Origin of the sequence: Nitrosospira sp. NpAV, assembly GCF_000832065.1 — a bacterium.
Taxonomy (GTDB): Bacteria; Pseudomonadota; Gammaproteobacteria; order Burkholderiales; family Nitrosomonadaceae; genus Nitrosospira.
On the sequence record NZ_JXQM01000015.1, the window covers coordinates 1 to 53401 of the forward strand.

Here is a 53401-nt window from a genome sequence, read left to right on the forward strand (position 1 = left end):
AAGGATGTTACCGAAAGCATGCATGACAAGCAGAATTCGTAGGGCTCATTCGATTTAACCTACCAGCCTTCTCGGTGCTATTTCCCCTCGGGCCGTGACCTCTCCCAGGCCGAGAAACTGTTTTTCGTGACCGTATAATCGAATTTTTTCCCCTTCCGGCAAACCGCCCATGGAGGAACAGGCCTTTACCACTTGCCCCTGCAGCAAAGAAACTACGGCCGCGCCATCCAGAGTAGCGGCAGGGAGATCATATAAAAGACTATCCACCGGCCGCAAGCAGGTGTCTCGTTGTACCGGCGGCATTGTTTCAAGCTCGTCCAGCGTATAGGCCTGCGACAGATTGAAACTGTCCAGCACACTACGGCGCAAAGCAGTAAGATACGCTCCGCCGCAACCCAATGCCTTGCCAATGTCTTCAGCGAGAGTGCGAATGTAAGTACCCGTGCTGCATTTGACCACGATGGACATTTCCTCGCCCGTCATGATATTCAAACTTAACTCATGGATAATGACTCCGCGCGCCTGCCGCTCGATTTCCACTCCGTCTCTCGCATAGGCATACAAAGCCTTTCCCCGGTGCTTCAAGGCGCTATACATGGGTGGCACCTGCATAATCGGGCCGATAAAGCTTCGTAGTACCGTCTCAACTTGCAACATCGTGGGTTTCATACTTCGGGAAGGCGCATCGCATGCTGAAATTTCACCCTCGGCATCGCCGGTCGTACTGATATAGCCTAATCTCAACGTGGCTTCATACGTCTTGTCGGCACCCAGCAATGCGGATGAAAACTTGGTAGCCTCACCGAAGCAAATCGGCAATAAGCCGGTAGCCAGCGGATCGAGTGTACCGGTATGGCCGGCCTTGCCCGCCGTAAAAATTCGCTTGGCGATTTGCAATGCCTGATTGGAGGAAATGCGGGAAGGTTTATCAAGCAGCAGAACGCCGCTGATTTTACGTTTGATGCGTTTGAACTGCTCCCCATTCGGGTTAAATAGCCGCGGGTTCAATATGTGATGTGGATGCTCGATGCCGCCAGGCGGGAATTACGATCCATCTGTTTCTTTTATCGAACCTTCCTGAGCAACCGCTTCATCTATCAGTTGTGACAGATGCATTCCACGCTCGATCGACTCATCGTAGATAAAATGAAGTTGCGGTATTACGCGCAGTTTCAATCGGTGAGACAGATGACTCCGCAGAAATCCAGCCGCGTGTTCCAATCCGTTGCTGGTGAGAAAATTATCATTTTCACTGCGCAGCGTAGTGTAGAAAACCTTGGCATGGGAATAATCGTGACTTACCTCGACACCCGTCAAGGTAATCATGCCTATACGCGGGTCCTTGAGTTCGTTGCGGATCAGGTCGGCCAGCTCACGCTGGATCTGGTCGGCAATGCGCAGTGTGCGCGAATGGTCTTTAGGCATGGTTTCCCACTCGGAAGAGAGCCATCCTTACATTACAAGCTACGCGCAACTTCGACGATTTCATAGGTTTCCACTTGGTCGCCTATCTGGATATCGTTAAAGTTTTTGATCGATAAACCGCATTCGAAGCCCGCTCTAACCTCCTTTACATCGTCCTTGAAACGCTTCAGGGAATCCAGTTCACCCGTATGAGTGACCTCGCCATTGCGCAGCAATCTCACCAGCGAACCTCTCTTGACAATACCGTCCAGTACGTAACAGCCTGCCACAGCGCCCACTTTGGAAATGCGAAACACCTCGCGGATTTCCACCAGACCCGTGATATTTTCCTTGCGATCGGGCGCCATCATGCCTGACAGTGCCGCCTTGATTTCATCCACCGCCTCGTAAATAATGCTGTAATACCGCACATCCACGCCGGTGGAACCGATTAGCTTGCGCGCAACCGTATCCGCGCGGCTATTGAAGCCAATGACAACCGCTTTGGAAGCCAACGCCAGATTGATATCGGATTCAGTAATCGCGCCTACGGCACTGTGAATGATGTTAACCCTGACCTCATCGGTCGAAAGTTTCTGCAGGGCATGCGTCAGCGCCTCGTAGGAACCCTGCACGTCAGCCTTGATGATGAGTGCGAGGACCTTGACCTCGCCCTTCTGATCAAACACATTTTCCAGTTTGGCAGCCTGCTGTCTGGCAAGCTTTACGTCACGGAACTTGCCTTGACGGAAGAGCGCGATTTCACGCGCTTTGCGCTCATCGGTCAATGCCACTACCACCTCCCCGGCCACGGGAACTTCGGATAACCCTTGGATCTCAACCGGAATGGAAGGTCCCGCCTGTTCGACTGGTTTGCCATTTTCGTCAAGCATGGCCCGGACGCGCCCAAATACCGCCCCTGCCAGCAGAATATCGCCACGCTTCAAAGTTCCGGACTGCACCAATATCGTCGCCACCGGACCGCGTCCTTTATCCAGGCGCGATTCAATCACGATCCCTCTCGCGGCTGCGTCCTTAGCCGCCTGAAGCTCCAGCACTTCAGCCTGGAGCAACACGCTTTCCAGAAGCGCGTCAATGCCCTGCCCCGTCTTGGCTGACAGCTCAACGAACATGGTATCGCCACCCCAGTCTTCCGGAACCACTTCCTGCGTCACCAATTCCTGCCTGATGCGCTCAGAATTCGCTTCCGGTTTATCTATCTTGGTTATGGCCACCACGATCGGCACCTTGGCGGCCTTGGCGTGATGAATTGCTTCGATTGTCTGTGGCATTACACCGTCATCCGCCGCCACGACCAACACCACGAGATCGGTGACCTTGGCCCCCCGTGCGCGCATGGCCGTGAAAGCCTCATGACCGGGCGTATCAAGAAAAGTGACCATGCCTCTTTCGGTTTCCACGTGATAGGCGCCGATGTGCTGAGTGATCCCGCCTGCTTCGCCGCTTGCCACGCGAGTACGGCGGATATAATCCAGAAGCGAGGTTTTGCCGTGGTCGACGTGCCCCATTACCGTGACCACAGGCGCTCGTGGCTCCGTTTGAAGTGCGGTGGCGGGTGTCTCAGTATCCACCAGAAAGGCTTCGGGGCTATCCAGTGCCGCGTACTTGGCAACGTGGCCCAATTCTTCCACCACGATCATGGCGGTTTCCTGGTCCAGCATCTGATTGATGGTGACCATATTTCCCATTTTCATCAATGCTTTGATAACTTCGGCGGCCTTGATAGACATTTTCTGAGCCAGCGCGCCGACGGAAATCGTCTCAGGAACCATTACTTCATGCACAACAGGCTCTGTCGGCGCGGAAAAACTGTGAACGGCCACATCTTCGGTGGAAGATTTACTGTGCTTATCCCTCCGCGTACGCCATCCCTTGCCGCTGGATAAATCGCCTCGTGTCTTAAGGCCGCGCTTCTCAACTCTCTCGTCTTTCCAGACGACCTGCTTGGTTTGCTTTTTTTTCTTTTCAGCCTTGGCTGCCTTATCCTCCGGCTTGACCACCGGTTTATGCAGAGTACCTTCTGTTGGAGCGGGCTGCGGCTGCGGAGTCTCCCCTTCAGCCTGGACTGTGGATGGAGCAGCGGCGGCAGGAGTGGCGCCTGGCGTCTCTGCAGGGACAGCGGTCACGGGGACCACAACCGGCTCAGGTTCCTTGATCTCAGCGGCTGCGGCCTTCTGGCGTTGCTTCTTCTCCCTGAGTTCAGCTGTCTGCCGTGCGATCAACTCGGCTTGTTTCCTTGCCTCCTCCTGACGCAACGCCTGTTGTGCGGCATCTATCACCGGCGTTGGAACCGGTGCAGGAGCTACCGGGGCCGGCGATGGAGCGGGTTCGGCGGGCGTGCCTGCGATGGTTGTCCGGTCGCTCAAATCACCTTTGACAACTACGCGTTTCTTGCGAACTTCTACTTGAATGCTACGGGCTTTGCCAGTGCTGTCCGATTTCTTGATTTCAGAAGTCTGCCGGCGAGGCAGGCTGATCTTGCCTTTCTCCTCCTTGGCGCCATGAATCTTGCGCAGATAATCGAGAAGCTGGGTTTTATCCTGCTCGGTCAGACTATCTGCGGTCATTTTCTTGCTGACACCAGCGGCCTGGAGCTGCTCCAACAATACGGTCGGAAGCACCCCGAGTTCACTAGCGAATTGCTCTACATTCATTTGAGACATTGATAACCTTTAATAACGCTATACTTTATCCGGCGAAGCGGCGAACCATGGGGCACGCGCCGCCATAATCAATTGCTTGGCGCGTTCGGCATCCATTTCAACCATTTCCATTAGATCGTCCACAGCCAGATCGGCAAGATCTTCCTGGGTATTTACCCCTTTAGCCGCCAATTCGCGCGCGGTTTGACTGTCCATACCTTCCAGCGAAAGCAGATCTTCGGCTATATGCTCCACTTTTTCTTCACTAACGATAGCCTCGGTTAAAAGAGCATTGCGGGCCCGGGTGCGCAGTTCATTGACGGTCTGCTCGTCGAACGATTCGATTTCCAGCATTTCGCTGAGCGGCACGTAAGCGACTTCCTCCAATGTAGTAAAACCTTCCTGCACCAGAATATCCGCCACCTCCTCATCCACATCAAGTTTTTCCATGAATAGCTGGCGAATGACGGAAAATTCCTCCTCATTTTTTGCCTGGGACTCTTCCATCGTCATGATGTTGAGCTCCCATCCAGTCAATTCCGACGCAAGCCGAACATTCTGGCCACCGCGGCCGATAGCCTGGGCAAGGTTGTCTTCATCCACCACGATGTCCATACTGTGTTTTTCTTCATCTACCAGGATGCTGCTGATTTCCGCTGGCGCCAACGCGTTGATCACAAAAGTGGCCGGATCGTCCGACCACAAAATGATATCCACCCTTTCCCCCGCCAGCTCGCCCGTAACCGCCTGGACTCTGGAGCCACGCATACCGACACAGGTGCCGATCGGGTCAACACGCTGATCGTTGGACTTTACAGCAATCTTGGCACGTGAACCGGGATCTCTGGCCGCGACCTTGATCTCCAGCAAACCTTCTTCGATCTCCGGCACCTCCAGCTCGAACAACTTAATCAGAAATTCCGGCGCGATCCTGGACAATACGAGCTGCGGCCCCCGGGCGGTACGATCAATCTTGTATAAATAGGCACGCACGCGGTCGCCAACCCGTAAGTTTTCCTTGGGAATCATCTGGTCGCGAGGTAACGCCGCCTCAACCCTCCCGGATTCGATGATGGCATTGCCGCGTTCCATGCGCTTAATGGTACCGGTAACCATGTACTCTTTACGCTCGAGAAAATCATTCAGAATCTGCTCGCGCTCGGCATCACGTATCTTCTGGAATATTACCTGCTTCGCTGCCTGGGCGCCGATACGCCCGAATTCCACCGGCTCCAGCAATTCCTCAACGAATTCTTCCAGCTTGATCTCCGGATCACGTTGCAACGCCTCGCTCAGCGTAATTTGACGTGCCGGATCCTCTACAGCGTCGTCGTCCATCACTTGCCAGCGGCGCAAGGACTGATAATCACCCGTCTGGTGGTCAATCGATACGCGCACATCGGCATCGTCCTGGAAACGCTTTTTTGTAGCAGATGCCAACGCCAATTCAAGTGCGGCAAAAACGATGTCCTTTTCGACATTCTTTTCGCGCGCCAATGCATCCACCAGCAGTAAAACCTCGCGGCTCATGTTACCTCCAGCCAAATTCTCGGGAAAATTACAATTTTGGTATCAGACGGGCTTTTTCAAGATTATTCAGTTCAAGATCCAGCATTTTTCCGTCCACTTCCAGTTTTAATACACCATCATTCACTTCGCGCAGAATCCCGACAAAATTCCTTTGACCCTGTAGCGCCACACGCAATCTCAGCTTAGCCGATTCCCCGCCAAAACGGATAAAATCGGCTACCTTTCTCAGCGGCCTGTCCAACCCAGGGGATGATATCTCCAGACGATCGTAGTCAATATTTTCAACCGCAAGCAACCGGCTCAAATGGTTACTAACAGCGACACAATCATCCACGCTGACTCCCTCTGGCTTGTCGATAAATACCCGTATCAACTTGCCACGCGCCGACCGCTCAATGTCAACCAGTTCATAACCCAGCCCCGCCAAAGTTGATTCAAGCAATTCATGCAGATCCATAGACCCTATAGCCCCGGCACAAACAAAAAATGGGCTGAAAGAGCCCATAAATATTGGGGCATTTTAGCAAAAATTTAGAATTAATGAAATAGATGCTCGTCAATTACATCCTTGATCTGGAGGCAAACCTCATAAAAACCAGATAATCCTCTGCCACGCGAGATGATGGCGAGGCAAGTTGCGAGATAGCTTTCGCCGGTTGAGGAGAATCCATGACTGGGTCCATGAGCGCTGAACAAGCGGCGAAAATGGCCGCAGACCGACTACTTGCATTTCGGCAGGCTGCGGGCCGCCTAATTGGATTATCTGGGTTAAACCAATATGAGTGATACAATTTCGCTAAATATTGCATCTACCGTATATCCCTTTTCCAGAAAAAAACTTACCGGAGCATCTCGTGGCTACGATTAAATCCATCCTGCATGAAACCCGCGTATTCCCACCCAGCCCTGAATTCATCAAACAAGCCAATCTGCCCGGCATGGAAGCTTACCAATCACTCTGTGCCGAGGCTGAAAAGGATCTTGAAGCTTTCTGGGGCAGGCTGGCGCGGGAACATATCCTGTGGCACAAACCATTCACCCGGGTACTGGATGAAAGCAACCACCCGTTCTTCAAATGGTTTGATGACGGCGAACTGAATATTTCCTTCAATTGCCTTGATCGGCATCTCACTACTCAGCCGGATAAGATCGCCATCATTTTCGAGGCGGACGACGGTAGCGTCACTCGTGCCACATACCGCGATCTTCACGGCCGCGTGTGCCGGTTTGCCAACGGACTCAAGTCGCTGGGAATCAGCAAAGGCGAACGTGTCATTATCTACATGCCCATGAGCATTGAAGCCGTGGTGGCGATGCAAGCCTGCGCTCGCATCGGTGCGACGCACTCAGTGGTGTTCGGCGGCTTCTCCGCCAAGAGCCTGCATGAACGGATTATCGATGCGGGCGCGGTGGCTGTCATTACTGCTGACGAGCAACACCGCGGCGGCAAGATCAATCACTTGAAAACCGCGGTGGATGACGCGATTGCCTTGGGGGGGACCGATTCGGTGAAATCCGTGGTGGTTTACCGACGCGGTGGCGGGGACGTGCAATGGCACACTCCGCGCGATATCTGGTGGCACGAACTGATCAGCGGCAAGAGCGATGTCTGCGAACCCGAATGGATTGGTGCTGAACATCCGCTATTCACGCTCTATACTTCCGGCTCCACCGGCAAGCCAAAGGGCGTGCAACATTCTTCCGCAGGCTACCTGCTGGGTGCGATCCTGAGCATGAAATGGATTTTCGACTACAAGCCCGCAGATATTTTCTGGTGCACCGCCGATGTGGGTTGGGTCACCGGACACAGCTATGTCACATACGGCCCATTGGCAATCGGCGCCACCCAGGTGGTATTCGAAGGTGTTCCCACGTATCCCGACGCGGGCCGCTTCTGGAAAATAATTCAGGATCATAAGGTGACCACATTTTATACCGCACCCACCGCCATTCGCTCCCTCATAAAGAATGGACCGGATTTGCCGGGAAAATACGATCTTTCATCATTGCGCCTGCTCGGTTCGGTGGGCGAGCCGATCAATCCCGAGGCATGGATGTGGTACTACACTGTCGTCGGGCAATCCCGCTGCCCGGTGGTGGACACCTGGTGGCAAACCGAAACGGGCAGCCACATGATTGCCCCCGTACCTGGCGCGGTGCCGCTCAAACCTGGTTCCTGCACGTTGCCGCTGCCCGGCATCATGGCCGCCATTGTGGATGAAGCGGGGCACGATATCGAGAACGGCAAAGGTGGATTCCTTGTCATCAAACGCCCATTTCCATCCCAGGCGCGTACCTTGTGGGGAGACCCGGAGCGCTTCAGGAATACCTATTTTCCCAAGGAACTGGGCGGGAAATACTATCTGGCTGGTGATTCCGCCAATTGCGATCTGGACGGCTATTTCTGGATCATGGGGCGCGTTGACGATGTGCTGAATGTCTCCGGCCACCGTCTGGGTACCATGGAAATCGAATCCGCGCTGGTAGCCAGTCCCCTGGTCGCGGAAGCAGCGGTGGTCGGCAAACCGGATGAAATCAGGGGTGAAGCCATCGTGGCGTTCGTGGTGCTGAAAGGCACGCGTCCGCAGGGCGAGAATGCACATAACACTGCCGTTGAATTGCGCAACTGGGTATCCCAGGAAATCGGGCCCATTGCCCGGCCTGAAGAAATTCGCTTCGGCGATAATCTACCCAAAACCCGTTCCGGTAAGATCATGCGCCGCCTGCTGCGCACCCTTGCCAAGGGAGAGGAGATTACCCAGGACGTCTCCACACTGGAGAACCCGGCAATACTTGAGCAATTGAAACAGCCGATAGCGTAATTTGCGTCTCACACTTTATTTCCCATGAACAACCATTTATCTCACGGGGCGGAGGCGCTTACTGCGCCCCCCGCCTCGCTTCCCGGTATCACCGATTACGACAACGGTGTCAGCGCTATCGATGCGGACTATCTCCGCCCTGGGCTCGCGGCGATTCACCTCATCGTCGAGAATGGCAAAGCGGCGCTGGTGGATACGGGAACCTCATCTTCCGTTGCCGGCGTGATGGAAGTATTGCAAAAAAAGAATCTTGCTCCCGAGGATGTGGCCTATGTGTTTGTTACCCACATACACCTCGACCATGCCGGCGGCGCGGGAGAATTCATGCACTGCCTTCCCCATGCGAAACTGGTGGTGCATCCGCGCGGCGCACGGCATATGGCCGATCCCGCGCGGCTCGTCGCCAGTGCAATGACGGTATACGGCGAAGCGGAATTCAAACGCATGTACGGCGTCATCCGTCCGGTGGACGCAAGCCGCATCGTTGAAGCACCGGATGGCTTCACCCTGGACTTCAACGGGAGGCCATTGCTGTTCCTGGATACGCCGGGCCATGCGCGCCATCACTATTGTATCTTCGATAAAAAAAACCAGTCATTTTTTACCGGCGACACATTTGGTCTTTCTTATCGAGAATTTGACGTGGACGGAATAGAGTTCGTGTTTCCGACCACTACGCCCGTGCAGTTCGACCCTGTGGCGGCCCATGCTTCGCTGAATCGCATCATGAGTTACGATCCAGCCTATGCCTTCCTGACCCACTACGGCCGCATCGGCCACCTGCCGCGCCACGCCAGGGAGATGCACGATCTGATCGATGCCCATGCAACGATAGCCAGGAAGCTGCGCAGCGTCCCCGACAGGCATGCGGCGTTGGTGGAAGAACTCGAAACACTATTATTACAGCGGATCATCGCGCATGGCTGCAAACTGCCGCAGGAAGAGATTCATGATCTGCTGAGCCTGGATGTCGGGCTTAACGCTCAGGGACTGGAATATTGGCTGGATCAGGCAGGTGGAGGTTGAAAGTACCATAGAACACAAGTAAATCGCGTTGCACCCTAAGAGAATTTCCTCGATATGATCACGCCTGAATTCTCGTGCCTTTCCAATTGAGTTTAAACTGCCATGGCCTCATATACCCATTTGCGTCTGCCTCACTCTCTCAAAAAAACATACCGCCGCCGCAGCCGCCGCATTCAATGATTCCGTGCCCCCAGGCATGGGAATGGTGGCTTGTTCGCCACTTACCTGCAGCACCGCGTCCGACAACCCCGCCCCCTCATTGCCGAATACAAATGCGAGCGGGCCGGTCAGCCGGGTCTGATAAAGGCTTTTTTTCGCTTTCAGAGTCATGGCGATGACTTTGCCGCCGAACTTTTTCGCCGCTTCCACCAGGTCAGACCTTTCGTGAATGCGCAGCAAGAAATGCGCACCCATGGCGGCGCGCAGGGTTTTGGGTGACCAGGCATCGGCGCAACCCTCGGACAAATAGACATCGCATGCACCTGTAGCAGCGGCGGAACGCAGGATGGAGCCCAGATTTCCGGGGTCTTGTATCGCCTCGAGCAGCACGTAAAAGGATTCGCTCCCCCCATCCCCACGCACGGGCATGACTGCGGCCGGAGGAATGGATATCAGCGCCATGATACCGGTGGGCATTTTTACCGGGGAAGCCTCACGCAACAATACATCGCTCAGCACAACCACATCTACGTCCCCTCCCCGCTCCGCCAGCAAACGTTTTATCTCCATGTTCTTGCAACCCGATTCACTCACAATAAGGGTCTTCGGCGGACCTAGTGCAAGATGATAAGCGGTGATCAGATGAATGCCATCAAGCAACGTCAGGCCGGTTGCTCTACGTTGCCGCGCGGAATCTTCCAGCTTGATGAGTTGCTTGAAGAATGGATTATCGCGGGAAGTGATAGATTTTATCGTCAATCGAGGACACTTGAATGGACTGTGCTACAGAATATGTTGTTGGCAAAACCCGCAATGACTCTCAACAAAATATACAGGAATCAAATTAAGAATGGAGATTAAAGAGAATGGGAACAAAGTCCCCATCAATTCTACTGGAAAGAGATTTTTCTATGTTGTGCCATAAAACCAAGCAAACCTAAACCTGCTAATAGCATGGCATAGGTGCCAGGTTCCGGCACGGCTGGCGCAAATACGACATCAATTAAAACTCGCGAAGTCGGCGAAATGTCGAGTCCAGCGCCATTATAACGAATAGTGTCGCTGTCGAAACTCAGTCCAATTGAGGACGCTGCGAATGTCGAAAGAGGATTAAGGGATACGCCCGCAATAACAGGCAAATTCGGGCCGGAGAAGTCAAAGACATAACCATTAAAGGATCCGTTCGCAGAAGGGGAACTCACTACATAGTCAAGGTCGATTGTCGAGTCTCCAATATCTATATTTGAGCCGATGATGCTAAAGCCCCTGATCGTCTGAATTGAACCGGACGTAAACTCGACTCCCGTCCCGACAACTTTTGTGAGGGGTATGCTTATCCGATCCGCTTCCATAGGAGCGGTGCAACAATAGGCCGTTGTCGTCACCTGCGCCCCGTCAAAGCCCCCGGCCTCTACGGTGGAACTCATGGCAAGTACAATACTTGCAGTGAAAATTGAAAATGTCTTCCGCATTTTAATTCTCCCTTGAGTTAGATAGACTTAGAAAAATGATAGCGCAACATAATGACAGCGATGTGAATCAAAACCTGCCACAATAGCGGCGTGTTGAATGGATTTTCATACGGTGCAATATCCTTCGTTCATCGCATCCTGCATTTTCACGCCTCCTCATTTCCCGCATCGATCCGCTGACCGAATAATTCCATCGGGATAGTCTGGTATTTGACTTCCAGAATTTCGAGTTCTTCAACTCCGCCCGGTGCGTGCAGCGTCACTACATCGCCTTCCCGCGCCTTGATCAGCGCACGCGCCATCGGTGAAATCCAGCTTATGTAGCCTTTTGAAGTGTCAATCTCGTCAACACCCACAATGGATACCGTTTTTTCTTCACCTTTCTGATTGGCGAATGTCACCGTGGCCCCGAAAAAAATTCGTTCGTCATCTTCCCTCGGTGCAACGGGGTCCACGATTTCCGCCATATCCAGGCGGCGGGTCAGAAAACGAATGCGCCGATCGATTTCGCGCAGACGCTTCTTGCCATAGATATAATCGCCATTCTCCGAACGGTCTCCATTCCCGGCGGCCCATGACACCGTCGCCGTCACTTGAGGGCGTTCCTTGTTCATCAGCCAGAGAAACTCGTCCATCAACCGTGCATGACCACCCGGGGTAATGTAGTTTTTGCTACCCGGAGGTAAAGGGAGTAAAGGATCAATGGCCTCATCTTCATCCAGGCCATCGCTCGATTCCGGCTCCTTTATAAATGCTTTATTCATACGCCGGAATTTTTCTATCCAATAGAATAATCAACTTGATGTGGCTCCTCCGAATGACCCACCATACACCTCGTTTCCGTGCCGCATCTCATCGATACGCGCCCATTTATTGACGACCGCGAGTTGACAGCAAGCCAAGTTAATAACACCAAAAGTTTGTTGGATTTAGATCAGCAATGACAGGAGCGAGATATTAGAAATGACTGGATTGACGCCAGACAAGACGCAAGGAGGCGCATACTATTCTATGCAACGACAAGCAACGCGGCATGACGACAATCCAATCATTTTTCCAGCAGCATGCGCCGCGCCTCGCGTGTGGCGCCCAGCAACCCGGCTTCCGGGTTCATGACGACACGCACAGGGATTTCACTCATCAGGGCGGAGAAACGCCCCTTGTCGCAAAACGCCTTCATGAAACCGCCTTCTTTCAATTTATCGATGATTTTGGGCGCAATGCCGCCAGCCACATATACGCCGCCACGGCTCAGCGTTGACAGCGCCAGATTCCCGGCATAAGCACCGTAAATTTCAACAAATAAATTCATCGCCATTACCGCAAGAGGATGCTTATGATTGAATGCGAGATCCGCCACCCGCGCCGCGCAGTCACCCCCCAGGCTGGCTTGCACCGGTTCCGGGGCATCGTTCCGATGATGAAAATTGAGGAACTCGAAAATATTGGTCAATCCCGGTCCGGATAGTAGCCGCTCAACCGATACATGGCCAAACTTCTTCCGTAGATATTGAAGCAAGTGATCCTGCAATTCATTTGCGGGAGCAAAATCCACATGCCCCGCCTCAGTAGGCAATGGTATATAACGGTCATCTTGCCAAATCAGCCACGCCACCCCCATGCCGGTACCCGCACCCAGCACAACACCCATCTCCTTGTCGTAAAGCTTTCCCGCCTGCAACGACATGAAATCGCTCGCGGATAAAATTTCGATGCTCAACGCTACAGCTTTAAAATCATTGATGAGCTTGACATCGGGAATGGAAAATTCGTGTGCGATAACCGCGCTATCCATCACCCACGGCAAATTCGTCAGGGTTGCCCGCTGTTGCATGATCGGCCCCGCCACCGCAAAACAGGCGGATGCCGGATTGCCACCCGCTCCGGCCATTGCGGCCCGATCCAGAAAATCCCTGAGGATATCGGAAAAATCCGGATAGTCGCGGCTGGGATAACGGCGCTCATAGCGCACCTGCATGCCACCCTCCGTCGCCTCCGCCGCTTGCAGCAGGACCTTGGTGCCACCTATATCGGCGCTGATAAAATATTGGCTCATGATTCGATCCACCGTTGTGCCGGATCCTGGCGGTAAAACAATGCCAGTTGTTCATACACCGTCGAAAAATGCAATTTCACCACGACCGGCATCTCAAAGAATGCTTCGCTCATGACGGCAAAGAACTCCGCGGGGCTCTCCGCTGCATAAGGATCGATATAAGAGCCGGTATAAGGATCGATGTCATAGCTGATATGAGAATCGATCGCCATTGCCTCGGCTGCATCCACCTCCAGGCAGAAGGTAGCGTATGCTTGGCTGAATACTTCGCTCCAGGTTTGCTGGCTCATGCCGGCATGCAATGGCGGTGACCCGTTGGCATCACCATTCAGCATATCGAGTTTGTGAGCGAATTCATGTATGACTACATTGTAGCCGGTACCCGCCTCGGCGGCGACGGTATCTTCCCAAGAGAGAATCACGGGTCCGCCAAGCCAGGATTCGCCTGATACCGGCTCATTCGCGTGATGCACCACGCCAGCTTCATCAGCATATTCGTAGTTGCGAATGAATTCACCGGGATAGACAATGATTTCGACCCATCCGTCGTAGTAATCCAGATCAAGATTCAGAATGAGAATGCAGGCTTGGGCCGCTATCACCACATGCATCTCCTCGGTGACAACCAGCCCATGCGCCCCACTTATTTGCTTGGCATGAAGGAACAGCGTGACGCATTCACGCAGGCGCTTAAGTTCGATCGGACTCAGGCCCCGCAGAAATTTCAGTTGCGCTACTATTTTTTTCCAGAGATCGTCCGGGATGGATTCGTTTTCAAGAATGCGATGACGGTACCAGTCTTTGAAGTTCCAGGACATTACGGAGCCTCTGAATCAATCCTCACCGGATTTCAGCGCACGGCTGCTTTCCAATTCCGGAGCATCCACGTCCACCGCGTCTATTCGCGCAAAGCGCTGGCTGATCTTGCGGCTGGAGATGTGTACCTCCTCCACATCCTGATTGGCTTGACGGATATGATCGGCAAGCTTTTTCATGCGTTCGTCGAAACGCACAAAATCCTTGCCGAGCCGGGAAAGCTCATGCTTGATGATATGCACCTGCTCGCGCGTTTCCATATCCTTCAGCACCGCGCGCGCGGTATTCAACACCGCCATCAGCGTTGTGGGCGAAACTATCCACACCTGCTTCTGCATGGCGTAATCCACCACATCGGAATGGTATGCATGGATCTCGGCGAATACTGCTTCGGCAGGGACAAACATCACTGCGCCGTCACAGGTTTCCGGCGGCAGAATGTATTTTCCGGCGATATCATCCACATGTTTTTTCACGTCCGCCTTGAATTGCCTTTGCGCCGCTGTCCGGCTGGCTTCATCCGCATCACGATCGAACATGCGATGAAAGTTTTCCAGCGGGAATTTTGAATCCACCGCCACCATACCCGTGGGCGGAGGCAGCCGCAAAACGCAATCCACGCGACTGCCATTGGAAAGGGTGTACTGCATGGTATACGCTGCTACGGGTAAAATATTGCGCACCAGTGCTTCCAGCTGCACCTCGCCGAATGCGCCGCGCGAGCGTTTGTCGCCCAGCAGCTCCTGCAAGCTCACCATGTTGGTGGTAAGACTGTCTATTTTTTTCTGTGCTTCGTCGATGGTCGCAAGCCGCGTCATGACACTGGTAAAAGTTTCGTTGGTTTTCTTGAAGCCTTCGTCAAGACGCTCGGTGACGTGTCCACTGATCTGGTCCAACCGTGCCTCCACCGTTCCTCGCAACTGTTCGGAAGTTTTAACAAGCGCTTCGGATAACCGATCACCCTGATTCGCGAGGCCTTCGTGCAAATCCTTGAGCATGTCGCGATGCTTATCTTCCATCATCCTCGCCTGTTGCCCCAGCAAGTCACGCACCATTGACGAAAGCATGCCGAGCCGGATCACCAGAAAGGCCATGGTTACCAGGAGAATGGCGGCGGCGGTGATAATCAGCAGGGTTTCAGGCATTGTGTTGTGAAGTATACCGGAGAATCTGATTCGCAAGCAGCCTGTTAGGCTTGAAGACTCGGGCGAAAAAGTGACTGGGCGAAGACAGATTTTAGCGATTTGGAAGGCCAATGGACCACTGACGTATTATCCGAATCGCATCGCATCGGGTATCGCCTTATCTCTGATGAAATCCCCCGGGGTTGTATCGTTCGCTTTCCATCTGATACCTTTGCCATTTGTTCCGACGTTGGGTCGCGCCATCCTGATAATCAGATTCCTGGGCATTTTCATTTTTTTGCTCAAGCCGCTCCTTTCGGGCCTTTCTCCCAACCCGGCGTCGCTCCTCCGTAGCTTTCTGCTGTTTCATCTCGTCCGTAGCATTCTGCTGCTCCCACGGCCTCGCCTCCCATGGCTTCGGTTCCTGGCCTTGCTGCTTGCTCTCCAGCCCCAATCCTGGCTGACTATTTTTTAGCGCTTGCTGCCTCGCCGGGTTCGTGCCGGGTTCCCGCTGTTTCGAAAAAGTATCTTGATATGCCGTAGCGGCGGGTTGAAAGCCCAGCATGGCGAAGGTGGTAAATGCTGTCCAGAAGATTTTCATGTGTATTCCTTTGCGATGGATGTTCAGATTGCATTTCTGATAAATCGATATTGGCGACCCCAGGATTATGAGTTATTTACAGTTAGCCACACCTTTACTTATCGACAGATCCCGCTGTTGCTGGAAGAGGATAAGTAATCTTCAAGCCATCTGTGCGTGCCCACGATGTCAGCAAGTGCGGTTTCCGCGCCCCGGCATTGATGATGTCTTCAACCCGTATACCGCGCAGGTTAAGCGCATCGGCAATCAACGAACGGTGGCAACGCCAGGGAACGGCTTCAGCACACATCAGCGCACAGCGTTCGCCCAGGGCGAATCCCATGACATTTTTTAAGTTCATGCCGAATTCCGGCGTTTGCATGTAATCGGCATAGCCGCGAAAAGATGCGTTACGCCAGCCTCCATTGATCGAATCCCTTTGGGGATGGCGTAGTCCGCCAAGCCCGGGCAAGTGCGTATAGTTGATGCCGGAAGCTCGCAGGGCATTTGGCAATGTTTCCTTGTCGAATTGAGGATTCTGCCGGGAACGCGGGATGGTGCGCACATCGAGGACATGTGTAACTTCATTGGCTTTCAACAAATTGATGAATACATCCAGTGAACGCGTGGAATGTCCAATCGTACATACCAGGGATTTGACCACCGGCTGCTTTTTCTCCATGACGTTTGCGCTGATCTCCTTCTATTGACGATAGCTGCAAAAGAGCCCGCGTTCTTCCTATTGCGCCGATCCCGCCGGAGGCGCCGCAATACAGCCAAAACGCGATGCATTGAGAGCAATATCGGCACGCGCCCAAGCGTTTCTGAACCGCGCCTCGACCAATGCCGCCTGGTCGTCCTTCTTTTGGGCGCGCAACGTCTGCAATAATCCGTAAAGCGCCCAACCGTTGTTGCGATTTTTGCGCAAATCTTCCCAGTACACCGTTTCCGCCTCGGCTGCGCGGCCCGCTTCCAGAAGAACGGCCCCCAGCGCCAACCTCGGGGGCGACTGCCATTCCGAAGGTTCCGTGTAAACCAGAGCATCTTCAATGCGGACCGCACGGTCGAGGTATGCAATGGCGGAATCAAACTGTCCACGGGCGGCGGCGATCTCACCCGCAAGGACCTCGGGACCGATACTCAATACGTCGCGCGCGGTATTTAGCGACATAAGCGGCCAATCAAGCGACCCATTCTGCAAGATCCCGCGTAGTGCTTCCAACTCCTGCTCAGCCTGCGGCAACTGCCTGGTTGCGGCAAACGCCAAGCCGCGCACATAATGCCAGCCGCCTTTAAGAAAAGCGTTTGTGGCGGGTGGTGCTGGCTCCTGAAGAATCTCGTTCCACTTTCCAAACTTTGCGTATGCCCAGTACGGTGTCACACGGAACGTTCCCGCTCCCGGCACCGTCTCCAATGCCGCATCATCAATCGCGCCTGCTACCTTTCGTGCCGATTCGATCGCAAGCCGGCTTTGCCCATCCATGGTGGCGGCAAACCAGAGAAAATGAATGTTATGGGGGGTGTACATGACGCGGTACATTCCCTGCGCATGGCTATGCGACAGATACTCCTCGTCAGCTGCAATGGCGAGTTGATTACTCTTTATCGCATCTGCATAGCGCCCCACGCGCTGATAAATATGCGACGGCATATGCACCGCATGCCCGGCCGCCGGCATCAGCGTAAGAAGGGTATCAGCTGCCTTCTCCGCCCGCTCGGGCGTGCTCGTCGGCTCGACCAGATGGATATACATGTGCACCGCCCCCGGATGCCTGGGATTGCGTCGTATCACGCTCTCGGTAAGCGCGACAATTTCGGCGGTCCCCTCGAGCGGATAACCATCCCGCATCCAGTACCCCCAGGAGTTGAGATCCATCATCGACTCGACATAGAGCATCGCGATATCGAGATCGTCCGGAAAGCGCGTGTGGACTTCCCGCATTGCATCCGCATAAGCCCTATTGTTCTCCTTGCGCTGCTCGGAGCTGCCGGTATAACGTTTTTCCAGCGCACTGATAAGCGCCCGCTCGCGCGGAGATGCCTTTGCCATGAGCGAGGCGGCTTTTCGCACGAGATCCAGAGCCGCCGTCTCGTCCTTTGATTCCATCATTGCATTGATATTGGGGCCCAGGACAAGTGCCTGGCCCCAATACGCCATGGCAAGCAAGGGGTCGAGCCGCGCCGCTTCCCGGAACGAACGCCCCGCCTCGGCATGGTTAAACGCGTAGGAGAGATTGAGTCCCTGATTCATGAATTGCTGGGCTGATTTACTCCGTGTGCTGACCGGAAATGTATGTGATCCAAGGTTCAATAGTCTGGGCGTGGCCTGATCATCCTGGACCGCTCGCGCTTGATGCCTGTGAGCCCCTGATCCCGTGGCCGTCGAAGTGTTTTCGCCCGTGTGAGCAGATGTGCCGGTGGCGCCGCTGGCCGCCACCGCCAGCCCCAGCATCATGAAATGAAGTTTGCGTAATTGCATGGATATTCCCCTTCGATTCTTGACTAACGTGAATCCGGCCGGTGGCGCAGCTCCACGAGATGCGCCAGACCGAAATGAATGAAAGCCAGGGCCGCCAGTACGGGTGCGAACAGATTGAGAAACGGTACAAATTGTACCAGACCGGTCAGTAGGCCCAGGGCCCAAAGTGACGGGCGGCAGGATAAAAATATTGCCCGCATCTCTTCGCGGCGAGCGTGCTCCGCGAGCGCATCATAACGGAATAGACGCTGGTTCAAATACGCCGCGGCGATAAATGGGACAATCACCCCCGCGCCGACCAGCCACAATGGAATGGTAACAAGCCATATGGCGATAAAGATGCCGACCGCGAGCAGGGCGTTGAGCAAGCTGCCTGCGATGCCGCCGCTGTTTTCTCGTTCAAGTTGCGGATAATCGCGATCTGCCACCAGATGAACCAAGGCCGGCATGGCGAATAAGGCGGTAATCACTAGCGCCGTAACAAAAACCAGCGGCACAAAAAGAATCAGATGCGCCACACCCTGTATTCCATAGGCAATCCATCTGGGTTCCACGCCTTCGAGCCAAGTTTGAATGCCAATCGCCGTGAGACCGCTTGCGATCCATTCCGAGAAAGTGCTCCAGAAAACCACACCCAGAATCAGCCACAGCAGAGCTGCCACCAGGATTGGCCAGATGACAATCCACAAAACCTGAAACCGGAATAAATCGCGGAAAGCGCACGAAAGCGCCTCGAATACAGGAATCATGGATGACTCTCCTTCGCATGGCGAAACTCATTGAATTCCACTTTCGCATCGCGGATCCGCTTCATAGGCGAATGAGTTGTACCAAGCGGTCCGCTCCCAGATTTCCTTGCATACCTCACCGCAGACTTCACGCTCGAACCCGCACATCCCACCCAGCTTGAAGCGCGCCGTATAGGCGCCCGCGGCTTCTCCACCTTTAAGCTCGATAATAACCCGTGCGTTCTGTTCAAAGATGTTCAGTTGATAAGCGTTGGTGAGATCCTGATAGAACTTCCGGGGTATGATGAATTCACTGCCATCGATGGAAACAAGAAAAACCTCGGTGACAAACCGTGGAATTCCGCCATCCATCCCCCACACGCCCGCGTCCGCCTCGCGGCACTCGCCGCTCTTGCATGGGCGCTCCCTGAACGAAACGGCAACCCTCTTGCCGGAGGGCAGCACGGATATTTTTTCGTGCACGAATGGAATCATCTGCGTTTGCGCAAGCACGCCCGATGACGCGAGGGACAATGTCACAGCGAAACCAAGGAATAGTAATTTCAAGCAGTTCACATGACCCAACATTACTACCCTATCTCTATGAATATCTTTTCAGTCTCGGATGCAGTCTTTAATTTGTTGAAAAGCCGTTCAAAAGCCACTTTACTCTGACCTATGGACCCTTCACCTTTTGTCTCGCCCACCAGTATACATCCCTCCGTATCTGCGGCTGTATTTCCAGGATGTATCCGCACCCCCTCAAAATTGGGAACGTTCAAAAAAAGTGGAAGCAAGCGTCCAAATCGCTGCGACTGATTGATAACGACCTCGTAGCGTCCCGCAGGGATGGCTGTCTTCCCCTTGATCTTGACCGGTCTTTCCACATCTTCCAGCGTGTAGCATTCAAATTGATCATTCACGTATAGCTTGCCAATCGTGCTATCCCCCGAACGATCTGTCCTTTCTACTCGTAGCTCCATTTCAGCTCTCCTTTATAAACGTGAACCTTCTGATCCGCAATACTTGACCCCGGTTTTATGCGGTTATGATGCGATCCCCTCTGTCTCATGCCGCGAATATCGCTAGCGGGGACACTTTTCCCGCATCTTTTCCCGGGTAGGGCTTTCTCCGCTGGCCTTGAGATTTTTATAATCCGCACCGGTCAATACCCAGAATTTCGCTCGTACCGCTTTATCTGTCTCCTTATATCCAGCCTGCTCAAATTCAGCGCTCCTCTCGGATTCGCTGAGTATCTGATGAACTTTTGCATCCCTGAACGCCGACAATTCATGAAGGGCATTGATGTACTCATTAGAATATTTATTCACGTTAGCGTTGAGTTCCTGAATTTGCTGCGAAAAACCCTCCACAAATTGAGAGTTGCCGGATTCGACAGCAAGTCCCAGACCTGCTTCCTTTATTTCCAATCTTTTGATTTCCTGGCAGAACAATGCATATTTATCATTTGACAAGGTAGCCAAACTGCGTATTGCTTTTTCGTTCTGTACGAAATACCAGATTCCTGCCGCAAATAATATCGACAAGCTCAAAGCCCAGATTTTCCAGTTCCTGCCGCGCTCATAGGATTCGATAGCTTTAAGAAAAGCGAGACCCCCTTGAAATCTAGCGGCTGGATTCTTCTGCATTGCCTTGAGCACAATTTCCGCTAACGCTTTTTTGAGCTTGGGATTGATTGCCCGCGGGTTGGGAGGCGGGACGCCGAGATGCTGTTCCTTGAGTGCTTCCGAGGACGCTCCCTGAAAGGGGAGACGGCCCGTCAGCATCTCGAACAAGAGAATTCCAGCTGAATAGATATCGGACCTGTGGTCGATCTTATCCGAATCGATGAATTGTTCAGGACTCATGTATTCTGGTGTGCCAATCACGCGGCCCAGCCTGGCGGCACGTTCATCGCCCGCCTGACGCGCAATACCAAAGTCGGTGAGAAGCGCCCTGTTAGCGCTATCGACCATTACGTTCGAGGCTTTGATATCCCGGTGCAGGATCGCTTTCTCATGCGCGCAATTGAGTCCGGCCAAGATACCCTTGAAGATGTGCAGCGCCCGTTTCTCCGGCATCGGCCCACCCGGCGAATCAATCATGTCGGCGAGAGAGCGGCCATCGACATACTGAAGAACAAGAAAATACTCTTCGCCTTCTTCGAAATAGTCGGACATCTGAACAATATTGGGATGGGAAAGCTGAGCCTGATGCGCCGCCTCCTCATAAAATTGCTGCTTGAAGTTGGGATTGTGGGTCAACTCCCGCTTAAGGACCTTTATGGCGTATTTTTTATCTCTGACTAAAGCGTTCTCTGCAAGATACACCCGCCCCATGGCGCCCTCGCCAAGTTTGGAGACGATGGAATAACTGCCATGAATTATCTTGCCGATCAGATCATCATTTTCCACGTTCAAACCCCCGTGACATTTCACTCGTGTGGCTGATCGGGAAAATACATCGAGTGCCCGATCAGCCGGGTGGTTCTGCCTAATTGATCAAGGCGGCGATTTTGCTGAAAAAAGCTTCTGTGTCGTGGGTACTTTTCTCGACCCGATGCATGGGCGCCAGCCCGCTACCTTCAAACTGCGTGCCATGGGGAGTTATCAAATATCCCGTTGTCAGAATCAAGGCGCCGCCATCCTGCAGTTCTATGATGTCCTGCCGGGTTCCTTTTCCGGCAGTTGTTCTGCCAACCGAGGTGCCGCGCACATTTTCGGTTAAAGCGGCGATAAATATCTCCCCGGCGCTGGCGGTAAATTCGTCTTGCCATAGGAAAACCCGTTGGGCTGGACGCTGCTTGGCCATCGTCGCGGTATACAACCGCACCCCGGTGCGGCTACTTACCGAAATAATGGGCTCCCCCCGCTCGAGAAAGAGCATCGAGGCATCCACTGCCGCGTAAAAATCACCGCCGCCGCAGCCTCGCAGATCGATGACAATGGCATCCTTCTCACTCCAGCTCGCAAGCAGATGATGGAGTTCCTGTCTGGTATTAGGCGTGAAGTAGGGTAGCTTGATGATGCGCACGGAGCGAAATGTATACTCCGAGACTGCCGGGGCAGGTACGGCTGAGCGAGTAACCGTCACTTGCCTTGTAACCCCCGAAAGATCCGCAAGCTCGGCCACGACCTCGGTTCCTGCCTGGCCCGCCGCCATGGCGGCTACTGCGGGAAGCGATTTTCCGGGTGTGGGAATCCCGTCAAGCGCCAGCAGCCGTTCGCCCGGCTTGATTCCCGCCAAAGCGGCGGGTCCGTTCGCAACCGGATAACAGATAATGTCGCCATTGCGCCGTTTCTCTATGTCAAGGCCGATACCTGCATAGCGCGAACTACCAATCCCCTTGAATTTAATGTATTCCTCAGGAGTCAAGAAATCGGAATAAGGGTCTTCTTGCGCGAGATAGGCCTTCAGGGACGAGGCAACCAGGTCTTGGGTGTTTCCGGCGGGTGCGGAAAATATCGCACGCTCCTCAATATGTCGCAGCGCTTCGATGTAGCGATGTATTGCCTGTTCGCTCACCTGCGATGATAACGATCCCGGCGGCTTGTCTTCGTCAAACCAGGGCAACGAGAGCCTGAACAGATAGCCGCCGAGAAATGAGGCCGTCATAATAAGTAGAATGATCCCTTTATCGACATTGAGCCGCGCCATACCGTCACGGAATCAGGAGTGCAGCAGAATATCCAGGGTTTTCGTAATATCTTTCTTCATCGATTCCAGTTTTTCTTGCTTTTGCGTCTCTGTCATGTTGCTCTGTTCCACCTTGACCAGTTCCTTCTCGTGCGTTTTCAATTTCACCCGTAATCGATCCTTGCGCTCCCGCTGCTCTTTCGTATTCTCTGCCGTACTTGCATTGGCTCGCTGTAGCTGCTCCAGCCGTGACTTCAGGTCATCCAGCGATACCTGCTTGGTCGCAAGATCCTTCTTCAATTGGATACTTTCTTCGCGCAAGCGGGTTTGCTGCGCTTCTTCTTTTTTTAACTCATTCTCCTTATCGGCTACCAGGACTTCATGCTTTTCCACGTCTTGCTTTAAGGCCATGACCGTACAGGCACAAAGACTGGGCATAAAAAAAGCGATAAATGCTAGGGATCTGGATGTTGTCACGGGGTGGCTCCTAATTTTTGGCTTGAACCCGGATAATCCGCCGGGCGGATCTCCAGACCTATCCGAGTGCACGGTGAGCTCACGGCTGTTATCTCGCGTCCTGATGGTTGGGTTGAACGGATCTATATCCTTTGGCGCTGGGAAGCGAGCGCACTGGTCTGCCTTTGTGTTTCCTCCAGCAAACGTTGCTGTTTCTTTATCTCCGCATCGAGTTCGGCATGCGCGGCGCTGTCCGCGCCTGTCTTACGCTTCTGCTCGGCCTGGAAACGTTTCATGTCCTCCAATGCGCTTTTCTCAAGCGCAACCTGGTCGTTGGCCAACTTTTCTTCATTGAGCAGGGCTTCCCTTTCTTTTGCCAGTTTCTGCTGAGAAATGGTGCCTTGCTCTATCTGCGCAACGACCGTATCGGTATGCTTCGAGACCTGCGTGACCCGTTTGTTGAGTTCTTCATTGGATTTTTTTGAATCTTCATTGAGCCCGCGTACATATTTCAGCCGTGCGTCCAGATCATCTTCTTTGCCGGCCAGTTCCTGACGGCGTTTCTCGTATTTCTCGGCATAGGTATAACACGCTCCGGCCCCAAGCAATCCACCTCCCGCCGCAGCTCCCGCACATGTCGCCGCATTACCCCCCGCTGCTAAGCATATTGCGGCGGCAAGTCCCGCGCCGACAGCTCCGCATTCGAGGGCGGCCATTCCCGAACCTCCGCGGGTTCCTCCCACCGTGCTGCAGCCCGTTATCATAGTTAAAAGTAGCAACGCAGCGATAATCTTCATGGTGACTCCTCCATTAATAGCTGTCGCATCAAGACCGCCTTTCGCTCACAAAGAAAAATTGCCCGTTTCTTCGGTTTCTCATGGCAGAATTTTTACTGGGAAGTTTCCCTCATTTTTCTTATCTATTTCGGATTAAATTGATACGACATAACCAATAGCTCCCACGGCGGCAGCCAGGAGGGCAATCATCGCAGCAAATCTCAAGGGTGAGCGGGTGGACACACCCTCCGCAGGCGCCCGTGAGTGTTGCGGAATTGCCGCAAGCAACAGTCGTGAAAATTCAGCACAACCCTGCGGCCGTTGACCGGGATCTTTACTCAACGCTGACATGATCAGGTTGCTAATGCCCAATGGAATGGACGGCTGGCGGCGGTGCGGAGGTACCGGTATCTCTTTAACATGAGCGGCTCGAAGCGCAAGCTCACCTGTTGTCCCGTTTTCTTGTTCGGGGACAGTAAATGGCGGCTGTCCGGTCAGCATTGCATATAATACGCAACCTCCGCTGTAGACATCGGTTCTGTGATCGATATTCTCCGGCGTCCGAATTTGTTCGGGGCTCATGTATTCCGGGGTACCCACGCGCCCGCCGGCACGTGTACGCCTTGCCTCACCCACCGCCAAAGCAATTCCAAAGTCGAGCAGATAGGCATGCTGCTGCGCATCCAATAAAATATTGGAGGGTTTGACATCCCGATGCAATATGCCATTGCGGTGCGCATAATCAAGAGCGGACAGGACATCGGTAAATATACGCACGACAACATCCAAAGGCAGAATGTGATTTGGGGTACGTTCAAGCAGTGCCGCAAGGGATTCCCCTTCGATGAGGTTCATCACCATGCATTGCTGATCATTGACGGAAAAGGTATCGATCAGTCGGACGATGTTAGGATGATTCAAGCGTGCATGACGCCGGAGTTCGTCCTCGAAGCGCGCGCTGATGCCGGGATCTGCAAGCAGACTCTCAGCAACAACTTTTATCGCGACATGCTGGCGGGTTTCTGGATCCCATGCCTTCCAAACGACGGCCATTCCCCCCTTGCCGAGAATATGCTCGAGCTGATACTTTCCACAGGCCTGTCCCGCGGAAAAATCGGTTCTTATCGTTCTTGCCATCATACGACTCAACCTCACCCGCTCCCCAATTATGAGTATGTCGTACAAACAGATTTGACGCACCGGACTGCCAAAACACCCTTATCCGGAATTGCGTCAGATTGCAGTTTCACCCGAAGAACGGGGCCTCGGATCACCGCGCTCAAAATCTTCCGCGGGTCTGTAACCTTCGGGAGCCCGCTCACTGGTTATTTTTCGAAACTCGAATAGGGATCTTCCGGTTTTGATGATCGCGCCGTCGGTCAGATCGGCGCCATCCCGTTCAACATATTTCTCGTTGAGAAAAGTGCCATTGGTACTGAGCAAATCATGCAGCTCATCCCGCCCTGCACGGCAGAGAATCACAGCATGCTCGCCAGACATAATCGGGTCCGTAGTGATCTGCACGTCGCATGATGGGCCGGACCCGATGACATTCCGTCCCTCATAAAGCACGAACAGTTCGCCCTCGTACCTCCACGAAAACGTCACCACAACCCCGGTGATTCTGCGGTTATGGGGTGCTGATCTGCTTCTGCGCGGCTCCTCGGCGGATTTTTCGAAAAGTGTGCTGCCGCGTCCTTCTTCTTGCCTCTCGGTTCCCGGGTCTATCTTCGTGGTGGATCGTTCCATTTCTGTACTCCTTCGCGTGGCTTTACTTGATTCGACATTCTCGGTATCGGGTATGCGCGCCGTCCTTTGCGTCGCACGTTTTTCTGCGTCACAATAAGCGCAAGTTTCCCAGTTCGGATCCATTGCGTGGCCCTTCTCGCAAACACGGGTTGAATTACCCGTTTTATCACTTCCAGTAAGCCTGTCCCACAAGCTCATGGTATGCCTCTCTTTTGATTTGACTTGAAGCTCATCTATATTCTCCTTCTGTGTTGATTGGCGTGAATTCAGCTATTTGAAATACCTGGCCGTGCGGTCGCCGCTGAAAGGAGCACAATTCCCGGGACGACAATCCCCAAGCGCCCCATAATCCTGGATATCCCACCTTTATCGCCGCCCCCGCACACGATCAACTGTATGGTAATGTTATCCTCGCCTCCTTTCTCCAAAGCGAGGCTGACAAGTTGACCCGCCAATTCCTGGGGCGCACCCTGATTGCTGAGAACGGCAGCTATTTCAGTATCAGAAACATACCCGTGGAGTCCATCCGAGCACAGAAGAACCTGATCTCCCTCCCGTAGCGGAATCCAGGATGAAATGTCGACTTTTATTGTGGGTGAAGTGCCAATCGCGCGCTCCAGAACACTTGCCTCAGGATGGACCATGGCCTCAGCGGGCGTCAGAATGCCGGCATCGATCATTCGTTGCACACGGCTATGGTCCTTGGTCAGCCGCTCGAGTTTATTCTCACGGGTAAATAAATATGCCCGGCTATCGCCCACATGGGCAACCATAACCTGACATTGAGCCACAAGCAGCACGACAGCAGTGGCGCCCATGCCCTCCGTGCCGGCATTTCCCGCATGCCCGCGTTCATAAACAACCGCATTTGCCTCTTCGAATGCACCTTTAATGGCATCGGGGCCGATCGAGATGGAGTCGAGACTGGACAAACTCTGGTTGAGCGTCTCAACGGTCAACCCAGCTGCAAGTGCGCCACCCCGATGACCTCCCATCCCGTCGGACACGATATATATGTCTCCAAAGGGCGCTTGCACATAACTCATCCTGTCCTGGTTTTCATTCCGGACGTAGCCTGTTTCGGAGCGCGCGCCCACAGACCATCTTTTTGACATCACTCCTCGCCCCACCATTTTCGGCACCGCTGATCTCTTAATAGAAAATTAAGGCACGAATGGCTCCCCATCCGGCATCTGAGCAGAATGGCCTTGAGACGCAGTAGCCGCCACCAGCTGTAAAGTCGTTTTTCCTATCCGAATCTCGTCGCCCAGATTCAACACCATGGCTGCCTCATGCAACCGCGAATCATTGAGGAAAGTCCCATTCCGGGAAGCGCTGTCGTTCAGATAAAGGCCGCCAGATTCATATTTTATAGAGGCATGTTTTTGCGATACATAATCATCGCTCAACTGTAGTTCGTTGGAATTGCTGGCGCCAATTCGATAAATGGTCTCATCGATAGGATACTGATGTCCCCGGGCGGCCCCGCTCAGGCAAAGCAGAAACGCCGCAGGATGCCCCTTGGCCGGTTCGGGGAATGAATAACCCACGCTGGTCTGCGCCCGTTTCGGCACTACGGACTCGGATTGGGTACGAGGCAGCGGCGACGGCGGGACAGGTGGGGATAAGGGCGGCGGAGATGGTTTCGCCGGCTTTCTACTCAGTAGATATGCGCCCGCAAGCGCTGCTATGGCGACCAGTACTCCTATCAAAACCCTGGGATCGACGTTGTCCTCGGAGGCCTTGCCTGACGGAGCGGCAACACGGGGCGCGGAAAGTCCATACTCGATTGTTTGTAAAATAGGTGCCTTCCCTGTGGGCGTAAATTGCAGCTGCGCTGAATTTACCTTGCGTCCGTCTCCCGATATATCGTAGCGGAACGACACGTCAAACATGCGAGGCGGAGGTAAATTGAATAATTTAAAGAGTTCGCGGGAAAGCTCCTGCGCGTTCCTGGCGAGAACAAAGTGTCCACCCGTATTTTTCGTTAAACGCGCGAGCAATTCGGAATCTTTATCCGCGACTTTGCCGAACCCAATCGCATCAATGGAAATATTCTGCGCATTGGCCTTGCTTGTGACTACCTGGTCAGTGATGCTGCTCCCGTCATCCTTGCCATCGGTAATAACGATCAGGCGCTTCAAGCCTTTTTCATCTCGGCTGCGCAACTCGGAGAGTCCCAGTTCGATGGCTTCGTACAGCTTCGTTTTGCTATCCCGTGAAGATCTGACACCGATTTCGCTCACGCCTCTTGCCACCTGCGCGGTATCCTTGGAAAAGGTATGGAGCTTCCTTACCTCGGTGTCAAACGCCCATAGAGCCAGGTTTAATTTCGACTCCGATTTGGCTAAAGCGCCCCTCAGTGCCTCCTGGATTTGCTTGATGCCAGCAGCTCCCATGGAACCGCTTTGGTCGACACAAAGAATCATCGATGTCTCGAGCGCCACGGAAGGAGCGGGTTTAACCTCGCTAGCCTGGATCGCCGGCTTGTCATCGAAACGGAGTTCAAAAGCCGGCGCGCTTGGAGTCGTTCCGGTAAAAATGCCGGTAGTCGCAATAACGGTACCCGCAGGATCCTCCTTGACCGAGAAAACCTGGAACTCACTGGCATGAACGGCACCCCCCATGGAAAGGAAGATGGCCGCCATCGCCAGGCCAAGCAAACCCGCACTTAGCGAATTCGATGTATGATATTTACATACCCGGTCATCAATGGCCGATGAATGGAATTTGGTTTCTGATAATGGATTCATCTGTTCCCCTTGCATACCAGCCTCTATGTTTATAGCACATGCCTACGAATTGGCTTTATGTCATCACTAGAGACTAGAGCAAGTTCCATGCCGACGCATTACAAGATAATAAAACGTCATTGAATCAGTCACTAATCAAGATTTACGCCTGTACCGACGAAGTACGCTCTTTAGCCGGATAGCGCCTACCTGATGCGATGATTGTTTATTTAATCATTGTGATCATGATGTTATATCTCACTGACTAAGAATACCCCGAGTGGGTCAAAGTCAACCCATTACCGCGTTCCACTATCTACCCCTGATCACCCTCAGATTCGCAAATCTCCCCATACGCCCACATAAAGTCCGCGTAGAAACGCATTGCCGACAAAATGCAGATGTTCCCATGGCGGGGCGACGTAAATCGCAGGCCGGTCTACGCTACCGGCGGAGATACATGCCACCCGGACCACTTCAGAGGCTCTTAGGTCCGACCCACCCTGGGTTAGAAATCACCCATCAACCATAACATGATGATTCCAGATATTTAAATAGGTAATCCCTGGCAAGGGATCGTCGCAGACGATCATATTTCTGAGTAAGAGGATGACCCATATTGCCGCTGCTCATCTAAATCAAGCCATTGATTAAAAAGGTTTATTAACTAACAAAATATTGGCATGGATGTTGCATATAAGCTAGCTAAAACAGGTAATAAGGTTAAAGAAGGAACGGTGACAGACTTCTTCATGGCGGAAATAAAAATGCCAAATGTTTCTATCCGGTTCGAGGGTTTTATCAAGAACGAAAAAAACAGCGGCTTACGCTCGTCGGGTCATCGGCTGTCGTTGATTTTTCTACTGCCGCCGGCCAGAGCCAGCCATGATTAACGATCTCGACGAAACGCTGGCTGTGCTATTGAAGCGCGAGCTCCCAAAAGGAGTGGCTGAGCAGGTGCAAGTGAGTTTTCACGCGCCGGATGATCAATTCCCGCCGCCTTCCGTCACCCTGCCCGCCATCGACCTTTTTTTATACGACATTCGGGAGAATCTGGAGCTTCGAAGTAACGAGGTGTATGTGGATCGGCGTTCCGATGGAACAGCCATGCGAACCGTGGCACCCGTGCGAATAGACGCTTCGTATCTGATTACCGCTTGGCCCAGCCAAAGCGTAGCCGATCCTTCAGAAGATGAACACCGGTTGCTGGGGGATGTGATTCGGGCGCTCCTGCGCTATCGGACCATCCCCGAGGATGTACTTCAAGGCAGCTTGACCGATCAGGATTTACCCTTGCCAGTCAGCACGCTTCAGCCGGGGCGCCTGCAAAGCCTTGGGGAATTCTGGCAGGCGCTGGGCGGGAAACCAAAAGCTGCCCTGAATTATACCGTCACTTTCGCGGTGGATGTCGCCAAGCCGGAGATAGTGGATCTCGTTACCGAGAAAATACTTAAATTTCGCCTACAGACAGGAACGGACTCATGATTGCTCGGACGGATTGGGAAACAGTGAGTCATCACGTGAGTATTTGCGGCCGGGTCTTGGACAAGGAAGGCAACGCCATGCCTGATGTTCGGCTCAGCGTCTCAGCCGAGCCGAAACAGTCGCATAAACAGCCGGATACGCCAACGGGCCGGACCCATGCCCGCCAAGGGAGAACAGGAGAACAGAACGAAGCCGGTAACCGGGCGGAACAAACCGAGTCTCGTCATGATGGTACATTTTTTTTTCTTGATTGCCCCGATGGGAAATATACCGTGCAGGCCGTGGATACCCGTTCCGGCAACCGGGCAGAGAAATCGGTTACGGTTGCCGACAGCGCACGCAAGAAGCGTCTGAAAGATCGGACACCTGAAGAGAGATGCTGGATCGAACTTGTTCTAAAGCAGTAATGGGAAGGCGATGTTTCTTGAGGCAAGTGACTGCCTCGATGGAACTTATTTACGATCAATAATGAAAAGGGAATACAAAATGGCAAATTATCTGAGTCCAGGGGTTTACGTCGAAGAAATACCTTCTGCGCGGCAACCCATCGCGGGAGTTGGAACCAATACGGTGGCATTTATCGGCATCGTGCCAGATACGATTTACTATCCGAAAGCAAATGACCGCTATGATCCTGTCGATGCCCGCGAGGCGCTGGAGCGCAGCGCAGCAGCGCCAGATACGGCTGATTCCGCAGAGGTGAAAGACCTAAAGGCAAAACTGAAGGCTGCTGAAGACCAGCTTACCGCTGCCAATAATGCATTGTCCGCGGAAAAGAGCAAGAAAAAAGATCAGCAAGATGCCGCGTTGCTGCAGAAGCTGCAGCAGGAAAAATCTGACAAGACAGACGCACGAGACAAATTAAAAGATTCCCTGCAGGAATCCTCCACTAGGTCGGCATTGACAGCGCCCCAACCCATTGAGAAAGACGCATTTGAGGATACGACCGAGAAACCTGATCCTGGCCTGCTGGAAGAAGCGAAATCGACAATAACCCCCTACTATCTCAGCCAGTTCATCGTCGATGTCGAACCTGGAGATACCAAGTTTTGTGCCAGCTTCTCGGATTACACCAAGCGCTTCGGCCCATTCTCGGCATTCAGATCAGGAGCCGATGCCTCCATACCGATGTATCCGGGACATCACGCATTGACTCATGCCGTTTATGGTTTTTTCAACAACGGCGGGACCCGTTGTTTCGTTGCCCGCGTAAGGTCGATTGATGAACTTGATAGAGCTTTAACAAATTTTCAATCGATTGACGAGGTAGCAATTATTTCCGCTCCGGGGTTACCCAAACAGGCTGATGTGTGGAGCAGGCTGATAAGCTACAGCGAAAACAATGAAAACATTTTCGCTATCCTTGACAGCACGGCGGTAGTGAATGACGGAAAGTCGAACGACTTGGACGGCCAGAAACTTCAATATACCGACAAATCAAAGGATACATTACCCCAGCCGAGCAAGAATGCGGCCTTTTATTTTCCTCACATCGAAGTGGTGGATCCCGCCAAACAGTTACAGGATAGCGATCCGGTTCGGCAGGTTGACGCAAAATACCGCGGTCGCACCTATGTTCCGCCAAGTGGACATATAGCAGGGATTTATGCACGTACGGATGAAGAGCGAGGTGTACACAAAGCACCCGCCAACTGTGTTGTGCGCGGTGCCATTGATGTCAAATATTACGTCAGCAAGCCCGCACAGGATTTACTCAATCCTCAAGGTGTCAACGTGATTCGCTCCATGAATGGGGCAATCACGGTCTGGGGCGCGCGCACCATCGGCGGAGACCGCAATGGCGAGTGGAAATATATCAATGTCCGCCGCTTCTTCCTATTCCTGCAGGAATCCATTGATGAAGGCACGCAATGGGTGGTATTCGAGCCGAATGACCCTACCCTGTGGGGAAAGATCCGCCTCAATGTTTCCGCCTTCCTCACCAACTGCTGGCGTAGCGGCGCACTTTTCGGATTGACACCGGAAGAAGCGTTCTATGTGAAATGCGACGAGGAGCTCAACCCGCCGGAAGTACGCGATGTGGGCCAGGTTATTACGGAAATTGGCGTGGCCATCGTAAGACCGGCGGAGTTCGTTATATTCCGCATTTCGCAGTCAACCGGCCAGGAAAAAAGTTAATCATCGCCTGTATATCCGGATATTGGGTCAATAATGGATAACCAGACTTACCTCCGTGCGGCGCGCTCCAACTATCGTACGCCTGGCGTGTACTACGAAACACTGGTCAAAGTGCAGGCACAACCCGTGTTTCGTACCGGCATCCCCGTTTTGGTGGGGTTTGTGCAACCAGGGTCAAACAGCAAAGACTTACCGGAAATTCATCATATTGACCGGTTGCAACAGTTTTCCCAGCGGTATGAACCTTTGACAGAGAGTTATCTGGGTTACGCGGTACGCGGCTTCTTCGAAAACGGTGGTGAACAATGCGTGGTGGTGCCGCTTCAGGTGAATCTAAGCAACTCATCAGAAGCAGCCAGGGCATTAACACGCATTTTCGCACCTGGGGAAATACTGGAAAATATTGAAGACATCGATCTCATTTGTGTTCCAGATGCAATGTTGCTTCAACCTGACTACGACTCAATTCTGGATATTCAATCGGCAATTCTGGATCACTGCCACAGAATGGGGGATCGGTTCGCGATCCTCGACGGATTTACTGAGGAAGTAGGCAGCCGACACTCGGAACCGGAAGAAAACAGGAGCTACGTCGAACCCCCTGTCTTGCATTGGCAACGTTTGCCGCGTGAGCATGGCGCTTTCGGTGCCCTTTATTATCCTTGGATCTCCGTAAAGCAATCGTTGAGTCCAACGGATTCCAATATTTCACGCATGACAGGCATGCCCTGCGATGGGAGGGTGAATCGTACCAACATGGGAGCGGCGTTTGCAAAGGCTTACCGCACTCAATTTGTGCCCGCATGCGGACATATCGCCGGTGTCTATGCGCGTGCGGATGCCAAAACAGGGGTACATAAAGCACCTGCGAATGAAGTCCTGGAGGGAATTCTCAAGCTGGAAGTCGATTTCAGCGACGATGAACAGGAGCCGCTTAACGAGGGAGGTGTTAATTGCCTGCGCAGCTTTGCCGGGCGCGGCACTCGGGTGTGGGGAGCGCGAACCCTCAGCGGTCATGCCGAGGAATCCTACATTAATGTGCGGCGTCTTTTCCTGACGCTGACCAGATGGATCAGGCAAAACATGAACGATATGGTTTATGAAGGGAATAACCCATCGCTTTGGGAGCGCGTCAGCCAGCGGCTGAGCGCCTATTGCCGCGACTTGTTCGATCGGGGCGCGCTGATGGGAAGCAGTCCGGCTGAAGCATTCTTTGTGAAATGCGATGCCGAAACGAACACTCTGGAAAGCCGGGAAGCCGGGCAGGTCGTCGCCTTAATAGGCCTCGCACCGGCGATTCCCGCAGAATTTATCGTGGTTCGCATCACCCAAAGCGCCAGCGCAATCGCCGTGACTGGACTGAACGTTTCATAATAATCTCAAGGAGGTAATCAGTATGGCAAGCACAGGAGAACGTAGAGATCCCTACCGCGGATTTAAATTCCGTGTTCAGATCGATGGCATACAGCGAGCCGGATTTCGCGAGGTGTCCGGGCTTGATTCGGCAACCGACCCGATCGACTATCGCGTCGGCGACGACAAGACGGTAACGATATCCAAACTGCCGGGCTTGAAGAAATTTGCCAACATCACACTCAAGCGCGGGATCACCGATGACCTGGATCTCTGGAAATGGCGCAAGCAGGTCATGGACGGGAAAATAAAAAATGCCCGGAAGAACGGTTCCATTATCCTGATGGATGATGAAGGCAATGATGCCGCACAATGGGATTTTGTGGCCGCGTGGCCAACCAAGTGGACGGGTCCGACATACAATGCCACCGCCAATGAGGTCGCCATCGATACGCTCGAACTCACCCATGAGGGATTGGATCGGACCAAATGAACCTGCAGACGGAATTCGATTTCACACTTCCACATGGGTATGTCGACGCCGAGGGAAACATCCATAAGGCCGGAGTGATGCGGCTTGCGACAGCGAATGACGAGATTGCGCCCATGAAGGACCCGCGGGTTCAATCCAATCCTGGTTACCTGGCGATAGTTCTCCTATCCCGAGTGGTTCGCCGGTTGGGAGACCTGCCGCAGATTAACCCAAGGGTGATCGAGGAATTATTCGCAGCGGACTTTGCGTTTCTCGAAGATATGTACCGCCGCATCAATACCAGCGGACACAACCGCATCAAGGTCGCCTGTCCGGAGTGTAATGCGAATTTCGACGTCGAGGTCCAGCGTTCGGGGGAGCCATAGGCTACCCCTCTGCGGAATTATTTGAGGAGGTAGCCTACGTCGCGTATCACTTCCACTGGCCATATACCGACCTGATGAATCTCGATCATCTTGAACGGCGCCGCTGGATAGAGGAAATTGTGAAAATCAACGAACGCCTGAATAGCGCGGAAGAAAGCACGCCCGAATATCTATGATACTGCCCAGAAAGGAATACGACGACAGAAGCCGCATCCCCCGTGATCCCTATTCAGCCTTCCGGTTCTCGATAGTGATTGATGGCAAGGACAGCGTGGGAGGATTTAATGAGGTTTCGGGCTTGGTGTTCGAGACCGAGGTTCACACGCTACGGGTTGGCGGTATCAATGATCATGAGCTTCAGCTACCCGGGCCATCGAAATTCCCCTCGCGACTCGTGCTCAAGCGTGGGTTGGGCGACATCGACTTTCTGTGGGAATGGTACCAGGAAGTCGCGAAGGGAGAGATCGTGCGCAGGAATATACATATCCAGCTTAACAATGAACAGGGTGAAGATACGGACGAATACAGCAAACGCAGCAATAAGAAAATGCCGTCATGGCTTTTCAGGGAAGCCTGCCCTGTGAAATGGACTGGCCCCGATTTGCGTGCAAACAACTCGGCGATCGCGTTTGAGTCGCTTGAGCTGGTGCATCGCGGTTTACTCTGAGAAAAAAAGATCGTCAACCTGGGACGCGCAAACACAGATATGGCACATGATTCGCAAATCCCCGCTAATACTGTTGCCTGGAATGATCCCGGGTCGCTTGGCTTTTCAACTTGGAAACAGCACATGGCCACGGGTCCAACGGCCAGAATACCCCTTGCTCAGGGGCAGAAAAATGGGTTGGTAACAACCTATGACAGGCATGCGTCGTTTGCAGCCAGATTAATTCGTCGCCAAGTCAACCAAACCATATTTGACGCTACAAAGCCCCAATTCGTTTTTGGGTTCGATCGTCATAGAGCGCCCAGAGATGGGATTGATCATGCGCGAACCGCGCCACATGAACGGATGCCCATGAGGCAGGTGGCTTCCGTTGGCATCGCATCCGGGAATGCGACAACAAACCATGCTACCGGCATACCTTCGCTCACGTCTGGAGGTGGCTATCGGAATCCCGCCATGGTGCAGCGGCACGTAGCAGTGCCGGAAGGACACGCTTCCACCGCACCTGCTGCCACTGCTGCGATGAGTCGCCTCATTACCCCCGCGGTATCGAAGGATGCGTTTACCTCCGGCAGCGCGATGGATTCCATCAGTGCAGCCGGCACAAGGCACGATCCATCAAGGATAGAACCCTCAGGATACATCGCCAGAAATGTAGTGTTATCCGGACGTACGCAAGTGACTGAGATTCCGGTCGGCCATCCCCCTGCCGAGGTTCATGATTATTCCCACAGCGGTACTGAAGGCCCGAAGGAATCTGTTCCCGCGCGTTCTTTCATACCGGAAACCGCGGCTGGATCAGTATCTTCCAAATCAGATTTTTTGCCCGGCGGGAGTCCGCCCCGCTCGCTGGCCCAACGGCGGCCGATATCCTTGCATCAGCATCCGGCTGATGTAGAACCAGGTCAGCGATTGCCGCTGAAGATGAGCTCAATGGCAATCGCACGCCAATCGCAAAACAGCCGCGCAGAGCGGGCGATAGACATGCCATCAAGACCAGGCCGGCCCTCTGTCAATTATCAAGCACTCTCTAAAGCGATCAGTAGAAGAAGCTTGACAGGCGGAATATCGGAGGCTGGGTTTGCGCCAATGGAAAGCCATGAATATGGCCAAAGTGATACGTCTTCCGCCACCCCTGCGGGGCATGGCATTGCACAGTCTAACCGGACTGCTATGGACAGCTCCCATCTCACGTTAAGCCACTCAATCAAGGTTTCACCCGCCATCACTGCAACCGCCGCAGGACCGGAGCCTGATGCAAGTTTGATAACACACGATCTTCAAGGTGAACCGAAGATAGCTGAGATACATCGCAGCGCGCTACCGATCCGGCCGATGCTCCAGTCTGACTCAGTACTCAGGTCAGCCTCGGCACAACCATGGGATGGCTATTGGCATCCTGCGCCTCGGCACCACCAGATTCGGGATGGATTGCCGATACTCCGCAACCACGAATTGCAGCGCGCATCCAGGGTAACCGCACCGGGCATTCACGCCTCCCCTTTCCTGATGCACCGCCACGACAATCTCTTGACGCTTCACAAAACAATCGCGCAACAAACCGGTACTGCAGCCGCAAACCACATTGTCTCAATCCCCAACGCAAGGGACGCAGCGCCGCAAGTGAATCGGTCCTTCGCACGTCCGCACATCGGGCATGATCCTTTCTTTAACATCGCCTCGCACGATGCGGCAATGTCCACGCGGATCTCAAGATCACCGTCGCCGTCTGAAGGGATTGCTCCGGACGGTTATTTACCACCGCAGCCTTGGCACCGTTATAACGCTCCCGCTCTGGCATTACGCCGGGCCAATACCCCGAGTGCCCATGCTTTGGCGATCCGGGCCATAGCACCTGCAACTACCGGCACGGCTCAGCGCACGGATCAGTCTATCGGATACGCCGATGAGCCGTCAGGCACTGCTTCGCTACCCTTGACGATTCACGGCCGGGAACACCTCATGGCCGGTAACACGCCGGTTCTCACCACAGGCAATGATATGCGAGCCTATAGGACTCCTGACTATCGGGCTCCTGATGCTGCCGCGACCGGTTCCGCCGTGGCCACGTCAGCTGCCGCCGTGGGTCATACCTCTCCCGCAATTCCAGATCTTATGGAAAGTGCCATAGGAACTCCGCCTGTGCTGCGGCGTTTAATGAAAAACCTGAATCCTGTCCCTCTGCCCCTCTCGCATGCTACATTGGACCGGACAACTCCATGGCCAATCAACCGGCAGCCCATGAGCACGGCCAATACAGGCACCCTATTTACCGCTGGTGCCCATGTATCCGGCAGCCGGCATGAGACTCAATCCTTTCAGGGCAATCTTGGCACGTCGAGTAAATGGACCCATGAAGCTGCAGAATGGCCACTGGCGGTGATGCGGCGAGCGCCAGCCCAACTCATGCGCGCATCCGGCGACACAACCGCCACTGCAACCCATTTCTCTTACCCCGCTACACCGGAAGATCGCTACGGTGTGGTACCTGCGCCGAATGAAATATCACGCCAGGTGAGCGACGCCCTTCCCCGAGAGGCGTCTCCCACTGCTGCGTTTCCCTCGGGGCAGCCGGATTCTGATGAGATTGCCGAGCATGCCTGGCGAATAATGGCAGAGCGGCTTGTGATTGAGCAGGAAAGACGAGGACTCGCAAAATGGCCTTAGAAAAACTGGAAATTCTCACTGAAGAGCCAGGCGCGGGGCTTCCTCAGTTCAATCCCAATAATTCGGCAAATAAGATCGTCTGTAACATGGATTCCAAAAATAATGACGTGAAGATGTTCAATCCTAATATCTTTACGATCACCCGTACTGTTGCCTGGCCGCCTCAGGCGGTCACCAAGCGCGACTCCCCGGAATTGCAGCATACCGGCGCCATTGAGCCCAGCACTCTTAATATCGAATTATTTCTGGATACCTACGACAGCCCCGACAAGGTAAAGAAAAGCGTCCGGTTAATCACGGACAAGCTGATTAAGCTGACCAAGGTTATCAGCGAGAAGCACCGGCCGCCCGTCTGCAGGCTTACCTGGGGCAACATGGGCAACGAGCACGGATTTTTTCAAGGTGTATTGGAGAACCTGGTGCTCAAGTTCAATCTTTTCATGGAGGATGGCACGCCGGTACGCGCAACCGCAACGTGTACCTTCAAGGCATGGACGCCGAATGAGACAGATTTAAAAGAGCAGAATTTGATGTCACCCGATGTGGCCAAGGTCTGGGTGATAAAACGCGGCCAGACGCTGGCCTCCATCGCCATGAAAGAATATGGTGACCCGCGTAAATGGCGGCCCATCGCCCAAGCCAACGGGATCGATGATCCAACAAAGTTATATCCCGGTACCGTGCTGGTATTGCCAGCGTTGCGCAGCGCTTGAACAGGTAGATATTTATGGCCGCCAGGGACGAATTCGAAACGCTCACACCGGAGTTCGGCATATACATTAACGGCTCCCAGGTTCCCATTGATGCCATTACCGCCGACTTGATTTCCCTTAATGTGCTGGATGATGTCGATGCAATGAGCATGTTTGCCATTACACTTTCCGCATGGGATGCGGCCGAGGTGAAAGTAAAATGGATAGACCATAAACTTTTCCGGGAAGGCAATCCGGTCAAGATCGAAATGGGATACCACAACCAATTAAAGACTTTATTCAGCGGCGAGATTACAGGGCTTGAGCCCGAATTCGCCGAGGCACGCCCGCCCACCTTCACCGTGCGCGGTTATGACCGCCGGCACAAATTGATGCGTGAGCGCAAGACCCGGTCGTTCACCAATCTCAAGGACAGCGATATAGCAAGCCAGTTGGCACGCGAGGCGGGATTGAAACCGGAGGTAGATGACAGCAAGGTTGTGCTGCCTTATGTGTTGCAGCATAACCAGACAGATCTCGAGTTTTTGCTCGCGCGCGCGCGGCGCATCGAATACGAAGCAGTGGTGGAGGATAACTCGTTGCTATTCCGCCCGCGCAAGATTGAGAAAAATGCCGCGGTTGATCTGAGATTGAACATTGAACTGCTCGAATTCCGCCCTCGCATGACAACTATGGGCCAGGTGAAAGAGTTTACGGTACGCGGCTGGAACCCGAAGGACAAAAAGGAAATCGTCGCCAGTTCGGCCGCAGGGGATGAATCCACAAAGATGGGAGGGACGGTCACAGGTCCGGCGAATGTTCAGAAGCTGTTTTCCAGCACCGGCAGTACACGGGTCACAATGCCCGTTCAGAGCCAGGAAGAGGCGGACCAAATGGCAAAGCAGGGATTCGCGGAAATGGCCCTCGGCTACATCAGGGCGGAAGGCATATGTATCGGCGATCCCCGGTTACGAGCGGGAACTGTGGTCAAGGTCGAAGGGATCGGCGAACGGTTTAGCGGCTTGTATTATCTATGTTCCACCGAGCATCGTTTTTCCATGCGCAAGGGATACCGTACGGCCTTTTCCGCACTGAGGAACGCGACATGATGCATAACGAACTGCTACGCAGCATGTTGGCCACCTACGATCCCGATGGCAAATGTTACGGTGTTGTAGTCGGCATCGTGACGAATAACCGCGATCCGGACAATATGCATCGCGTCAAGGTGCGCTTCCCCTGGCTGAATCAGAACGACGAAAGCAACTGGGCGCGGGTGGCAAATCCCATGGCTGGAAACGGCCGCGGTATTTATTTCCTGCCTGAAGTTGACGATGAAGTCCTGGTCGCCTTCGAGCATGGCAGTATCGAACACCCCTATGTGGTGGGTTCGCTCTGGAATGGCAAAGACCAGCCACACGAAAGCAATTCGGATGGATCAAATGACAACCGTAGCATCAAGTCGCGCAGCGGACATGTTATGCGACTATGCGATAAATCGGGAAGCGAAAGTATCGAGATTATCGATAAGAGCGGTAACAACAAGATTGTGATTTGTACATCAGGAAACAAGATTCTGGTGGAGGCGACGGGAGACATCGAAATCACGTCTCAAACCGGAAACATCAAGTTGAGCGCGGTCGGGATTGAGTTGAAAGCCCAGGCTAATGTGGACATCTCGGCGAACGCGCAGGTCAACATCAAGGGGACATTGGTCAATATTAACTAATCGAATGACTGCGTAACCGAATCGCTGAATGAGATTACTTTTGGTTCCGCTATCGAGATCGCTGGCAACGATCAGATGAAGTAAAGGAAAAAGATGATGGCAATACCCGTTCTTGGCGTCGGCTGGGGTTTTCCGGTGATACCGGAAGAGGGTTCGCAAGCACCGCTGGCGCACATTGCCGTTGCCGAGTATGAGGAAAGCGTGCGTCAATCCATCCTGATCATCCTGTCGACCGCCAAGGGTGAACGAGTCATGCGCCCCACCTTCGGCTGCGGAATCAGTGAATTGGTATTTGCTGTCAATAACACCACGACCCAGGCATTGGTCAAACTTGAAGTACGCGAATCGCTGCAGAACTGGGAACCCAGAATAGAAGTATTGAGCGTGGAAACATCGAGCGGAGGAGACCGGGGTGAGCGGCTGATGATCTCGATCGATTACCGGGTCCGGACTACCGACACTCGCTTTAACCTGGTCTATCCGTTTTATCTTGACAGACCTCTCGCATGAATACCATTAAACCGCCATTGATCCGGGAAGATTCCTGTTCGGAGAAGGAAATCGCCGCCCGGGTGACAAAAAAACTCGAAGAGAACCGCTTCTCGCCAGCTGGCGCCGACCCGCTGAAAGATGCGCTGGTAAATGTGTTCGCACGCTATAGCGAAATATTGCTGGAGCGCCTTAACCGGATACCCGAAAGCCATCGTCAGGCTTTTATCGCGATGCTGGGTGCGACACCTGCTCCCGCTGTCCCCGCGCGGGTACCGCTCACTTTCAAGCCTGTCGAATCAACCCAGGGATTCGCAGCTGTAGTGCCGAAGTCCACTCAAGTCTCGGCGCCCGCGCAAAACGGATCCGGAATGGTGGTGTTTGAAACTTCCAAGGATTTACCGTTGGTACAGGCAGAACTGGAGCGTGCGGTGGCTATTGATACGCAACGGCTGGTCTATGCCGATGTCAGCGGCATGGGAGCCCCTACCCCTGTCGCGGGCTTCTCTCATATGTCGCTCTTTGCAAACCCAATTCCCATGGAACGCGCATTGCATATTGCTCAACGCGATATTATCGGCGTTACGGCTCTCACCGAGTTGCGGCTCAAGATCGAGCTTGAATATGCGGGTGAGTTATCTCCGGATATCGAAATCGAGTGGGGAATTCATTCAGAAGCCGGCTTTAAGTTACTCAAGCCCGAACTCGATACGACGGCGGGACTCACGCAAAGCGGCGAGTTGGTATTCAAGCCCCCGGAAAAGTGGCCGGACTACGCCATTGATTCCCAGGCGCTACCTTGGTTGACTTGCCGTTTACAACCCAAAAATAGAATCTCACCGGTTTCTGGTGGTGCGAACAAATACTCGATATCCATTGTGAGGATCGAGCTATCGGCACTTGCCAGGGTTGCGGCGGCACCAATAAAGAATGCATTCCACGGCGGCATTCCGCTCGATTTAAGCCGGGACTTTTTCCCGCTGGGAGAGAGACCGCGCTTCGGCGATGTATTTTATGCTTTTTCGGAGAACTTCGCTGCGGGAGGAACGCAGATCGAGCTCGCCATCAAGCTTACCAACCCTCCCGGTGCGAAAGATTCTCCCATTCCTGTTGTAAGCAGCAAAGGCAACCCCCAGCTCCGGTGGGATTGCCATACCTCCCATGGCTGGGTAACACTGGACTGCGTGGACAATACCCGGGCGCTTACGCAGGACGGAAAACTTATTTTTTCTGTACCGGGAGATGCTGCTCCGGCAATAATAAATGGGGTGAAAGGTGGCTGCATCCGCGCGCGGATGGCCGGTGGTCACTACACTGTTGGCGACCCGCCGATTACAAACGAACCACTGCCTCCCCTTGCTCCACCTTCGATCGCGCAAATACAGCTCACATCCAATAAGGAGTTTGGCCCTGCGCAACCCGAATATTTGGTGGTCCAAAGTAATTTCGAATATACGAAAATTGGCACGGCACCAGCACTGCCATTTGTTCCGTTCCCTCTCCACGGAGAGAAGGGCATTGTACTTTATCTTGGTCTGCAAACTCCCGGCACAAAGAATCCAGACCTAAAGAAAATCCCAGGCGCGGAATTGGCGGGCCGAACCATCAGTTTTTACAGCGCCCCGTGCGATGATGGCAGACGCATATTCAGCCGTGAAACGGGGATGCAGTCAGAGGCTGGGCCACGCTGGCAAGCGCGGGGTGCGACTGGCTGGCTTGAATGTGCCGTCGATGACCTCACGCAGGGATTCCGCAATCCCGGCATTGTTGAAGTGCGCGTACCCGGCGGCATATCCCTATGGAATCACTCGGCACTCGATCAGAAATGCTTCTGGCTACGGATTATCTGGGATCGCCAAAAGACGGAAGATCAGCCACCCTGCCCGAGGAGGCTGCTGGTCAACACCGTTCTCGCGTCGCAGACGATGCGGCTGGACAACGAGCTTTTGGGATCGAGCAATGGCAGGCTTGGACAGGTCTTTCATGCATTACACACCCCCATAATTGGCCAGTTGATGCTGGAGGTGCGCGAGCCGGATGAAAAAAGTAATAACCCGGTAGAAACTGTTTTAAACACAGGACCTCGGCACGGCGCAAGCTCGTTCAAAATGCCTCCACCGGTTGCGGAAGCATGGACACGCTGGCATGAGGTCGATGATTTTTCCGGCTCCGATTCACATTCACGTGACTTTATCGTCGATCGTCTCACAGGCCACATCCGTTTCGGCGATGGCAGGCATGGGCGCATCCCGCCGCCTGGGGCCAATAATATTCGCTTGCGTGAATACCACGCGGGTGGGGGCAGGCAAGGCAACCGGCCCGCCGGCACTATCACCCGCCTGCACACGACCGTCCCCTATGTCGAATCGGTATTCAATCCCGAGGCGGCGACGGGCGGCCAGGATCAAGAGAATCCGGATTCACTGAGCCTGAGAGCGAATGCCCAGATCAGGCATAGAGATCGAGCCGTCTGCATCGATGATTACGCGGATCTCGCGCGCAAGGCATCGCCCGAAGTGGCCTATGCCCGTTGTGTCGCAGCACGCGATCTGCTGGACGATCCCCTGGAGAGAGAGGTCAAACCCGGCGTTGTCAGTGTAGTCATCGTGCCCCATGATAACGGCAAAGAGCCGCGGCCACAGCCTTCGTTCGAACTAGTTAAGAATGTGAAGGCGTTTCTCGATGTCCGGCAGCCCATCGGAGTGGACTTGATCGTACTGGGACCGGAATACGTCGCCATCAACGCCGTGGTCGAGATCTCATGGAAGGCGGACCACTCCGCGGCGGGTGCCCTGGTTGAGTGTGAGAAACGCCTAACCGATTTTCTTCACCCGCTTACGGGTGGCCCAGAGGGTAACGGGTGGCAATTCGGAGAGCGGCCACATGCCTCCGATCTCTATCCTTTGCTCGGGGCAGTCGAAGGCTTGGATTATATCCGCACATTGGAATTGCGAAGCGATGAGGAGCGCCCGGGATTGCTGTCGACGGGGACTTTTCTTATTTGTTCCGGCAAGCATGAGATCCGGTTATGTTGAAACGATTGTTTACCACCGGTCGGAATGATCAGCGCCTCTGGGTGAATGGAGGCAAAGTTTGTAAAGAGGCGGCTGGCCGCCAGACTGGCTGGCCGAGCCACCCTGAAAAAATCTGGCGGAGCTTGTCATCATGAATATGCTGATGCCGAATCTTGATGACCGGACCTACGACGATCTCTTGAGCGAAGGTCTTTCGCTATTGCCGACGATCGCCCCTGAATGGACTAATCATAATCCATCGGATCCCGGCATTACGCTCATCGAGCTGCTCGCGTATTTCACAGAGATGCTGGTTTACCGGTTGGGCCGCGTTACTCCGGCAAGCAAGTCACAGTTCCTGAAATTACTGAAGGGCGCAAACTGGGAAGGCTTGAGCCGGGACAATAAATTAAAGTTTCTGAGGTTGCTGATGGGCGCCAGGTGGGAAGGCTGGAAAACGCTCAATGAAGCTCATTCCGCTGATCTCGAAAAAGAAATCGACTGTGCGGTTGTAATGGCCGGACCCGATGAGCTTGATAACGCAATCGGTTATCTGGTTGGCAGCCTGAAGCACAACGAATGCGCCGTCACCGTTAAGGACTACGAGCGAATTGCGAACAAGATCGCTCGCAACCACTTGGGAGCGGAATGGCCAATCCGAACGCTTTGCGTGCCATCGGTCAACCTCGAGAATCCGCTTGCAGGCTCCGGGCCAGCCCACGTCAGCATCGTGGTCGTGCCTGGGAAGAAACTCACGGACGACGCGGCAGCGAGCTTGCGCGAGAAGGTAAAGGATGAGTTATTGTCGCGGCGTCTGCTGACCACACGGGTCCATGTCGTTGCGCCTGCGTACCTATGCCTTGCCATCGGGTTGAGTCTTGCACCCAAGGCCGGCCAACAAATGGAGCAATTATCGAATAGATTGAGGGATGCCTTGCAGCGGCAATTTGGTTCGGAATCTGGACAAGGGCCGGAAGGCAAAGGCTGGCCCTTTGGCAGGCCCTTGCATATATCAGAACTGATCGAAACCATTGATGCAACCACGGGTGTCGACTACGTGGGTGATGTCACCATTCTCCAGATGAGTAGTAACGAAGAGAATCTGGCACTGCCGGAGTCCGCGCTGGGCATACAGGTAGGACTCCGCTCCACCATCGGTGTTGATACATTGCTCGGCGGGCCCCGGTACCTCGGGTCGGAGCGCCTGCTGCGCAATGATAGCGGCCGGCTCGTTTCCATCCTGCTCAAGCCATGGGAACTTTTGCGCGTAAGCGTGGCCGCGGAGGATATCAGGACCATCGATACCCAAAGCAGAGGGGGCGCCGATGCGTGAGGTGAGTACGCGCCTGCTGGACAATCTGCCCGCTATTTACCGGGCTTCGGATTCCGCCGGACACCTGCGTCGGCTGCTGGGGATCTTCGAGGAAACGCTCTTCCACGGCGACGGTCGGGAGCTGCCCGGGATTGAGCAGCAAATCGAAACGATACCGGGCCTGTTTTCCCCACTGGGCAATGACGACGCAGCACCCTTCACCATTGAAAAGACGCCAGACCGGTTTCTGCCCTGGCTGGCGACCTGGGTTGCGTTCACACCGCACGCGCTATTCACGCCCGAGCAGCTCAGAATCATTATTTCGCGTATTGCCCCGCTTTATGGCAGGCGTGGAACGCGCACCTACCTGGAACAGTTATTAAAAATCTGTTTTGATGAAATATCAGAAGTGACAATCGATGACGAGCCCATACAAGGATTGGTAATCGGACAGGCCAAAATCGGCGAAGACACGCTGCTTGGGGGCGAACGGCCATTTTGGTTCCGCGTCGCCATTGATGCAGGCCGACAGAATTCCGGGTCAAAAATCACGGAATCGCATCATGAATTCGAGCAACGGGTCCGAGCGATCATCGATTTCGCAAAACCAGGCCATACGACCTATGACCTGCGGTTGCGCTTTTCTTCGCCGGACGAAACGGGTACGCACACAGCGTGATTTTCTATGACAACAATGCTTGATCGGGAAGGATACCCGCCAGGGGAGAACCAAAATGCGTAAAAAACAACTTATCAGTAAGAAACCAGCCTATTTCCAGGGACAATTGCTGGATGCAAACGACTTCATCGACGAGCAGAAATATCATGCGAATGAACGCGCACGTCATAGCCTCTATCTCCATGGATCGGGAGTTTTGCGCGGACTGGACGTAACGCGCGCCAGCGACTCGACGATCAGCATCAGCCCTGGTTTTGCCATTGATGGCAAAGGCCGCGAAATTGCCATCAATCAGGCTGAAATCCTCGAGCTTTCCGCCTTTCCCCCCTCTTCCCTGCTGCAGATCACCGTGAGTTACGAAACGGAACAGCCCTCTCGAGACCGGTCGCGCATCGAATGCTATGGGGTACTGGCTGCTTCGACGGGCATTGAAGAAGCCGCCGTAGTACTGGCAACAGTTCAACTCGACGAACACGGCAAGCTGAAAGCGGAATCGATCAGTACCGCCACCCGGCGCCAATTGCGTATCGTGCTTTCGCCGGGCTCGGTAACCGCCGTTGCGTTGGATCCCGGTTTGCGCAAGGGTTGGCTGCGGGTGGCCTTTCGCCCCATTACAATTCCGCAGGACACCGACCCCAAAGTGGAGCCCCCTCCTCCACCTTTTAGAGTCGGCGCCACGGAAGCGAGAGCGCATAGGGATTTTGACGGAAAAGCCAATACCAAGGGCGCGGGCGGGACGATGGCGATCCCGTTGCCACCTGGTGTCACGCGTGTCCATCGGCTGAGAGTCGCCGGCCAGGAAAACGAGAAAAAGATGAAAATCACGCTATTCAGAGGTGGTTGGGATGCCGCCAACAAGAAGCATATCGGTGGCAGGGACGATGCGGCCAACAGACTGGTGGAGGAGGAAATAGGTAGCGGACCTTATGACAGTACTTACGAAATCAAGGCAGGGGATCTCGATGCCGAGTGCAACACGCTCTCGCTCGATATCAGGAGCACGGGTTACATCAGGGTATCGCTCGTTGCCGTGGAAATCTCCTATTAATTGCGGCTCATAATTGAGCCTGATCCGCTCAGATAGATAGAGAGCTCATGCCTGCCTTCAAAGACTCGTTGGCACACCTCCTCGCCGAGATGGAGCGCATCGATCTGCTCATTCGCCTGCAGATTGCTCGCCGCTGTAAATTGCAAGCCGAAGACGAGCAGTTCCGAGGCTTGTATATTTCCGAACAGGAGGTTGATGGGCTGCTCCGCAAGCCGCTCGGGATGCCGCAATGGCTCATGCCACAGTCCGGGGGGCCGGCCGATCCATCCGAGCTAAGCCAGCTTGAGCATCGGATAAGCGCGTGCAAGCAGGAAAGCTTGAGCAAAGGAATCGAGCTGAGGCTTGAGCGGCTCCGGCAGTTCTTTGAACTGACCCGGTTCGACCTTGATGCCTTGCTGATCTGCATGGCGGTGGAATTGGATCTGCGCTATGAAAGGCTTTATGCATATCTGCAGGATGATGTCGCCAGGAAAAAACCCGGCATCGAGCTGGCACTCAATCTACTGGCGCCTTCACTGGAACTGAGCGTCGATGCCAGGCAGCGATTCTCACCGGAAGCCCCGTTGGTACGCTTCCGGCTTATAGAGCTGCTCGAAGAGCCCCCCCATCTTCCCTCCCCTCTGCTGTCCAGGTTCCTTAAGGCGGATGATCGCATTGTTCAATATCTGCTGGGCGCCGAAGGACTTGACGAGCGTATTCGCTCCTTCACGGAACTGGCGGATTCGGATCAGGACCTGGATCAACTCCCGTTGGATACGGACATCAAAGAGGGATTGATGCGTTTTGCCAACGAGATGCAGCACTCGCCAATGGTGGTCATGCACCTGCAAGGTCCCCATGTCACGGATAAACAGAGTATCGCCCTGGCGCTATGCCGCCATAGGCATCAGCGCCTGCTGGTGGTCGATGTGGAGCGGCTGGCGGCCGAAGCCGAGCCCGGATTCGGCAAGACCCTGGTCCTGCTTCACCGCGAGGCTCGCCTGCAACACGCCGCGCTCTTCTGGAAAGGTGTGGAAGCATTGCATAGCGAACAACGCCGCGGCATGCTCATCACTTTCATGCAGAACCTGGAACACGGCCCCTCATTGGCTTTCGTCGATGCCGATGCAACACTGGAGTCAGCCCATGCGCTGCGCGGAATCACTTATTTTACCGTTACGCTTCCGCGGCCAAGCTTCATGCAGCGCGCACAGACATGGCGCAACGCACTGGAAGAATACGAAACCGGTATCGAGCCGCATGATATCGCCGAACTTGCCGTCAAATTCAAGTTTTCCCACAGTCAGATTGAGAACGCCATGATTACCGCCAGGAATCTTGCACGCTGGCGCGATCCGGATTCGCAACGCATCACCCTGCGCGACCTTTATGAGGCCTGTCGCGTGCACTCCAATCAGAAGCTGTCGGCGCTGGCTCACAAAATCGCATCCAAGTATCAATGGAATGACATTGTTCTGCCACTGGATCGGACCGAACAGCTGCGGGAAATCTGTAACCACGTCAAATATCGGGATCGTGTTTATAGCGAGTGGGGCTTTGACCGGAAGCTGGCAATGGGCAAAGGACTTTGCGTGCTTTTTGCGGGTCCCTCGGGTACGGGTAAAACCATGTCTGCGGACATCATCGCCGGTGAACTGGGTCTGGATCTTTACAAGATCGACCTGTCGACAGTAGTAAGCAAGTACATCGGGGAGACGGAAAAAAACCTGTCACGGATTTTCGATGAAGCCGAAACTTCGAATGCCATCCTTTTTTTCGATGAAGCGGATGCATTGTTCGGCAAGCGTAGCGAAGTGAAGGATTCGCACGATCGCTATGCCAACATCGAGACGGGCTACCTGCTCCAGCGCATGGAGGAGCACGAAGGCATTGTCATACTGGCAAGCAACTTCCGCAAAAACATGGATGAGGCTTTTGTCCGGCGGTTGCATTTTACCGTTGAATTTCCCTTCCCCGCCGAAGACGATAGGCGCAGGATCTGGGAAGCTGTCTGGCCGGAAGCGATGCCGCGCGACCCGAACCTGGACATGGCTTTCCTGGCAAAACGTTTTCACGTTACGGGCGGCAACATCCGGAATATCGCCCTGTCAGCCGCATTCCTGGCAGCGGATGATAATGGCATAGTAGGCATGCAACACCTTATCCGTGCAACTCAGCGCGAGTATCAGAAAATGGGCAAGCTCGTTTCCGAAAGCGATTTCGGAGTGCCGCCCAAGGACTTCGTTGCGATTGGGAGCCGTTAACCAGGCATACGCCTATTATCAAGAATTCTTTCGCAACTTCTAGGTTTCCCATTAATCATGGATAGGTGAGAAAAGATAGCAGGTAGCTGCACTCAAATGTATCAAAGGAACCAACGCTCGTGTCCCAACCCCTTCTGACCGAATCACCGGAAAAAGCAAAGCAGAGAACCGAGCGCCGCGAGCCTCACCCCAATTCCACCCGGTCATCTCAAGGTGGATTCAATCCAATTCTTCAACTGCAACGAACTTTGGGGAATCAGCGTGTAGCGCAGTTGATCAAAACCAAGCGCCTTACTCCGGAAGGCCGGATTACCGGCCTTCAGTCCAAGCTTACCGTAGGCGCCGCTGACGACCCATATGAGCGGGAAGCCGACCGCGTCGCCCGCCAAGTGGTGAGCATGCCGGATTCGGTGACCATGGCATCCTTCCAGCAAGCGCTCCCGGTAGAAGGAGAAGCCGGCCATACCCAAACTCTGCAAAGCAAGCCCCTGGCCCTGGCCGCTACCATCACTCCGTTCATGCAACGGCAGGTGCGCAGGGAAGAACCAATAGAAGAAAAAAAGGACCTGGAAGAGGAAAAAGACGAGTTATTGCAGGGGCTTTTCAATAAATCGGTCACACTTTCCCTTCAAAAACAGAGAGCCGCTGAGGACGAAAAAACCAACGAGGCGCCGAAAGACGGGAAGCCGGGGATCCGAGCGGCACTCTTAACCGAAACCTACCACCCAATGCGGCGCCGGTCCGCAACGGGAGAAGAACCCGAAACAATCCAGGCCAGGCCGGCCGGATCACTGGCCGATAGCTTCGAGGCGGGTGACGATGTCGCATCCCAGCTCGCTCAAAGCAAGGGGCAAGGCAATCCGCTACCGGATTCCGTGCGCACTTACATGGAACCGCGGTTCGGGATGGACTTCGGCCACGTGCGCATCCATACCGGCAGCAATGCCATCCAGATGAACCGGGATATCGGCGCCCATGCCTTCACTCACGGCCTGGACATCTTCTTTGGTGCTGGGAATGGTCCCACCAACCTGGAACTTACCGCACATGAATTGACGCATGTAGTGCAGCAAACTGGCGCGCAGCCGCTGCGGAGAAAAGAGAAGGCACCCACTGTACATCGTCCGCAGTTATCTCCGCATTCATTTTATATACCCGATATCCCGAGAGACAGCCTGGATCTCCCCACGCCGGAGACCATGAATGACCCTACCGCTGAGGCATCGGCGATGACAAGCGCCGGCATTGCAAGTCGGACTGGACAGACAGAGCGTGGCATCCCAGCACATGATTCACGCAGTGGCACCGCGCGCCCGGCAGCAGGCCAGCATGCTTCACCGTTACTGGCTTCCAACTCGCCAACCTCTGCGGAGGGTAAAAAACTTGGGGAGTCATCGGAACCCACGGTGCCGAATGCAGCTCCATTCGCAATCCCGGATGCCACGAGTCATCAGCCATCAAAAGGTGGCAACGAGCTAACGCCGGAAGTCGTTGCCGGCTCTGCATCCGGGACGTTACGGACCGATATTGGCACGGAAAAGCCGGGGGGCGCCGGATCTCCTGGGATGGGGCAGATTACGGCTGCTCCAGATTCCCCCCTCAAGCCTCACGCAATAGCACAGGCGCAGCTCATCAACAACGATTGCCTGCAAAGTGAAACCCAGGTCGCTCGAAGCGCGGCAACGCGCCGGCAACAGATAAGCGGACAATTTTCTGGCGTACGTCGAGAGCTCTCGGGCTTCCTAACCAAATCTATCGCCGGTGTGCGGACTCTTGTCATCACAAAGCAATCCGAAATTATCACAGCGTCGGCCCGAACCCTCGGCGCGATCCAGATGGGTATCATGAGCGCGTTGCAAGCAGCGGAAGCGCAAAGCGACGAACTTCGCGAGGAAATAAACGGGGTTATCGAAAGCGTTACCGCTTCGGTACAGGAAAGAGTCGGAGGGATCGCGAACCAGATTGTCGATGTGATCAACGTCATACCATTCCCGGATCTTCCTGGTGTCGCGCAGATACGGGACGCGGCGGTAAATCTTTTGAGACGGGCAGCTGGGGTGGTCAATGGCGCAGTCGGGCAGATCCTTGGATTTGTTCGTTCGGCCTTCAACATGGGAATGAATTTACTGGGTTCATTCTTGCGCATTTTCAGGCAACTGATCGATCAGGCACTCGCGCTCGCTTCATCGGCGATTCAGCGCATTATGCAATTGGTCTTTCAGGCGCTGAATCAACTATTGAATCTCATCGTTTCAACCTTGGAAAATGTTTTGTCCAGTGCCATTACACCTCTGCTCAACCAGCTGGAGGCATTGATGACTCAGGCAATTTCCACTGCGGAGCAACAGACGCTCGCGCAGATACGAGCCAACAAGGCGCAGCACCTCGAGGTATTGGCTTCAGCGGTCGATCCTGCTGCTGGCGGCGGAGAAGCAGGTCCGACGGCGAAGAATAAAGCTGCCTCGATGGACGACAGCATTGCGGCAATCAGGGAAATCGGCTTGAACGCTATTCAGAACAATCGAGTGATTATCCAGTCTTTCGAGGAACAGACATCCTCAATCGCTGTGTTGATCTTTCAACGGCTGGCTGCCACAGCCGGACAGATTATGCAGGAAATCGCGGCCCGAATCGCTCAGGCTATAGAAATTATTGTAAGTAAGGTCACCCAGGTCATTCAGAGCTTCTCGCAGTTAACGCAAGCCGTTCTCGCTTTCATCCAGTCCTTGATTCAGGCATGGACTGCCGCGCTAAGTCGCATTGTGGAGTATGTACGTTCGCTTGCCCAAAGTCCTGTCGATCAGATCGTTGAATTTGCCCAGAGAACCTTGAGCCGAATGAGAGAGTTTATTGGCCGCCTCATCCGGAATTTCATCAGCAGCGGCGGCAGCATAGTCGCCAGCATCTCGGAAATTGCGGGCGATTTCAAGGTTACGCCCTCCTTCCTGGGCCCGGCTCCGGCCTTTGCCGGACCGCCGATTCAGATCATCGGAGGACTCATTATTATTCTCATAGCCGGAGTGGCCTACGTTCTTCCGTTATGGGCGGGAATCGTCATTCTGGTGGTCGTCGTACTGCTGCTGCTGCTCCTCCTGTACCTGCTTTATCGATGGATATTCAAGCCACCTCCAGTCAAACCTCCGCCTCCGCCCCCACCGCCGCCATGCCCCCTGCCCGTCAATGTCCGGAATGGACCCTTCCACCAGCCGATTGACGAGCCGACCAAGGTGGGTATGGAGATCGCGATCACAATCAGTTCATCGACCGGTGTCGATGCCGACATGGCGACGATATTGGACAGCGAACAGGTAAGTCTTTCATTTAACCATACCGGGTCATTTGCCGGACTGCCGCCATTCCCATCGAACAATAGCGGGTTCATGCCGGGATTTCCCATACCGAACGACAGACATACATCGTCACGATCACTGATTACCGATCGGGCGGACAACCATGGTGGCAACGGTAGTTTCAACAGGCATCAATTGGATATTTTTATGGCTCCTGCATGCGGTGTTCCCGCCCCGCAGGCAATCCCCGACTCCGGTTATCTGATCAAACGTATCATTACCGTCGGGCCGGGAACTCAAATTTCTTTTCGGATAGAAAAAAGCCCGGCTGCCTGTACCGTCAATGGATTTTCGACAACTGCGGGACCATCGCCGACGCAGGGTGACGATGTGATCGTAAGACCTTAGGAGACGAGAGTGGATTCCGCCAGTGAGCTGGGCCTGTTCATTCGCGAGGACGGCCGCATTCTTCCGGCCACTGCCGAGGACGAAGAGGTCGCTCGAAGCTATCCGATATTTCCGGATAAGGGCGCTCTCGTAGCCGGCTACCGGCTCACTATCCTCACCCGAAGCTTCACGATCCATACAGGTGACCCTATCCATATCATTCATGTTTGCGAGGCTGTCCTCCCGGATTCACTGTTATATGTCATGGGTCCCAAGCCGGTCCATGATGAGTACGTGAACGGCATTCTCTCGACCACGGCACTGCCCCCAGGCGAGCATCCCCTGGCACCATCGTCATATGATGGCCGAACCGTCGAGGGCCCCGCTGTCGACTACAATTATGAAATTACGCAATATCGGTTCGAGCGGCCGGGAACATATTTGATCCAGTGGCGCCCAGGAATACTTGTATCCAACACGCTCAGGCTACAAGTCACCGCCCATACGGTTCACCGCAATTCGCGCACGTTAAAAACTTGACACTACCAACGTATCGACTATTTTTAGATTATGAATTGGCGATGGCGGATAGCCGCCAGAGGAGTTTCGGGTTTATGTCTCAACAAATATCCTCCAGGTCACCTCCGGGAACAAAACAGCGAATCGTGCAGCATGCGCCGAGTTCCCCTTCTCCTTGCCCTTTCCAGAGTGGGATTTCCTCCCCCATTCTCCAACTGCAACGAACACTGGGCAACCAGCGTGTGACACAATTGATTCGAGCCCGGCGCCTCACGCCACAAGGCGGGATTATCGGCCTGCAGCCCAAGCTGACGGTCGGGGCAGCAGACGACCAATACGAGCAGGAAGCCGACCGCGTTGCCCGCCAGGTGATGACCATGCCCATACCGGATACCCCCTCGAATTCGATGCGACGTGTCACTGCGCCGCAAGACACGCTCGAGGAAAAAACTGTCGAAGAAGACGAGGATAATATTCTGCAAACCCGGCCGCTAAGTGCCTCCATCACCTCCCTGACCCAGCGGCAAGCGCAAGAAGAGAAGGACGCCGAAACGCCCCGGACCGGCTCTGCCGGATCGCTGGCCGACAGCTTCGAGGTGGGAGAGGACGTCGAATCCCGTCT

Annotated in this window: 49 protein-coding genes; 24 read left to right on the forward strand and 25 right to left on the reverse strand. The window is 54.0% G+C overall.

Annotated features, from left to right (window positions below; all coding sequences use genetic code 11):
* Window positions 1-54 precede the first annotated feature (54 nt).
* From truB to rimP, 5 genes are read right to left on the reverse strand one after another with little or no spacing between them, the layout of a single operon-like run.
* Window positions 55-1008 (reverse strand): tRNA pseudouridine(55) synthase TruB, encoded by a 954-nt coding sequence (gene truB, locus SQ11_RS09915; RefSeq protein WP_041514019.1) that lies wholly within the window; start codon window positions 1006-1008, stop codon window positions 55-57.
* A 36-nt stretch (window positions 1009-1044) separates the two neighbouring features.
* Window positions 1045-1425 carry a 30S ribosome-binding factor RbfA gene (rbfA, locus tag SQ11_RS09920; protein ID WP_041514020.1) on the reverse strand — a complete coding sequence of 127 codons (381 nt, stop codon included), beginning with the start codon at window positions 1423-1425 and terminating at the stop codon, window positions 1045-1047.
* A 32-nt stretch (window positions 1426-1457) separates the two neighbouring features.
* A complete protein-coding gene (gene infB / locus SQ11_RS09925) occupies window positions 1458-4088 on the reverse strand; it encodes a translation initiation factor IF-2 (RefSeq protein WP_041514021.1) in 2631 nt (876 codons plus the stop codon).
* 18 nt (window positions 4089-4106) lie between these two features.
* A complete protein-coding gene (gene nusA, locus SQ11_RS09930; protein WP_041514022.1) occupies window positions 4107-5597 on the reverse strand; it encodes a transcription termination factor NusA in 1491 nt (496 codons plus the stop codon).
* A 28-nt stretch (window positions 5598-5625) separates the two neighbouring features.
* Entirely contained in the window at window positions 5626-6054 is a 429-nt protein-coding gene (gene rimP, locus SQ11_RS09935) for a ribosome maturation factor RimP (protein WP_041514023.1), read from the reverse strand.
* Window positions 6055-6451: 397 nt separating this feature from the next.
* Here rimP and acs point away from each other — a divergent pair, with 397 nt between their 5' ends.
* Window positions 6452-8419 carry an acetate--CoA ligase gene (acs, locus tag SQ11_RS09940; protein WP_041514024.1) on the forward strand — a complete coding sequence of 656 codons (1968 nt, stop codon included), beginning with the start codon at window positions 6452-6454 and terminating at the stop codon, window positions 8417-8419.
* A 24-nt stretch (window positions 8420-8443) separates the two neighbouring features.
* A complete protein-coding gene (locus tag SQ11_RS09945; protein WP_052494149.1) occupies window positions 8444-9445 on the forward strand; it encodes an MBL fold metallo-hydrolase in 1002 nt (333 codons plus the stop codon).
* 108 nt (window positions 9446-9553) lie between these two features.
* Here SQ11_RS09945 and SQ11_RS09950 read toward each other — a convergent pair whose 3' ends face one another.
* The 20 genes from SQ11_RS09950 to SQ11_RS16475 form a co-directional block, all read right to left on the reverse strand.
* Window positions 9554-10357, reverse strand: coding sequence for an RNA methyltransferase (locus tag SQ11_RS09950; RefSeq protein ID WP_041514057.1), 804 nt, complete (start codon window positions 10355-10357; stop codon window positions 9554-9556).
* A gap of 137 nt (window positions 10358-10494) precedes the next feature.
* On the reverse strand, window positions 10495-11076 hold the full coding sequence (locus SQ11_RS17885; RefSeq protein ID WP_041514025.1) for a PEP-CTERM sorting domain-containing protein: 582 nt from the start codon (window positions 11074-11076) through the stop codon (window positions 10495-10497).
* Between the two features lie 146 nt (window positions 11077-11222).
* Window positions 11223-11840 (reverse strand): transcription elongation factor GreB, encoded by a 618-nt coding sequence (gene greB, locus SQ11_RS09960; protein ID WP_041514026.1) that lies wholly within the window; start codon window positions 11838-11840, stop codon window positions 11223-11225.
* Between the two features lie 284 nt (window positions 11841-12124).
* Window positions 12125-13132, reverse strand: a complete 1008-nt coding sequence (glk, locus tag SQ11_RS09965) for a glucokinase (protein WP_041514027.1) — start codon at window positions 13130-13132, stop codon at window positions 12125-12127.
* Window positions 13129-13950 carry a zinc-dependent peptidase gene (locus tag SQ11_RS09970; RefSeq protein ID WP_041514028.1) on the reverse strand — a complete coding sequence of 274 codons (822 nt, stop codon included), beginning with the start codon at window positions 13948-13950 and terminating at the stop codon, window positions 13129-13131. Before SQ11_RS09970 ends, glk begins: the two co-directional genes overlap by 4 nt.
* Before the next feature lie 15 nt (window positions 13951-13965).
* Window positions 13966-15093, reverse strand: a complete 1128-nt coding sequence (locus SQ11_RS09975; protein WP_041514029.1) for a DNA recombination protein RmuC — start codon at window positions 15091-15093, stop codon at window positions 13966-13968.
* 157 nt (window positions 15094-15250) lie between these two features.
* Window positions 15251-15673: a hypothetical protein gene (locus tag SQ11_RS09980; RefSeq protein WP_041514030.1), complete on the reverse strand. Its 423-nt coding sequence runs from the start codon at window positions 15671-15673 to the stop codon at window positions 15251-15253.
* A 94-nt stretch (window positions 15674-15767) separates the two neighbouring features.
* On the reverse strand, window positions 15768-16334 hold the full coding sequence (locus SQ11_RS09985) for a DUF488 family protein (RefSeq protein WP_041514031.1): 567 nt from the start codon (window positions 16332-16334) through the stop codon (window positions 15768-15770).
* A 57-nt stretch (window positions 16335-16391) separates the two neighbouring features.
* Complete coding sequence (locus tag SQ11_RS09990) at window positions 16392-18131, reverse strand: lipopolysaccharide assembly protein LapB (protein ID WP_041514032.1); 1740 nt, start codon at window positions 18129-18131, stop codon at window positions 16392-16394.
* 23 nt (window positions 18132-18154) lie between these two features.
* Complete coding sequence (locus SQ11_RS09995) at window positions 18155-18880, reverse strand: EI24 domain-containing protein (protein WP_041514033.1); 726 nt, start codon at window positions 18878-18880, stop codon at window positions 18155-18157.
* A 27-nt stretch (window positions 18881-18907) separates the two neighbouring features.
* A complete protein-coding gene (locus SQ11_RS10000) occupies window positions 18908-19426 on the reverse strand; it encodes a hypothetical protein (RefSeq protein WP_156972459.1) in 519 nt (172 codons plus the stop codon).
* Window positions 19427-19449: 23 nt separating this feature from the next.
* Window positions 19450-19842 (reverse strand): DUF5675 family protein, encoded by a 393-nt coding sequence (locus SQ11_RS10005; protein ID WP_041514035.1) that lies wholly within the window; start codon window positions 19840-19842, stop codon window positions 19450-19452.
* Window positions 19843-19944: 102 nt separating this feature from the next.
* The gene (locus SQ11_RS16465; RefSeq protein ID WP_052494150.1) at window positions 19945-21273 is read right to left on the reverse strand and encodes a serine/threonine-protein kinase; all 1329 of its coding nucleotides are present in this window, start codon (window positions 21271-21273) and stop codon (window positions 19945-19947) included.
* Between the two features lie 79 nt (window positions 21274-21352).
* On the reverse strand, window positions 21353-22474 hold the full coding sequence (locus tag SQ11_RS10015) for a S41 family peptidase (RefSeq protein WP_198140837.1): 1122 nt from the start codon (window positions 22472-22474) through the stop codon (window positions 21353-21355).
* Between the two features lie 54 nt (window positions 22475-22528).
* Window positions 22529-22972, reverse strand: a complete 444-nt coding sequence (locus SQ11_RS10020) for a hypothetical protein (protein WP_156972460.1) — start codon at window positions 22970-22972, stop codon at window positions 22529-22531.
* 122 nt (window positions 22973-23094) lie between these two features.
* Window positions 23095-23748, reverse strand: a complete 654-nt coding sequence (locus SQ11_RS10025; protein ID WP_041514038.1) for a hypothetical protein — start codon at window positions 23746-23748, stop codon at window positions 23095-23097.
* Between the two features lie 132 nt (window positions 23749-23880).
* On the reverse strand, window positions 23881-24867 hold the full coding sequence (locus SQ11_RS10030) for a serine/threonine-protein kinase (RefSeq protein ID WP_052494151.1): 987 nt from the start codon (window positions 24865-24867) through the stop codon (window positions 23881-23883).
* Between the two features lie 93 nt (window positions 24868-24960).
* Window positions 24961-25476 (reverse strand): FHA domain-containing protein, encoded by a 516-nt coding sequence (locus tag SQ11_RS16470; RefSeq protein WP_052494152.1) that lies wholly within the window; start codon window positions 25474-25476, stop codon window positions 24961-24963.
* Window positions 25477-25742: 266 nt separating this feature from the next.
* Window positions 25743-26591, reverse strand: a complete 849-nt coding sequence (locus SQ11_RS10040) for a PP2C family serine/threonine-protein phosphatase (RefSeq protein WP_052494153.1) — start codon at window positions 26589-26591, stop codon at window positions 25743-25745.
* A 48-nt stretch (window positions 26592-26639) separates the two neighbouring features.
* The gene (locus SQ11_RS16475) at window positions 26640-28229 is read right to left on the reverse strand and encodes an FHA domain-containing protein (RefSeq protein WP_052494154.1); all 1590 of its coding nucleotides are present in this window, start codon (window positions 28227-28229) and stop codon (window positions 26640-26642) included.
* 746 nt (window positions 28230-28975) lie between these two features.
* On the opposite strand from SQ11_RS16475, the gene SQ11_RS18100 reads away from it, so the two are divergent.
* The 22 genes from SQ11_RS18100 to SQ11_RS10150 form a co-directional block, all read left to right on the forward strand.
* Window positions 28976-29101, forward strand: a complete 126-nt coding sequence (locus tag SQ11_RS18100; protein WP_269746041.1) for a hypothetical protein — start codon at window positions 28976-28978, stop codon at window positions 29099-29101.
* A complete protein-coding gene (locus tag SQ11_RS10050; protein ID WP_041514039.1) occupies window positions 29094-29693 on the forward strand; it encodes a DUF4255 domain-containing protein in 600 nt (199 codons plus the stop codon). The genes SQ11_RS18100 and SQ11_RS10050 overlap by 8 nt, the downstream gene beginning before the upstream one ends.
* Complete coding sequence (locus SQ11_RS10055) at window positions 29690-30100, forward strand: hypothetical protein (protein ID WP_041514040.1); 411 nt, start codon at window positions 29690-29692, stop codon at window positions 30098-30100. The genes SQ11_RS10050 and SQ11_RS10055 overlap by 4 nt, the downstream gene beginning before the upstream one ends.
* 79 nt (window positions 30101-30179) lie before the next feature.
* Window positions 30180-31832, forward strand: coding sequence for a phage tail sheath C-terminal domain-containing protein (locus tag SQ11_RS17890; protein WP_041514041.1), 1653 nt, complete (start codon window positions 30180-30182; stop codon window positions 31830-31832).
* Between the two features lie 33 nt (window positions 31833-31865).
* Window positions 31866-33206: a phage tail sheath subtilisin-like domain-containing protein gene (locus tag SQ11_RS10065; protein WP_052494155.1), complete on the forward strand. Its 1341-nt coding sequence runs from the start codon at window positions 31866-31868 to the stop codon at window positions 33204-33206.
* A 22-nt stretch (window positions 33207-33228) separates the two neighbouring features.
* A complete protein-coding gene (locus tag SQ11_RS10070) occupies window positions 33229-33678 on the forward strand; it encodes a phage tail protein (RefSeq protein ID WP_041514042.1) in 450 nt (149 codons plus the stop codon).
* The gene (locus SQ11_RS10075; protein WP_041514043.1) at window positions 33675-34043 is read left to right on the forward strand and encodes a hypothetical protein; all 369 of its coding nucleotides are present in this window, start codon (window positions 33675-33677) and stop codon (window positions 34041-34043) included. The genes SQ11_RS10070 and SQ11_RS10075 overlap by 4 nt, the downstream gene beginning before the upstream one ends.
* Window positions 34040-34219 carry a DUF6760 family protein gene (locus SQ11_RS18250; RefSeq protein ID WP_041514044.1) on the forward strand — a complete coding sequence of 60 codons (180 nt, stop codon included), beginning with the start codon at window positions 34040-34042 and terminating at the stop codon, window positions 34217-34219. The genes SQ11_RS10075 and SQ11_RS18250 overlap by 4 nt, the downstream gene beginning before the upstream one ends.
* A complete protein-coding gene (locus tag SQ11_RS10085) occupies window positions 34216-34710 on the forward strand; it encodes a phage tail protein (RefSeq protein ID WP_041514045.1) in 495 nt (164 codons plus the stop codon). Before SQ11_RS18250 ends, SQ11_RS10085 begins: the two co-directional genes overlap by 4 nt.
* Window positions 34711-34833: 123 nt before the next feature.
* Window positions 34834-37377: a hypothetical protein gene (locus tag SQ11_RS10090; RefSeq protein ID WP_041514046.1), complete on the forward strand. Its 2544-nt coding sequence runs from the start codon at window positions 34834-34836 to the stop codon at window positions 37375-37377.
* Window positions 37368-38090, forward strand: a complete 723-nt coding sequence (locus SQ11_RS10095) for a LysM peptidoglycan-binding domain-containing protein (RefSeq protein ID WP_052494156.1) — start codon at window positions 37368-37370, stop codon at window positions 38088-38090. The genes SQ11_RS10090 and SQ11_RS10095 overlap by 10 nt, the downstream gene beginning before the upstream one ends.
* Window positions 38091-38104: 14 nt before the next feature.
* Complete coding sequence (locus tag SQ11_RS10100; protein ID WP_041514047.1) at window positions 38105-39178, forward strand: phage late control D family protein; 1074 nt, start codon at window positions 38105-38107, stop codon at window positions 39176-39178.
* A complete protein-coding gene (locus tag SQ11_RS10105) occupies window positions 39175-39798 on the forward strand; it encodes a phage baseplate assembly protein V (RefSeq protein WP_052494157.1) in 624 nt (207 codons plus the stop codon). Before SQ11_RS10100 ends, SQ11_RS10105 begins: the two co-directional genes overlap by 4 nt.
* Window positions 39799-39891: 93 nt before the next feature.
* Entirely contained in the window at window positions 39892-40308 is a 417-nt protein-coding gene (locus SQ11_RS10110) for a GPW/gp25 family protein (protein ID WP_198140838.1), read from the forward strand.
* Window positions 40305-43322 (forward strand): putative baseplate assembly protein, encoded by a 3018-nt coding sequence (locus SQ11_RS10115; protein ID WP_041514049.1) that lies wholly within the window; start codon window positions 40305-40307, stop codon window positions 43320-43322. Before SQ11_RS10110 ends, SQ11_RS10115 begins: the two co-directional genes overlap by 4 nt.
* 130 nt (window positions 43323-43452) lie before the next feature.
* Entirely contained in the window at window positions 43453-44634 is a 1182-nt protein-coding gene (locus SQ11_RS10120) for a hypothetical protein (RefSeq protein ID WP_041514050.1), read from the forward strand.
* Entirely contained in the window at window positions 44627-45292 is a 666-nt protein-coding gene (locus SQ11_RS10125) for a phage tail protein (RefSeq protein WP_041514051.1), read from the forward strand. Before SQ11_RS10120 ends, SQ11_RS10125 begins: the two co-directional genes overlap by 8 nt.
* 55 nt (window positions 45293-45347) lie before the next feature.
* Window positions 45348-46340: a hypothetical protein gene (locus SQ11_RS10130; protein ID WP_041514052.1), complete on the forward strand. Its 993-nt coding sequence runs from the start codon at window positions 45348-45350 to the stop codon at window positions 46338-46340.
* 47 nt (window positions 46341-46387) lie between these two features.
* Complete coding sequence (locus SQ11_RS10135) at window positions 46388-48583, forward strand: ATP-binding protein (protein ID WP_041514053.1); 2196 nt, start codon at window positions 46388-46390, stop codon at window positions 48581-48583.
* A gap of 119 nt (window positions 48584-48702) precedes the next feature.
* Window positions 48703-52281 carry a DUF4157 domain-containing protein gene (locus tag SQ11_RS10140; protein WP_041514054.1) on the forward strand — a complete coding sequence of 1193 codons (3579 nt, stop codon included), beginning with the start codon at window positions 48703-48705 and terminating at the stop codon, window positions 52279-52281.
* A 9-nt stretch (window positions 52282-52290) separates the two neighbouring features.
* On the forward strand, window positions 52291-52800 hold the full coding sequence (locus tag SQ11_RS10145; protein WP_041514055.1) for a hypothetical protein: 510 nt from the start codon (window positions 52291-52293) through the stop codon (window positions 52798-52800).
* 74 nt (window positions 52801-52874) lie between these two features.
* Window positions 52875-53401: hypothetical protein (locus tag SQ11_RS10150; protein WP_198140839.1), on the forward strand; the 527-nt coding region annotated here is incomplete at its 3' end.

Coding starts and splice junctions, on each gene's coding strand:
- infB (WP_041514021.1), bottom strand. CDS start 4,088: ATGTCTCAAATGAATGTAGAGCAATTCGCTAGTGAACTCGGGGTGCTT.
- SQ11_RS17890 (WP_041514041.1), top strand. CDS start 30,180: ATGGCAAATTATCTGAGTCCAGGGGTTTACGTCGAAGAAATACCTTCT.
- SQ11_RS10055 (WP_041514040.1), top strand. CDS start 29,690: ATGATTGCTCGGACGGATTGGGAAACAGTGAGTCATCACGTGAGTATT.
- SQ11_RS10095 (WP_052494156.1), top strand. CDS start 37,368: ATGGCCTTAGAAAAACTGGAAATTCTCACTGAAGAGCCAGGCGCGGGG.
- SQ11_RS09985 (WP_041514031.1), bottom strand. CDS start 16,334: ATGGAGAAAAAGCAGCCGGTGGTCAAATCCCTGGTATGTACGATTGGA.
- SQ11_RS10030 (WP_052494151.1), bottom strand. CDS start 24,867: ATGATGGCAAGAACGATAAGAACCGATTTTTCCGCGGGACAGGCCTGT.
- SQ11_RS10135 (WP_041514053.1), top strand. CDS start 46,388: ATGCCTGCCTTCAAAGACTCGTTGGCACACCTCCTCGCCGAGATGGAG.
- SQ11_RS09970 (WP_041514028.1), bottom strand. CDS start 13,950: ATGTCCTGGAACTTCAAAGACTGGTACCGTCATCGCATTCTTGAAAAC.
- rbfA (WP_041514020.1), bottom strand. CDS start 1,425: ATGCCTAAAGACCATTCGCGCACACTGCGCATTGCCGACCAGATCCAG.
- SQ11_RS10090 (WP_041514046.1), top strand. CDS start 34,834: ATGGCCACGGGTCCAACGGCCAGAATACCCCTTGCTCAGGGGCAGAAA.
- SQ11_RS10065 (WP_052494155.1), top strand. CDS start 31,866: ATGGATAACCAGACTTACCTCCGTGCGGCGCGCTCCAACTATCGTACG.
- SQ11_RS10005 (WP_041514035.1), bottom strand. CDS start 19,842: ATGGAGCTACGAGTAGAAAGGACAGATCGTTCGGGGGATAGCACGATT.
- SQ11_RS09945 (WP_052494149.1), top strand. CDS start 8,444: ATGAACAACCATTTATCTCACGGGGCGGAGGCGCTTACTGCGCCCCCC.
- SQ11_RS10040 (WP_052494153.1), bottom strand. CDS start 26,591: ATGTCAAAAAGATGGTCTGTGGGCGCGCGCTCCGAAACAGGCTACGTC.
- SQ11_RS18100 (WP_269746041.1), top strand. CDS start 28,976: ATGCCAAATGTTTCTATCCGGTTCGAGGGTTTTATCAAGAACGAAAAA.
- SQ11_RS09995 (WP_041514033.1), bottom strand. CDS start 18,880: ATGATTCCTGTATTCGAGGCGCTTTCGTGCGCTTTCCGCGATTTATTC.
- SQ11_RS10100 (WP_041514047.1), top strand. CDS start 38,105: ATGGCCGCCAGGGACGAATTCGAAACGCTCACACCGGAGTTCGGCATA.
- SQ11_RS09980 (WP_041514030.1), bottom strand. CDS start 15,673: ATGAAAATCTTCTGGACAGCATTTACCACCTTCGCCATGCTGGGCTTT.
- glk (WP_041514027.1), bottom strand. CDS start 13,132: ATGAGCCAATATTTTATCAGCGCCGATATAGGTGGCACCAAGGTCCTG.
- SQ11_RS10115 (WP_041514049.1), top strand. CDS start 40,305: ATGAATACCATTAAACCGCCATTGATCCGGGAAGATTCCTGTTCGGAG.
- SQ11_RS09990 (WP_041514032.1), bottom strand. CDS start 18,131: ATGCAATTACGCAAACTTCATTTCATGATGCTGGGGCTGGCGGTGGCG.
- SQ11_RS10025 (WP_041514038.1), bottom strand. CDS start 23,748: ATGAAGATTATCGCTGCGTTGCTACTTTTAACTATGATAACGGGCTGC.
- SQ11_RS10075 (WP_041514043.1), top strand. CDS start 33,675: ATGAACCTGCAGACGGAATTCGATTTCACACTTCCACATGGGTATGTC.
- SQ11_RS09975 (WP_041514029.1), bottom strand. CDS start 15,093: ATGCCTGAAACCCTGCTGATTATCACCGCCGCCGCCATTCTCCTGGTA.
- SQ11_RS10130 (WP_041514052.1), top strand. CDS start 45,348: ATGCGTAAAAAACAACTTATCAGTAAGAAACCAGCCTATTTCCAGGGA.
- SQ11_RS10015 (WP_198140837.1), bottom strand. CDS start 22,474: ATGACGGCCTCATTTCTCGGCGGCTATCTGTTCAGGCTCTCGTTGCCC.
- SQ11_RS16475 (WP_052494154.1), bottom strand. CDS start 28,229: ATGAATCCATTATCAGAAACCAAATTCCATTCATCGGCCATTGATGAC.
- SQ11_RS10070 (WP_041514042.1), top strand. CDS start 33,229: ATGGCAAGCACAGGAGAACGTAGAGATCCCTACCGCGGATTTAAATTC.
- SQ11_RS10050 (WP_041514039.1), top strand. CDS start 29,094: ATGATTAACGATCTCGACGAAACGCTGGCTGTGCTATTGAAGCGCGAG.
- greB (WP_041514026.1), bottom strand. CDS start 11,840: ATGAATAAAGCATTTATAAAGGAGCCGGAATCGAGCGATGGCCTGGAT.
- rimP (WP_041514023.1), bottom strand. CDS start 6,054: ATGGATCTGCATGAATTGCTTGAATCAACTTTGGCGGGGCTGGGTTAT.
- SQ11_RS10105 (WP_052494157.1), top strand. CDS start 39,175: ATGATGCATAACGAACTGCTACGCAGCATGTTGGCCACCTACGATCCC.
- SQ11_RS10120 (WP_041514050.1), top strand. CDS start 43,453: ATGAATATGCTGATGCCGAATCTTGATGACCGGACCTACGACGATCTC.
- SQ11_RS10085 (WP_041514045.1), top strand. CDS start 34,216: ATGATACTGCCCAGAAAGGAATACGACGACAGAAGCCGCATCCCCCGT.
- SQ11_RS10110 (WP_198140838.1), top strand. CDS start 39,892: ATGATGGCAATACCCGTTCTTGGCGTCGGCTGGGGTTTTCCGGTGATA.
- nusA (WP_041514022.1), bottom strand. CDS start 5,597: ATGAGCCGCGAGGTTTTACTGCTGGTGGATGCATTGGCGCGCGAAAAG.
- SQ11_RS16470 (WP_052494152.1), bottom strand. CDS start 25,476: ATGGAACGATCCACCACGAAGATAGACCCGGGAACCGAGAGGCAAGAA.
- SQ11_RS10125 (WP_041514051.1), top strand. CDS start 44,627: ATGCGTGAGGTGAGTACGCGCCTGCTGGACAATCTGCCCGCTATTTAC.
- SQ11_RS17885 (WP_041514025.1), bottom strand. CDS start 11,076: ATGCGGAAGACATTTTCAATTTTCACTGCAAGTATTGTACTTGCCATG.